The 57,671-nt window shown below is 38.3% G+C and carries 59 protein-coding genes (1 of these 59 cut by a window edge); 36 read left to right on the forward strand and 23 right to left on the reverse strand.

Annotated elements, in window-relative coordinates; translation table 11 throughout:
- The 6 genes in view from DRF61_RS01860 to DRF61_RS01885 are tightly spaced (at most 4 nt apart) and all read left to right on the forward strand, a layout consistent with a single transcriptional unit that may run on beyond the window.
- Positions 1-807 carry the 3' portion of an IucA/IucC family protein gene (locus DRF61_RS01860; protein WP_111953458.1) on the forward strand. It extends 1,008 nt beyond the left edge of the window, so only the last 807 of its 1,815 coding nucleotides appear in the window; its start codon lies beyond the left edge, outside the window; its stop codon occupies positions 805-807.
- Positions 804-2,207, forward strand: a complete 1,404-nt coding sequence (locus DRF61_RS01865) for an MATE family efflux transporter (RefSeq protein WP_111953460.1) — start codon at positions 804-806, stop codon at positions 2,205-2,207. Before DRF61_RS01860 ends, DRF61_RS01865 begins: the two co-directional genes overlap by 4 nt.
- Position 2,208: 1 nt before the next feature.
- Positions 2,209-2,454, forward strand: coding sequence for an acyl carrier protein (locus tag DRF61_RS01870; RefSeq protein ID WP_062646915.1), 246 nt, complete (start codon positions 2,209-2,211; stop codon positions 2,452-2,454).
- 4 nt (positions 2,455-2,458) lie between these two features.
- Positions 2,459-3,847, forward strand: coding sequence for an AMP-binding protein (locus tag DRF61_RS01875; RefSeq protein ID WP_111953462.1), 1,389 nt, complete (start codon positions 2,459-2,461; stop codon positions 3,845-3,847).
- Positions 3,834-6,272, forward strand: a complete 2,439-nt coding sequence (locus DRF61_RS01880; RefSeq protein WP_111953464.1) for a TonB-dependent receptor — start codon at positions 3,834-3,836, stop codon at positions 6,270-6,272. The genes DRF61_RS01875 and DRF61_RS01880 overlap by 14 nt, the downstream gene beginning before the upstream one ends.
- A 1-nt stretch (position 6,273) precedes the next feature.
- Positions 6,274-7,458: a PepSY-associated TM helix domain-containing protein gene (locus DRF61_RS01885; RefSeq protein WP_111953466.1), complete on the forward strand. Its 1,185-nt coding sequence runs from the start codon at positions 6,274-6,276 to the stop codon at positions 7,456-7,458.
- A gap of 572 nt (positions 7,459-8,030) precedes the next feature.
- Here the strand turns inward: DRF61_RS01885 and DRF61_RS01890 are convergent.
- Positions 8,031-9,518, reverse strand: a complete 1,488-nt coding sequence (locus DRF61_RS01890; RefSeq protein WP_111953468.1) for an aminotransferase-like domain-containing protein — start codon at positions 9,516-9,518, stop codon at positions 8,031-8,033.
- Positions 9,519-9,583: 65 nt separating this feature from the next.
- On the opposite strand from DRF61_RS01890, the gene DRF61_RS01895 reads away from it, so the two are divergent.
- From DRF61_RS01895 to bioA, 5 genes are all read left to right on the forward strand, one after another.
- Positions 9,584-10,207 carry a hypothetical protein gene (locus DRF61_RS01895; RefSeq protein WP_111953470.1) on the forward strand — a complete coding sequence of 208 codons (624 nt, stop codon included), beginning with the start codon at positions 9,584-9,586 and terminating at the stop codon, positions 10,205-10,207.
- Positions 10,200-11,300 carry an aminotransferase class I/II-fold pyridoxal phosphate-dependent enzyme gene (locus DRF61_RS01900; RefSeq protein WP_111953472.1) on the forward strand — a complete coding sequence of 367 codons (1,101 nt, stop codon included), beginning with the start codon at positions 10,200-10,202 and terminating at the stop codon, positions 11,298-11,300. Before DRF61_RS01895 ends, DRF61_RS01900 begins: the two co-directional genes overlap by 8 nt.
- A 49-nt stretch (positions 11,301-11,349) precedes the next feature.
- Positions 11,350-11,964 carry a dethiobiotin synthase gene (gene bioD / locus DRF61_RS01905; RefSeq protein WP_111953474.1) on the forward strand — a complete coding sequence of 205 codons (615 nt, stop codon included), beginning with the start codon at positions 11,350-11,352 and terminating at the stop codon, positions 11,962-11,964.
- A gap of 2 nt (positions 11,965-11,966) precedes the next feature.
- Entirely contained in the window at positions 11,967-12,953 is a 987-nt protein-coding gene (gene bioB, locus DRF61_RS01910; RefSeq protein ID WP_111953476.1) for a biotin synthase BioB, read from the forward strand.
- A gap of 113 nt (positions 12,954-13,066) precedes the next feature.
- Positions 13,067-14,389, forward strand: coding sequence for an adenosylmethionine--8-amino-7-oxononanoate transaminase (gene bioA / locus DRF61_RS01915; RefSeq protein ID WP_111953478.1), 1,323 nt, complete (start codon positions 13,067-13,069; stop codon positions 14,387-14,389).
- On the opposite strand, the gene DRF61_RS01920 is transcribed toward bioA, so the two are convergent.
- Positions 14,343-14,660 (reverse strand): winged helix-turn-helix transcriptional regulator, encoded by a 318-nt coding sequence (locus tag DRF61_RS01920; RefSeq protein ID WP_111953480.1) that lies wholly within the window; start codon positions 14,658-14,660, stop codon positions 14,343-14,345. The two genes, bioA and DRF61_RS01920, sit on opposite strands and share 47 nt — an antisense overlap.
- 92 nt (positions 14,661-14,752) lie before the next feature.
- On the opposite strand from DRF61_RS01920, the gene DRF61_RS01925 reads away from it, so the two are divergent.
- Positions 14,753-15,514, forward strand: coding sequence for an MBL fold metallo-hydrolase (locus DRF61_RS01925; protein WP_111953482.1), 762 nt, complete (start codon positions 14,753-14,755; stop codon positions 15,512-15,514).
- A 92-nt stretch (positions 15,515-15,606) separates the two neighbouring features.
- Positions 15,607-16,314, forward strand: a complete 708-nt coding sequence (locus tag DRF61_RS01930) for a DUF421 domain-containing protein (protein WP_228452526.1) — start codon at positions 15,607-15,609, stop codon at positions 16,312-16,314.
- A gap of 53 nt (positions 16,315-16,367) precedes the next feature.
- Here DRF61_RS01930 and DRF61_RS01935 read toward each other — a convergent pair whose 3' ends face one another.
- Positions 16,368-17,573: a CynX/NimT family MFS transporter gene (locus DRF61_RS01935; RefSeq protein ID WP_228452524.1), complete on the reverse strand. Its 1,206-nt coding sequence runs from the start codon at positions 17,571-17,573 to the stop codon at positions 16,368-16,370.
- Positions 17,574-17,645: 72 nt separating this feature from the next.
- On the opposite strand from DRF61_RS01935, the gene DRF61_RS01940 reads away from it, so the two are divergent.
- A complete protein-coding gene (locus tag DRF61_RS01940; RefSeq protein ID WP_111953484.1) occupies positions 17,646-18,428 on the forward strand; it encodes a helix-turn-helix domain-containing protein in 783 nt (260 codons plus the stop codon).
- Between the two features lie 75 nt (positions 18,429-18,503).
- Here the strand turns inward: DRF61_RS01940 and DRF61_RS01945 are convergent, their stop codons facing one another.
- Positions 18,504-18,848, reverse strand: a complete 345-nt coding sequence (locus tag DRF61_RS01945; RefSeq protein ID WP_040995112.1) for a mannan-binding lectin — start codon at positions 18,846-18,848, stop codon at positions 18,504-18,506.
- Positions 18,849-19,484: 636 nt separating this feature from the next.
- On the opposite strand from DRF61_RS01945, the gene DRF61_RS01950 reads away from it, so the two are divergent.
- From DRF61_RS01950 to DRF61_RS01980, 7 genes are all read left to right on the forward strand, one after another.
- On the forward strand, positions 19,485-20,093 hold the full coding sequence (locus tag DRF61_RS01950) for a hypothetical protein (protein WP_111953486.1): 609 nt from the start codon (positions 19,485-19,487) through the stop codon (positions 20,091-20,093).
- 85 nt (positions 20,094-20,178) lie between these two features.
- Positions 20,179-21,354 carry an MFS transporter gene (locus DRF61_RS01955; RefSeq protein ID WP_111953488.1) on the forward strand — a complete coding sequence of 392 codons (1,176 nt, stop codon included), beginning with the start codon at positions 20,179-20,181 and terminating at the stop codon, positions 21,352-21,354.
- 10 nt (positions 21,355-21,364) lie between these two features.
- Positions 21,365-22,147, forward strand: a complete 783-nt coding sequence (locus DRF61_RS01960) for a siderophore-interacting protein (RefSeq protein ID WP_111953490.1) — start codon at positions 21,365-21,367, stop codon at positions 22,145-22,147.
- 40 nt (positions 22,148-22,187) lie between these two features.
- On the forward strand, positions 22,188-22,757 hold the full coding sequence (locus DRF61_RS01965) for a Crp/Fnr family transcriptional regulator (protein WP_111953492.1): 570 nt from the start codon (positions 22,188-22,190) through the stop codon (positions 22,755-22,757).
- Positions 22,758-22,828: 71 nt separating this feature from the next.
- Entirely contained in the window at positions 22,829-23,521 is a 693-nt protein-coding gene (locus DRF61_RS01970) for a hypothetical protein (protein ID WP_111953494.1), read from the forward strand.
- A gap of 215 nt (positions 23,522-23,736) precedes the next feature.
- Complete coding sequence (locus tag DRF61_RS01975) at positions 23,737-25,542, forward strand: hypothetical protein (RefSeq protein WP_111953496.1); 1,806 nt, start codon at positions 23,737-23,739, stop codon at positions 25,540-25,542.
- A 226-nt stretch (positions 25,543-25,768) separates the two neighbouring features.
- A complete protein-coding gene (locus tag DRF61_RS01980) occupies positions 25,769-26,713 on the forward strand; it encodes an aldo/keto reductase (protein WP_111953623.1) in 945 nt (314 codons plus the stop codon).
- Between the two features lie 102 nt (positions 26,714-26,815).
- Here DRF61_RS01980 and DRF61_RS01985 read toward each other — a convergent pair whose 3' ends face one another.
- Together DRF61_RS01985 and DRF61_RS01990 are read right to left on the reverse strand one after the other, a co-directional pair.
- Entirely contained in the window at positions 26,816-28,663 is a 1,848-nt protein-coding gene (locus DRF61_RS01985; protein ID WP_111953498.1) for a chloride channel protein, read from the reverse strand.
- Between the two features lie 233 nt (positions 28,664-28,896).
- Entirely contained in the window at positions 28,897-30,498 is a 1,602-nt protein-coding gene (locus DRF61_RS01990; protein WP_111953500.1) for a tetratricopeptide repeat protein, read from the reverse strand.
- Between the two features lie 434 nt (positions 30,499-30,932).
- On the opposite strand from DRF61_RS01990, the gene DRF61_RS01995 reads away from it, so the two are divergent.
- The 6 genes from DRF61_RS01995 (at position 30,933) to DRF61_RS02020 (ending at position 35,623) form a co-directional block, all read left to right on the forward strand.
- Positions 30,933-31,337, forward strand: a complete 405-nt coding sequence (locus tag DRF61_RS01995; RefSeq protein WP_228452522.1) for a transposase — start codon at positions 30,933-30,935, stop codon at positions 31,335-31,337.
- A gap of 7 nt (positions 31,338-31,344) precedes the next feature.
- Positions 31,345-31,665, forward strand: a complete 321-nt coding sequence (locus DRF61_RS02000; protein WP_111953504.1) for a helix-turn-helix domain-containing protein — start codon at positions 31,345-31,347, stop codon at positions 31,663-31,665.
- Positions 31,666-31,921: 256 nt separating this feature from the next.
- Complete coding sequence (locus DRF61_RS02005) at positions 31,922-32,749, forward strand: hypothetical protein (protein ID WP_223559439.1); 828 nt, start codon at positions 31,922-31,924, stop codon at positions 32,747-32,749.
- Between the two features lie 12 nt (positions 32,750-32,761).
- Positions 32,762-33,586 carry a hypothetical protein gene (locus DRF61_RS02010; RefSeq protein WP_111953508.1) on the forward strand — a complete coding sequence of 275 codons (825 nt, stop codon included), beginning with the start codon at positions 32,762-32,764 and terminating at the stop codon, positions 33,584-33,586.
- Between the two features lie 10 nt (positions 33,587-33,596).
- Positions 33,597-34,493 carry a hypothetical protein gene (locus tag DRF61_RS02015; RefSeq protein ID WP_111953510.1) on the forward strand — a complete coding sequence of 299 codons (897 nt, stop codon included), beginning with the start codon at positions 33,597-33,599 and terminating at the stop codon, positions 34,491-34,493.
- A gap of 137 nt (positions 34,494-34,630) precedes the next feature.
- On the forward strand, positions 34,631-35,623 hold the full coding sequence (locus DRF61_RS02020) for an aldo/keto reductase (protein ID WP_174772300.1): 993 nt from the start codon (positions 34,631-34,633) through the stop codon (positions 35,621-35,623).
- Between the two features lie 80 nt (positions 35,624-35,703).
- Here DRF61_RS02020 and DRF61_RS02025 read toward each other — a convergent pair whose 3' ends face one another.
- From DRF61_RS02025 to DRF61_RS02045, 5 genes are all read right to left on the reverse strand, one after another.
- Positions 35,704-36,507, reverse strand: coding sequence for an SDR family oxidoreductase (locus tag DRF61_RS02025; protein WP_111953513.1), 804 nt, complete (start codon positions 36,505-36,507; stop codon positions 35,704-35,706).
- 84 nt (positions 36,508-36,591) lie between these two features.
- The gene (locus tag DRF61_RS02030; RefSeq protein WP_111953515.1) at positions 36,592-38,250 is read right to left on the reverse strand and encodes an FAD-binding dehydrogenase; all 1,659 of its coding nucleotides are present in this window, start codon (positions 38,248-38,250) and stop codon (positions 36,592-36,594) included.
- Between the two features lie 173 nt (positions 38,251-38,423).
- A complete protein-coding gene (locus DRF61_RS02035; protein WP_111953517.1) occupies positions 38,424-38,591 on the reverse strand; it encodes a lmo0937 family membrane protein in 168 nt (55 codons plus the stop codon).
- Positions 38,592-38,753: 162 nt separating this feature from the next.
- The gene (locus tag DRF61_RS02040; protein ID WP_111953519.1) at positions 38,754-39,158 is read right to left on the reverse strand and encodes a DoxX family protein; all 405 of its coding nucleotides are present in this window, start codon (positions 39,156-39,158) and stop codon (positions 38,754-38,756) included.
- Between the two features lie 11 nt (positions 39,159-39,169).
- A complete protein-coding gene (locus tag DRF61_RS02045; RefSeq protein ID WP_111953521.1) occupies positions 39,170-40,147 on the reverse strand; it encodes a polysaccharide deacetylase family protein in 978 nt (325 codons plus the stop codon).
- A gap of 90 nt (positions 40,148-40,237) precedes the next feature.
- Between DRF61_RS02045 and DRF61_RS02050 the strand changes: the two genes are divergently transcribed.
- The 4 genes from DRF61_RS02050 (at position 40,238) to DRF61_RS02065 (ending at position 43,597) form a co-directional block, all read left to right on the forward strand.
- Entirely contained in the window at positions 40,238-41,080 is an 843-nt protein-coding gene (locus tag DRF61_RS02050) for an AraC family transcriptional regulator (protein ID WP_111953523.1), read from the forward strand.
- Positions 41,081-41,124: 44 nt separating this feature from the next.
- Complete coding sequence (locus DRF61_RS02055; protein ID WP_111953525.1) at positions 41,125-41,589, forward strand: NUDIX hydrolase; 465 nt, start codon at positions 41,125-41,127, stop codon at positions 41,587-41,589.
- 52 nt (positions 41,590-41,641) lie between these two features.
- A complete protein-coding gene (locus DRF61_RS02060) occupies positions 41,642-42,487 on the forward strand; it encodes a helix-turn-helix domain-containing protein (protein ID WP_111953527.1) in 846 nt (281 codons plus the stop codon).
- Positions 42,488-42,577: 90 nt separating this feature from the next.
- On the forward strand, positions 42,578-43,597 hold the full coding sequence (locus DRF61_RS02065; protein ID WP_111953529.1) for an alpha/beta hydrolase family protein: 1,020 nt from the start codon (positions 42,578-42,580) through the stop codon (positions 43,595-43,597).
- An 88-nt stretch (positions 43,598-43,685) separates the two neighbouring features.
- On the opposite strand, the gene DRF61_RS02070 is transcribed toward DRF61_RS02065, so the two are convergent.
- Positions 43,686-44,177 (reverse strand): hypothetical protein, encoded by a 492-nt coding sequence (locus tag DRF61_RS02070; protein ID WP_111953531.1) that lies wholly within the window; start codon positions 44,175-44,177, stop codon positions 43,686-43,688.
- Positions 44,178-44,325: 148 nt separating this feature from the next.
- Positions 44,326-44,715 carry a Fur family transcriptional regulator gene (locus tag DRF61_RS02075; protein WP_111953533.1) on the reverse strand — a complete coding sequence of 130 codons (390 nt, stop codon included), beginning with the start codon at positions 44,713-44,715 and terminating at the stop codon, positions 44,326-44,328.
- Between the two features lie 86 nt (positions 44,716-44,801).
- Here DRF61_RS02075 and DRF61_RS02080 point away from each other — a divergent pair, with 86 nt between their 5' ends.
- Together DRF61_RS02080 and DRF61_RS02085 are read left to right on the forward strand one after the other, a co-directional pair.
- Positions 44,802-45,140 carry a MerC domain-containing protein gene (locus tag DRF61_RS02080; protein WP_111953535.1) on the forward strand — a complete coding sequence of 113 codons (339 nt, stop codon included), beginning with the start codon at positions 44,802-44,804 and terminating at the stop codon, positions 45,138-45,140.
- Positions 45,141-45,270: 130 nt separating this feature from the next.
- The gene (locus DRF61_RS02085; protein WP_111953537.1) at positions 45,271-46,668 is read left to right on the forward strand and encodes an alkaline phosphatase; all 1,398 of its coding nucleotides are present in this window, start codon (positions 45,271-45,273) and stop codon (positions 46,666-46,668) included.
- Positions 46,669-46,718: 50 nt separating this feature from the next.
- On the opposite strand, the gene DRF61_RS02090 is transcribed toward DRF61_RS02085, so the two are convergent.
- From DRF61_RS02090 to DRF61_RS02105, 4 genes are all read right to left on the reverse strand, one after another.
- Entirely contained in the window at positions 46,719-47,321 is a 603-nt protein-coding gene (locus tag DRF61_RS02090; protein WP_111953539.1) for a DNA-3-methyladenine glycosylase, read from the reverse strand.
- A gap of 180 nt (positions 47,322-47,501) precedes the next feature.
- Complete coding sequence (locus tag DRF61_RS02095) at positions 47,502-48,068, reverse strand: YciE/YciF ferroxidase family protein (RefSeq protein ID WP_111953541.1); 567 nt, start codon at positions 48,066-48,068, stop codon at positions 47,502-47,504.
- 142 nt (positions 48,069-48,210) lie between these two features.
- The gene (locus DRF61_RS02100) at positions 48,211-48,441 is read right to left on the reverse strand and encodes a hypothetical protein (protein WP_146896896.1); all 231 of its coding nucleotides are present in this window, start codon (positions 48,439-48,441) and stop codon (positions 48,211-48,213) included.
- A gap of 10 nt (positions 48,442-48,451) precedes the next feature.
- A complete protein-coding gene (locus DRF61_RS02105) occupies positions 48,452-48,679 on the reverse strand; it encodes a glutathione synthase (RefSeq protein ID WP_111953545.1) in 228 nt (75 codons plus the stop codon).
- A gap of 140 nt (positions 48,680-48,819) precedes the next feature.
- Here DRF61_RS02105 and xth point away from each other — a divergent pair, with 140 nt between their 5' ends.
- Positions 48,820-49,593: an exodeoxyribonuclease III gene (gene xth, locus DRF61_RS02110; protein ID WP_111953547.1), complete on the forward strand. Its 774-nt coding sequence runs from the start codon at positions 48,820-48,822 to the stop codon at positions 49,591-49,593.
- A gap of 11 nt (positions 49,594-49,604) precedes the next feature.
- Here the strand turns inward: xth and DRF61_RS02115 are convergent, their stop codons facing one another.
- The 4 genes from DRF61_RS02115 to DRF61_RS02130 all read right to left on the reverse strand — a co-directional run bounded on the left by DRF61_RS02115 (position 49,605) and on the right by DRF61_RS02130 (position 55,193).
- Positions 49,605-50,216 (reverse strand): alpha-ketoglutarate-dependent dioxygenase AlkB family protein, encoded by a 612-nt coding sequence (locus DRF61_RS02115; RefSeq protein ID WP_111953549.1) that lies wholly within the window; start codon positions 50,214-50,216, stop codon positions 49,605-49,607.
- 19 nt (positions 50,217-50,235) lie between these two features.
- Positions 50,236-51,021 carry an XRE family transcriptional regulator gene (locus DRF61_RS02120; RefSeq protein ID WP_111953551.1) on the reverse strand — a complete coding sequence of 262 codons (786 nt, stop codon included), beginning with the start codon at positions 51,019-51,021 and terminating at the stop codon, positions 50,236-50,238.
- A gap of 119 nt (positions 51,022-51,140) precedes the next feature.
- Complete coding sequence (locus DRF61_RS02125; RefSeq protein WP_228452520.1) at positions 51,141-54,008, reverse strand: AsmA-like C-terminal region-containing protein; 2,868 nt, start codon at positions 54,006-54,008, stop codon at positions 51,141-51,143.
- Positions 54,009-54,230: 222 nt separating this feature from the next.
- The gene (locus DRF61_RS02130) at positions 54,231-55,193 is read right to left on the reverse strand and encodes a beta-1,6-N-acetylglucosaminyltransferase (protein WP_202974491.1); all 963 of its coding nucleotides are present in this window, start codon (positions 55,191-55,193) and stop codon (positions 54,231-54,233) included.
- A 172-nt stretch (positions 55,194-55,365) separates the two neighbouring features.
- Between DRF61_RS02130 and DRF61_RS22520 the strand changes: the two genes are divergently transcribed.
- Positions 55,366-55,539, forward strand: coding sequence for a hypothetical protein (locus DRF61_RS22520; RefSeq protein ID WP_157963351.1), 174 nt, complete (start codon positions 55,366-55,368; stop codon positions 55,537-55,539).
- A gap of 206 nt (positions 55,540-55,745) precedes the next feature.
- Here the strand turns inward: DRF61_RS22520 and DRF61_RS02135 are convergent, their stop codons facing one another.
- Together DRF61_RS02135 and DRF61_RS02140 are read right to left on the reverse strand one after the other, a co-directional pair.
- Complete coding sequence (locus tag DRF61_RS02135) at positions 55,746-56,069, reverse strand: nuclear transport factor 2-like protein (RefSeq protein ID WP_111953553.1); 324 nt, start codon at positions 56,067-56,069, stop codon at positions 55,746-55,748.
- A 21-nt stretch (positions 56,070-56,090) separates the two neighbouring features.
- Positions 56,091-56,882, reverse strand: a complete 792-nt coding sequence (locus DRF61_RS02140) for an SDR family oxidoreductase (protein ID WP_111953555.1) — start codon at positions 56,880-56,882, stop codon at positions 56,091-56,093.
- 128 nt (positions 56,883-57,010) lie between these two features.
- Between DRF61_RS02140 and DRF61_RS02145 the strand changes: the two genes are divergently transcribed.
- A complete protein-coding gene (locus DRF61_RS02145; RefSeq protein ID WP_111953557.1) occupies positions 57,011-57,394 on the forward strand; it encodes a winged helix-turn-helix transcriptional regulator in 384 nt (127 codons plus the stop codon).
- Positions 57,395-57,671 lie beyond the last annotated feature (277 nt).

Genomic DNA, 57,671 nt, shown 5'->3' on the forward strand with positions numbered 1-57,671 from the left:
GGAACCATATTTTTAGGAGAAGAAGCTTCTATTGCTTATCTGCATCCTCAATACAGTGCAATTGCCGGTGTTCCTTATCAGTATAACGAATTTCTTGGAGCTTTATGGCGCGAAAGTGCTTCCAATTATTTACAGGAAGACGAAGAAATGTTTACTATGGCTTCCCTGCTTTTTGTAGATCAGAATGGAATTCCATTGGTACAGGCTTTTGCAGAGCAGGCAGGAATCAGTATTCAGCAGTGGATTACAGATTATCTGGATGCTTATCTTACGCCGTTACTTCACATTTATTACACCCATTCTCTTTGTGTAACACCTCACGGAGAAAACATCATGGTGGTATTAAAAAACGGAGTGCCACAGAGAATTGTCATCAAAGATTTTGTGGATGATATTGTCCTGACGACAGAAGCAAGGGAGAAACTTCCTGATCATCTGGCAGACGGACTGATCCAGTCTTCCAACAAGGAAAACGTTCCGTTGTCTATTCTCTTGGGTGTTTTTGATGCGTTCTTCAGATATTTATCCAATATTCTGCATACCCATTCCAATTTTCAGGAAGAAACCTTCTGGACGCTTGTTCACGACTGTATAGAGAACTACAAAAACCATAATCCTCATCTGAATGAGCGGTATGAAAAATATGACCTGTATGTTCCTACATTCAAAAGGTTCTACATCAACAGTCTTCGTTTGAAAAACAATGGCTACAGTGAAAATAAAGCATTTGCTATTCCAAAGAAAGACGGTGCACTGCCGAATCCTTTGTATCAGATTGCGAATAAAAACTCTGTAGCGACGGTATGAGAAAGTTTCTGCATCTTGTAAAAGAAGGCTCTGTATTTGCGTACGGAGCTTTAGCGGGAAAAAAAGTAGAACTTACCTCAGGGAGCATCAACCGTTCTATCTTCAGCCTTGCCATTCCTATGGTGATGGAGCTCGTGATGGAATCTGTTTTTGTCAGTATCAATCTTTTAATCATTGCAAGATTAGGAGATAAAGTCTTGGGCTTGGTGGGAATTGCAGATAACTATATCAATTTTGCCAATGCGATTGCTATTGGTTTGGGTATCGCTGCTGCAACACTTACGGCCAGGAGAGCCGGAGAAAAAGATCAGGAAGGTATGAGCCGGACTGCACATTATATCATATTGCTGGCCTCTGCTTTTGCATTACTGATTGGCGGTCTGTCATTCCTTTTTGCGGGTGAGATTATCAGTTTCCTTGGATTCAATACGGGGATTGTAGATAACGGACTCCCTTTTTCCAAACTGGTCTTTCTGAGTATTGGTCTGGTGATTTTGCGTCTGTCTATCAATGGTCTTTTCAGGGGAGCCGGTGATGCGGATCTGGCGATGAAGTCGCTTTGGCTTTGTCACATCTCCAGTATGGTTTTTGCCGTGATTCTTGTGTTCGGACTTGGTTTTATTCCCGCTTACGGATTAATGGGACTGGCTTATGCTACCATATTATCCCGGTTACTGGCGGTTTTATATCAGTTCTTTATTCTTCTTACATGCAAAACCAGTGTGAATCTCCTAGTGAAATTTCATCTCGATCTGCCTTTAATTAAGAAAATCCTGAAAATTACTTTTGGCGGGCTGGTACAGTATATTATTCCTGCTTCAAGCTGGCTGATCATGGTTAAAATCATCGCCACCTTCGGGACTACCGCTCTTGCAGGATACATTATTGCGCAGAGAATTGCTTCTGTGGCGACGATGCCTGCCTGGGGAATAGGAAATGCTGCGGGTGTTCTTACAGGACAGAATTTAGGAGCCGGAAACCCGGACCGCGCTGAGAAAACGGTATGGAGAGCCGGAGGAATCAATATGACCTATCTGATAGCCGTCGCTATATTCTGGCAGTTCGCTGCGGAATATGTGGTGACGTTCTTCACCAAAGAAGCTGTGGTAGCCAGATACGCCGTACAGTACATCCATGTGGTGTCTATGGCTTATCTCTTACTCGGTTTTACAATGGTGATCAGCCGTGCGCTTAATGCGGCTGGTAATATTATGCAGGTAACCCTGCTGTACATGATCATGTTCTATGTGATTCAGCTTCCTTTGGCTTACCTGCTTGGGGTAAGGCTTCAATGGGAACTGAAAGGAATATTTACGGCTATTGTTTCCTCGGAAATCGTACTGGCTGTACTGTTCCTCATGATCTTCAAAAATGGTAAATGGAAAACTATAAAAATTTAAAATGCACACAACAGACGAATTTTATGAAATTATCGCATCAGCAATCGCTGTGAAAAAAGAATTGGTAGACGAAAACCTTACCTATCAGGAAATTCCTGAATGGGATTCCATGTCGCATCTGCTTATTGTAGAAGCGTTGGAGCAGTTCTACCGTGTCAAGTTTGACTTCAACGACATTCTTGAAATGGGAACCGTCGGGAAGATCCGCGAAAAAATGAAAAAATACGATGTACTCGTAGAAAACTAAGTATATGAAAATTTTAGAAAATGTAATTGCCAACAAGAACTTGTTGTTTACAGATGCTTCCACCGGTGCTTCCACGCCGGTTGGAACGCTGTATCGTTCTTTAGGCCTCAATCCTGTAGAAAAAGGATTGATCTTTTTGTACAATGACAACCAGCTGCCGAGCATTGAGGTTCTTCTCAATTTTTACGGAACAACCCATGCCATTGCTGTTTTGGGACAGAAGCTGCACCCGGAGTTTAAAGAACGTCTGGAAGCAGAGTACCGTCCGAAATATATCTTTGACCCCTCCAGAGATGAGGTTCAGGGATATTCGTTAAAGGAGTTTTCAGAAACCGTAAAAATCTTTGCTAAGGAAGATTACCAGCCGGAAGTCACGATTCATCCTGATATCAAGATCCTTTTAAGTACTTCCGGAACCACCGGAGTTCCAAAACTGGTGAAGCTTTCGGATGAAAACCTTTATCAGAACGCTGTGAGCATCCTTCAATACATGCCTATCCTGGAATCTGATGTAGTTCCGCTCAACGTACCGATTAATTTCGTGTACGGTTTTTCTATTTTTACCACCAACTGTATGCGTGCGGGAAGAATAGTCTGTACGGACAAAGACATCATGCAGAAAGCATTCTGGGACGAAATGGAAGAGTACGGTTACAGCACGTTGGGAGGCGTTCCATATTTGTATGAAAACCTGAACAGAATAGGATTCTTCAGAAAAGACAGCACCAGCCTGAGATACATGACCCATACGGGAGGGGTGATCAATGCTGAATTGAGGAAAACCATCTTCAATTATTGCCTTGAATTCGATAAACAGTTCTTTGCCCAGTACGGACAAACCGAAGCAGGCGGAAGAATGGCTTATCTTACCACAGATGGACTTCTTGAAGAGGAAACATCTATTGGTACTCCTGTACACGGAGGAAGCTTCCAGATCGATCCTGAAACGGATGAATTACTCTTTTTACATTCAAGCATCAGCGGAGGTTATGCCAACAAGCTTGAGGATCTGTCTACCTATGAACAGCCTAAGCTTCTTCATACAGGAGATACAGGCAGAAGAGGGCAGAACGGACTGTATTATATCACAGGAAGAATCAAACGCATCATGAAGCTTTTCGGGATCCGTCTCAACCTGGATGAGATAGAGTTTATCCTTAAGAATGGACTGGAAGGCAATACAGTGGTTTGTCTGAATGGCAATGACAAAAAAATCATTGTTCTGTATGACAACATTAATATTGATCCCCAGACTATTAAAGAAACCATTAAAAATAAGCTGCGCATCAATCCGCAATATGTACACACCGAACACATAGAATCATTTCCATTATCACAAAACGGCAAAATCAACTACCCCCTGTTACAAAACTTACAGCATGAAAATATTTAAAACCCCTATATTACTTTTATTTCTTGTCGGTCTTCCATTATTTGTTTCTGCCCAGCAGAGTGAACGTGTTAACGGAAAGATCATGTTGTCTGAAAAAGTGCCCGTGAAGAATGCACTTTTAAGATTAGTCAATACGCCGTATCAGGCTAAGACCAACAGTTTAGGAGAATACTATTTTGATAATGTGCCACCGGGAGAATATACGCTTCAGGTGGTTTTAAATGATATTGAATTGATGCGTGAGCAGATCCGTATTGAAAAAGATGTCTTTGAAATTCCGGTGATTTATCCTGAGACAGAAAATAATGTGATTGAAGGAATTACAGTATATGCCTTCAGTAGAAATAAATTTCTGGACAGAGACAGTACTTCGATCTCTAAAATGCCTTTGAAAAACATTGAAAATCCTCAAATGTACACAAGCATCAACCAGCAGATTCTGAAAGAGCAGTTGGTGTATGATATGTCCGACGCTTTAAAAAACGTTCCGGGTATTGTAAAAATGCAGGGAAGTGCGGGTAGAGCGGGAGACGGAAGTTTCTACTACAATTTAAGAGGTTTTCCTACGAGAGTTTCTATGGTAGATGGTGTTCCTGCGACCACCAATTCAGAAATTGATCCGGCGGATATTGAGCGTATCGACGTGATCAAAGGACCTTCCGGAACTTTATACGGAGGCGCAGTCAATTCTTTTGGAGGATTGATTAATGTCGTAACGAAAAAGCCTAAAGATTATTTCGGCGGAGAAGCTTCTTATCTTTTGGGAAGTTATAATCTGAACCGTGTGACAGCTGATGTATACGGTCCAATCACAGATTCAAGGAAGACTTTATTCCGTGTGAATGCAGCGTATCAGTATCAGAACGGATTCAGAGATTCAGAGTTCAGAAAATCCATGTTTGTTGCACCAACCTTCAGCTACCAGGTGAATGACCGTTTAAAGTTTAGCCTGGGAGCCCAGATTTACACCTATGAAGGAACAAATACACCGATTGTTTTTTTACCGAGAACCCGACCATTCATTGCAACCACTCCGGATGAGCTTGGATATGACTGGAAAAAGTCTTATTCCAATAACGATATGAGTTTAAAAGCGCCTTCCATCAATGTAAAAGCTGAGGTGAATTACAAAATTTCAGATCAGTGGAGTTCCCAGACTTTGATCTCAAGAAATTACAGGAAAACGGAAGGATTGTATCAGTATCAGTTTATGAGAGGAGCTACAGATAACCTTTTGGAACGTAATGTACAGTGGCAGAATGGTGAAGGAGCGTCTACCAGCGTTCAGCAGAACTTTAACGGGGAATTTAAAATAGGAAAAATCAAAAATAAAGTTCTTGTAGGATTAGATTATTTAAACCAGTCTTTGAACAATAACCTTTCTCCAATTGTTGTATTTGATTACATTGACCCTAAAAATCCTACAGCACCGATAGCGCCGCCGGTAACAGGATTATATGGAAATATAACTAAAGATTTAGCGTTACAAAAAATTCAGACTTCTACAGCACCTTTAGTAAGAAATACAGCATCAAGCAATATTTATGGCGCTTATATTTCCGATGCGGTATACATTACAGACCGCTTGGTTACTTTGCTGAGTTTACGTTTTGATCATTATGAAAGCAATGGACAACTGGATTTGATCAAAAATGTAAATACGGGGACATTCAATCAGAATGCGTTATCTCCAAAATTTGGTTTATCCTATCAGATCCTTAAAGATCGCCTGTCTGCCTATGCTAACTATATGAATGGTTTCAGTAATTTAGCTCCGGTTGCACAGCCGCTTGCAGACTATAGTGGAGATTTCAAACCGCAGAGGTCTAATCAGTGGGAAGTGGGATTCAAAGGAAATCTTTGGAGAAACAGAGTGAATTTCACGGTAGGATATTATGATATTCTGGTTGACAATATGTTACGGGCAGATGTTGTGACCCGCGACGGAACAAACTATAATGTGACCATCCAGGACGGAGAACAGAGAAGTAAAGGGATCGAAATTGAAACCATCCTTAATCCAATTCAGGGTCTGAACATTATGGCAGGATATTCTTATAACGACAGTAAGTTTGTAAAAGCTGCTGCCAATGTAGATGGCCGCCGTCCGTCGTCTTCAGGTCCGGCTAATGTATTCAATTCATGGGTAAGCTACATATTGCCGATCAAAGGACTTTCAGGTCTCGGATTAGGTTTTGGAGTAAACCGCGTGGGTGAGCAGGTTACTGTAGATAATGCAGCTACCGGACAGTTTACATTCCCGGCTTATACTTTAGTGAACGCTTCCGTATCTCTTGAAAAAGAAAGATACAGATTAGGATTTAAAATGAATAATTTAGGAAATGCGCAGTATTTCGCAGGACAGGGTGTTATAGTAGCCCAAATGCCCCGTAACTTTGTGGCGGAGGTTACCCTTAAGTTTTAATATGAATTCTATACTAAGAAAAACAACATATCAATTACATCTATGGCTCGGACTAGCGTCCGGGCTTATAGTTGTGATAATGGCAGTTACCGGATGTATTCTCGCTTTTGAAAAAGAGCTGAAACATGCCCTACACCCGGAAAAATATTTCGTCAAAACCATAAAAAAAGAAAAACTGCAGTTTTCCGATCTCAAGCTCAAAGCTGAGCAGGTACTTCCGGACAGTTTAAAGGTAAGCAGGGTAGAAATATCCTCAGACCCATCCAGAAGCTATGCGTTCCGCTCCCTGAAAATGAATAAGGAAGCTTTGACTTATTGGGGCTCATATATTTATTATTATAGGGTTTATGTAGATCCTTACACCGGAAAAGTTCTTGAGGTGGAAAACGCCAAAAATGATTTTTTTGAAATTGTGATGGACCTTCATCGCAGACTTTTATTGGGTGAAAAAATCGGGAAGACCATTACCGGATATTCCACACTGATATTGGCGATCATGCTTTTTTCAGGACTGGTGATCTGGTTTCCCCGTAAAATGAATAAGAAGGCTTTGAAAGGAATGTTTTTCATTAAAACGTCTGCTAAATGGAAAAGAATCAATTATGATACGCACAATGTCCTGGGATTTTATGCTGTTATTCCTTTATGCCTCATTTCATACGCAGCATTGATATGGAATTTTGAAGACGTTGATCAATGGGTCAAAAAAACACTGAATGGAAAGGCGAAAACCGAACAGAAAGCTAAAAGTACCATTCCTACCGAAGAGTCTTCAGACAAGAAAAATATTTTGAATATTGTTGGAAACAGGGTAGAACAGAGCCTGGCGGATAAGAAATCTGCACTCATCAGCTTTCCTAAAACAGAAGAAGGAACTTATTATGCTGAAGTAACGTATGGGAATAAGCAATACCAGAATGAGCAATTCAATTTTGATCAGTACTCAGGAAAAATCCTAAAGCATCAGTCCTACAAAGACAAAAACATCGGCAATGGAACCGCATTAAGAGAAAGAAATTATGACCTTCATACAGGAAGCATCTTTGGAATGACTGGCAGGATTTTATATCTATTTGCAGGAATGATCGCGGCTTCACTTCCCATCACAGGATTCATTATCTATTTGAACAGAAAAAAGAAGAAATCCAAGAAAAAGAAAGTGAAGATATTGACTCCCTCCAATTAAAAAAACAACAAAAATTAGATAAGTGTAACCCGGGTGTTACACTTTTTTTATTTCACCCCCCTTATTTCACAGCCGCATACAACGCAAACATCTGTGCAAATCCGTGTCATCTGTGGTTAATTTTACACTGTTATTTAAAATCAATTTCCTCCAAACATTAATATGGTCGCTGATTCTCGTCCTAAACTTTTTTAAACATTAAGATAAATGAAGAGAGTAAGGTGAGTTAAGAAAAAATCATTGATTTTTTTAAGTTGTCCGCCTTGAAGCGAAACTAAAACTTAATATTCTTAAAAGCTTAATAATCCTTAATGGTTTAAAATATTATCTCTCGCAGACTAAAAAGATCAGGCGGATCTTCCTGTTATGATAAAGAAATCAGAGATTTTCACAAAAAACTTAAGTGTACTTTTTTGCGATAAGCTTTTAAACTTTAAATAAACTTAAGTGTTTCAAGAAAGCTTTTGTGATCTTTGCGGTTGATATTTTTTGTTTACATACGGCTTAGTAAAACGCAAACATCTGTGAAAATTCGTGTCATCCGTGGTTAATTCAAAAAAAACAAATCATTTTTACAATAATTTCCTCGCATGATCAGAAAGGATGTCAATACTCTTCTCCATTTCCTCAAAGTTAAGATTTCCAAAACCCAGCCTCATTGCCGTAATATCTTTCGTCTGGTAGAGTAGTGTTTTAGGAATAAACAAATTATTCTGCGCACAATTCCGGCTTAGCTGCATCAGGTTGACAGGAATATTCCATTCCAGCCAGAAAGCAAGACCTCCCGAAGGCTTTTGAAACTGTATCAATTCATCTAAATTTTCCTTAAGAAGCTCTGCAAAGTGATTCCGCCTTTCCTGATAAACCTTTAAAGACTTTTTAAGATACCGGTGTATTTCTCCTTCTTCAATCATTTCACCTAAGGCCCTTTCCATTAAGATATCACCCTGACGGTCTATAATTCCGAGATATTTCCTCATCTCAGCCATCAGATTTTCCGGAGCAACAATAAACCCGGTCCTGAATCCCGGAGCCAGTGATTTTCCGAAAGATCCGATATAAATCACCATTCCCTTAGTATCTGCACTTGCCAGCGGAAGAATGGGGCTTTTATCATAATGAAATTCATAATCGTAATCATCTTCAAGGATGATAAAACCATACTCGTGGGCAAGGTCGAGCAACTCAAGTCTTCGTTGTGCACTTAAAGCAACAGTAGTAGGATAGTGGTGATGCGGAGTAAGATAAAGCATCCGGATTTTCTGCTTTTTACAGGCCTCCCGGACGTTTTCTACGATAATTCCTTCTTCATCTATCGGGAGTGATACAATATTCACACCTGCTTTCTGGAAAATCATATTCACGGAAAAATAGCTCAAAGCGCCTACCAATACAGTATCTCCTACAGAAAGAAGAATTTCGGAAACGATATAGATACTCATTTCCGTACTTCGGGTAATGAGAAGATTGTTCTTTGAAATAGGCAGTCCGCGGGAAAGATTAAGATAATGCGACAGATGTTCCTTAAAAAATTCACTTCCGTCATGATTGTAGTGGCCCAGCATTTTCTGATTGGATTTCCGTTTAAGAATAGAGCTGTAAAACCTTGAATGCTGCCCGATCTGAGTCAGTCTGATATCCGGAACCCCGTCGTTAAAAACATACTCGCAGTCGGAATGTTCAAATGGATTATCTAAAATATTCGAAGTTTTAAATGCAAAACCTGTGGTTTCAGGATAATTCTGAAGATTGTTTTTTTCAAAATCCTTAACCTTTACCGGTTTTTCCTGATTTTCTCCGATAATGAACGTTCCCTTGTTCGGAAGACTCTCAACCCAGCCCTGTGCTGACAATTCATCATAAACAGCAACGGCGGTATTCCTGTGGATTTCCAACACTTCACTGAAGGCTCTGGTTCCGGGCAACTTGGTGCCGTATGGCAGAAAACCTCTCTGAATAGCATTAATAAGCTGATTTGTAATCTGCATATAGATTGAAGTCTCCGAATTTCTGTCAATTTCTATAAAACTTTGATAAGGAATCTTAACCGGACTATCCATAATATTAAAACTGGCACCTTTTAATGGTCCGGCAATATACTAATTTTGGTTCAAAATAAAAATCTATGGAATTTCAACAACTGCTTGAAAGAATTGTACAGGATGACGGAACTCATGCCAAATGGCTGAACACGCTTTCGTTCATGGAAAATGCCGGTGCCAGAAAGATCTCTAAGTGTGAGCATCCGGTTTCTGTCACGCTCATTCAGCTGAAACATGCTGCCGAAGAGCACCGTCACGCTTATTATTTGAAAAAACAGATCGGAAAGATAGATCCCGAATTATGTAAAACCTATGCAGCAGACGAACTTCTGGCCCCAGTTGCCACCCGACAGTATCTTCATTCTCTGGATGTAAAGGCTTGCAGGTATCTTCAGACCGTATTTGCCCTGAATAAGGAAGAGTTGAAATATGCAGCTTATCTTTTTGTGACTTATGCCATTGAAGTTCGTGCAGATGAGCTCTATCCGGTTTATCAGGATATTCTGACCAAGGAATCTTCGAGGGTTATGGTGAAATCTATTATTCTGGAAGAAGAAGGGCATCTTGAGGAAATGATCAATCAATTAAATGAATTCTCCGCAGACTGGAAATTGCATGCAGAAAATATCCTGACGATAGAAAAAGAACTGCATGATGAGTGGATCAATGCCATAGCAGAAGAAGTTTCACAGTTGGATTATGCTTAAAAAATTTCAGGAAGCGCTTGAGAACAGAAAAGAAGCGGGCATATTAAGAACGTTAAAGCCAAAACTTAATGGTATTGATTTTTACTCTAACGATTATCTTGGCTTGACAGGAAATGAAGAACTTCAATTACAGTTGCTTCGGAATGTTCAGGAAAACCCTAAGCTTCTTTCAGGAAGCTCCGGTTCAAGACTGATCAGCGGAAACAGCAATATTGTTGATGAAACAGAAACGTACATTGCTGAACAGCATCAATATCCAGCAGCTCTTCTTTTTTCTTCCGGTTACAATGCAAATCTGGCTTTGTTTTCTTCACTGCCGGACCGTCATGACATGATTATTGTAGATGAGCAGATTCACCGTTCAGTTCATGATGCCTGCAGAATGTCACATGCTAAAAAACTAAAATTCCGTCACAATGATCCGGAAGATCTGGAAAGTATTCTGAAAAAGCAGACCGGGCCCTGTTATATTGCTATAGAAAGCCTGTATTCGATGGATGGGGATCTTGCACCCCTTCAGGAAATTGCAGCATTAGCCAAAAAATATAATGCAGCACTGATTGTAGATGAAGCCCATGCTTTTGGTGTTTTCGGATATGGCCTGATTGAGAAGAATCAGTTACAGAATGATGTTTTTGCCGCCGTAATGACTTATGGAAAAGCTTTAGGAGCCCATGGTGCAGCTATTTTGTGTGATGAAACCATAAAATCCTATTTAGTGAATTTTGCATCTCCTTTTATCTATACCACTGCTGCTCAGGATTTTTTATGGATGGCTATTCAAACAGGCTATGAATTCTTAAAGCAAAAACCAGAACTGTCAGAAAGACTTCAAAAGAATATTGAAATTTTCAGGAATCAAAATATTAAAACCCCATCTTCAGAATTGAGCCCGATACAGGCCGTATTGATGCCGGATAATCAACAATTGAGAAGTTTACAGAAAACACTATCTGATAATAATTTCTTAACCTACGCCGTCTACAGTCCCACTGTAAAAGCAGGAACCGAAAGACTCAGAATATGCCTTCACAGCTTTAATACTGAAGAAGAAATTGTAGAACTCACGAGAATTATTAAAGAATTTATTTAAGATGAATCAATAAACACCAAACCCCGAATCTTTCAACCTGTAACATCAAATGAATCAAATATTTATCACCGGAATCGGCACTGAAGTAGGAAAAACAGTATGCTCCGCTGTTTTAACACAATATTTTAAAGCAGATTACTGGAAACCTGTGCAATCCGGGGATCTCGACTATACGGACAGCCATAAAATAGAATCATGGACAGAGAATACCGTCTGCCATCCGGAAACTTACCGTCTTCAGCTGGCTGCATCACCACATCAGTCTGCCAGGGAAGAAAATATAGAAATCAGTTTAGATCAGTTTCAGCTTCCCAAAACAGATAACAAACTAATCGTAGAAGGAGCGGGAGGGCTTATGGTCCCGCTTTCGGATGAGATTTTTATGATAGACCTTATTGAAAAACTTAATCTTCCTGTAGCGTTAGTCGTCAGAAATTATTTAGGATGCATTAACCACACTTTACTTTCCATCATGGCCTTAAAACAAAGAAAACTTAAGCTGGAATATTTGATTTTCAATGGAAATTTCCCTCCAGATACCGAAAGAGTGATCTGTAACTTTATGAAAAGAGAAACCAGAACTATCTACATTCCTGAAATCGACCAGCCAACTAAAGTCAGCATTAAAGCTGCCGCAGAACAATTAACAAAAACAAATTTATGATAATGGATAAAAAAACAACCATCAGAAACAACTGGACAAAAGAAGAAATAGAAGAAATTTATCACCAGCCCTTGCTGGAACTGATCTATAAAGCATCAACAGTACACCGTGAATGGCATGATCCGTCAGAAGTACAGATTTCCACCTTATTATCCATCAAAACGGGAGGATGTCCCGAAGACTGCTCTTATTGTGGTCAGGCTGCCCGTTACCATACTAATATCAAAGTGCAGGCATTGCTTCCGACAGAAACCGTGATTGCCCACGCTCAAAAAGCAAAAGACAGTGGCTCTTCCCGTTTCTGTATGGCTGCAGCATGGCGTGAAGTCCGTAACAACAGAGATTTCGACAGGGTAATCGATATGGTAAAAGGCGTAAATGAGCTTGGACTGGAAGTGTGCTGTACGTTAGGAATGCTTACCGAAGAGCAGGCCATTCGTCTTCAGGAAGCAGGTTTATATGCTTACAATCACAATCTCGATACTTCTGAACAGTATTACGAAGAAATTATCTCAACCAGAACCTTTGATAACAGAATCAATACCATCAATAATGTAAGAAAAGCAGGAATAACGGTATGTTCAGGAGGAATTATAGGACTTGGAGAAACGCACAGAGACAGAATTTCAATGCTTTTAACCTTAGCCACCATGCCAAAACATCCGGAATCAGTTCCCATCAACGCCTTAGCAAGAGTAGCAGGAACGCCGCTTGAAGACAACGAAAAAGTAGATACCTGGGAAATGGTCAGAATGATCGCTACCGCCAGGATTGTCATGCCTTCCTCCATGGTGAGATTAAGTGCCGGACGTATTGAAATGAATGAAACAGAGCAGGCGTGGTGCTTTATAGCCGGAGCCAATTCCATCTTCACAGGAGAAAGAGAAACACTATTGGTAACCCCTAATCCGGGGGTTTCCGAAGACATGCAGATGCTGGAAAAACTGGGCCTGAAACCGATGAAGATGAAAGAGAATAGCTGTTGTTAATGAGTTTCGGGATGAAGGGGTACCAGTTACAGGTTATAAAGCTACAATTGGCTTATGGAACGATCATCTCCACTAACTTCTAACCTCTAATTTCTAACTTCTAATTAAAAAAAATGAATACATCAATACAATCTCTACAGTCAAGAGATAAAGCCGTCAACTGGCATCCCTACACGCAAATGAAAACAGCAGGAGATGCAGTGCCTATAGTACAAGGAAAAGGCGTCTATTTATATGATGAGGAAGGAAAAAAATACATTGATGCCGTTTCATCCTGGTGGGTGACTTTGCACGGTCATGCTCATCCCTATATTGCAGAACGTGTTTTTCAGCAGCTGAATACTCTGGAACAGGTTATTTTTGCGGGATTTACGCATGAACCGGCTGTTCAGCTTTCAGAAAACCTGTTGAACCTGCTTCCGAAGAACCAGAAAAAGGTTTTTTATTCGGATAATGGTTCAACGGCAGTGGAAGCAGCGCTGAAGATGTGTATTCAGTATGCTTATAATTCAGGGAAAGAAAAAACGAAGATTCTGGCTTTTAAAAATGCTTATCACGGCGATACCTTCGGGGCGATGTCTGTGAGCGGGAGAAGTGTCTGGACAAAACCTTTCGGAAGTATGCTCTTTGAGGTGATCTTTATCGATATACCTAACGCAGAAAATCTGGAAAGTTTAAAAATTCAGATTAAAGATCTGGCAGAAGAAACAGCCTGTTTTATCTATGAACCATTGGTACAGGGCGCAGCAGGAATGCTGATGTATGAGGCCAAACATCTGGATGAACTGATGAAATTCTGCAGAAGCAAAGAAATTCTGATGATCCAGGATGAAGTATTCACAGGTTTCGGGAGAACCGGAAAACTGTTTGCGGCCAATCACCTTACGGAAGTGCCGGATATTATGTGTTTCTCAAAAGGCCTCACCGGAGGAACAATGCCTATGGGAATTACCACCTGTTCGCAGGAAATTTTTAATGCCTTTTTATCTGACGATAAGTATAAAACCCTGTTTCACGGACATTCTTTTACGGCTAATCCTTTAGCGTGTACTGCGGCTCTGGCCAGCATGGAGCTTTTATTGCAGGAAGAAACATTAGCAGCCATTGATCGTATCAACAACCAACATTCCGATTTTTCTAAAATTCTTTCAAAGCATTCACATGTTGAAAATGTACGTCAGACCGGAACCATTCTGGCTTTTGAGTATAAAACAGATCAACATACTTCTTATTTTAACCAGATTGGAAAGGTTCTCTATGATGAATTTCTCAAGCGCGGGATCATTATGCGTCCGCTGGGGAATGTTATGTATCTGGTTCCGCCGTATTGCATCACATCAGAAGAACTTGATTTTATTTACCGGAATATTTTGGAGGTATTGAATACTTTTAAGAATCAAGATCATTGCCCCATGCATGCAGCTGATCAAGAATAGGACCTAATTTCCGGGCTTTATCAGTCACCTTATAATAGACTTCAGGAGGAAAATTATAGACTTCAATCCGTTGAATGATATGATTTTCCTCCATCTGTTTCAGCTGCTCCGAAAGCACTTTCTTTGAAACCCTTGGCATTTTACGCCACAATTCTATAAACCGTACCTGATCTTCCTCAAAAAGATTCAGAAGGATCAACGGTTTCCATTTTCCGGAAAGAATATCAAGGCTTCGTCTAAGCCCGCAGTTTTTAAATTCTTCAAAATTCATCGGTAACTTTTATATATATGGTTAACCTTTTGGTAACCGTCTATTATTTACCTTTGGTTTAACCATAGTTTTGCAAGACAAAATTAAACAAAATGAAACTGGAATTATGGCGTAATGCCACATTACTGCTCCAATTAGGAGGAAAAAATATTTTAATTGATCCCATGCTTGGGGCAAAAGGTTCTTTGGGAAAGCTTCCAATGACAGATAGCGAACTGCTGAATCCCTTGGTTGACCTTCCGTTCAGTGAAGAGGAATTAAAAGATAAACTGTCAAAAATTGATGCGGTAGCTGTAACTCATCTTCATCCCGATCACTGGGACGAAAAAGCTATTGAATTTTTAGATAAAAATATTCCTGTAATCTGCCCTGAGATCATTGCAGAAAAGATAGCCGAGTCAGGTTTTAAGAACATAATTTCTATTAAAGACAGTATCATCTGGGAAAATATCAATATTTCAATTACAGAAGGGCAGCACGGAACCGGAGAAATAGGGGAGAAAATGGGTAAAGTAAACGGATTTGTCTTTAAAACAGAAGATCAAACTCTCTATGTCGTTGGTGACAGTATCTGGTATGAAGGGATTGCAGCAGAGATCGATAAGCATCTGCCTCAGCATATTGTTGTAGCCGGAGGTGCAGCCACTTTTGCAGTGGGAGATCCTATTATTATGACCAGTGAAGACATCATCAAACTTTGTGAATATGCACCCAATGCCTCCATCTTGGTCACGCATCTTGAAGCAGTCAGCCACTGTAAGGAAAACCGTGAATACATTCAGAAGAAGATCAATGAAAACGATCTGGAGAACAGATGCTTAGTTCTGCAGGACGGGATGGAATATTCTTTATAATTAATTTAAAAGAGTTTAAAATCTATTAATCTTTAAGAAGAATGGGTTGGGGGATGGCTCATTTTTTGGATACCTTCTCTAAATTAATTTCTATGCTATCCCTATTTCTCTTAGAACTCAACTGGAAAGAATTATTTCTGGGACACGAAGAATGGTCTTTTCTTCTGGAAATCATATTACGGACTATGATCATGTTCCTGGCCATTATTATTGGCCTGAGAATTTTAGGAAAAAGAGGGGTAAAGCAGCTTTCTATTTTTGAGCTGGTCGTTATTATCGGTTTAGGTTCTGCGGCTGGTGATCCTATGTTCAATAAAGATGTTGGTATTATTTCTTCCATTCTCGTTTTTATAGTCATCATTCTTTTATACAGCATTGTCACTTTTTTTATAGGAAGAAGCAAAAAATTTGAGAAACTGGTGGAAGGAAGTTCCATCTGCCTGATCAAAGACGGTGAATTTGCTATTGAAAACTTTAAAAAAGAAAACTTGGGAAGCGATGAATTTTTTGCAGAGCTCAGGTTGAAGGGTGTTTCACAGCTTGGGCAGATTGAAACAGCTATTGAAGAAATTTCCGGTGAGATCAGTGTATTTTACTATGAAGATAAAGATGTAAAATACGGCCTTCCCATTATGCCGGATTCATTAAAAAATCCATTAAAAATAATTCATAAAGAAAGTCAATATTCATGTATCTTCTGTGGACATACCGAATTTAAAACGGAAGGAAATACAGCGCACTGTCCTAAATGTAAAAAAGATGACTGGATAGAAGCCAGCAACAAAAGAAGAATAACTTAAATCAGACAAACATTGATAAAAGGACTGTATCTTTCCGATACAGTCCTTTATTTTTAATCTTCCACACATTTATTCCTGGCCGCCTTCATTCCGAAATAAAACATCAGGATAACAGCGAAACTCAAAAAATAAAAAGAGCTTTTCCAGGACGCATCCCAGTCATGAAGTTTTCCAAAAACCGGAGGCCCGAATGCAGCAATCAGGTACCCCACAGACTGTGCCATTCCGGATATTTTTACCGCATTGGCGCTATTTTTCGTTCTTGTTGAAAAAAATAGAATAGACAGGCTGAAAGACAAACCATTAGAAATACCGATAATGACAGCATTAGCATAGATCCATTGCGACTGCAGCCAGACGAACATCATCGTACTTCCGAACATTAAACTGCAGATAAGTATGATCAGGATCCGCTGATCCTTCATTTTCCCGGCAATAATCGGAGCACAGAAAGTAATCGGGATCATGGTAATCTGAATAAAAAACAGGACCCATCCCGCATTTTCACCTTCCATTTTACAATCAGTAAGAAATGAAGGCAGCCAGGCCATCATGCAGTAATAAAATAAAGACTGCAGCCCCATAAATACACTGATATTCCATGCCTGCGCAGATTTAAACATATTAAAATCAGAAACACTTAAAGCTGCTTTTGCCTGTCCCGGATTCTTTTTATTGAATATCAGTTCCAGGATAAGGACAAAAAGTCCCAGTCCGGCAATGATCAGCCAGATTCCCAGGGAGCCTCGCCATCCGAAGCCTGTCCATTCTCCGATCCTTACGCTGAAGCCTGAGGCTAATGCAGCTGTAAGATTCATAGAAACTGCAAAAATTCCGGTCATCAAACCGATCTGTTTAGGAAAATTATTCTTGATATAACCCGGAGTAACTACATTTCCGATACAGATTCCCAAACCTATAAACACAGATCCTGTGAAAAGAGTCCATAGAGATCCCGTAATCCTTAGGAACAGTCCGAAACTTAAAATAATCAGGGAATACATCAGAAACCGGCTGATACTGAATTTATGTGAAAATCTGCTCACTAAAACGGAACATGTTGCAAACATAAACAGTGGAATAGAAGTAAGTAGGCTCACCTGGAAACTATCCAGATTCAAAGCATGCCGTATATCACCCAATACCGGGGAAACAGAGATAATAGGAGATCTCAGATTACTGGATACCAGGATCACAACCAGTATATTGACCACCATCAGAATATAAGAAGCATTCTTTCTTGATTCGCTCTTCATCATATAATTAATATTTGATGCAAAATTAATTCAGCAGTTTTATTTAATTTTGCCAAAGTTTTAACGTAAAACGACATGAATGTTCACGACACAATAGATATTGATCAGCTGAAGAAGCCGTATTTTGTCTGGTTTGAAGAAGGCTGGCGGCATGATGACATTCTTCATTCTCACCAAAAAGGCCAGCTCGTATATGTAGAAAGCGGATTCCAGTATATTACGGTCGACGGGAAGATCTACCTTCTTCCTCAAAACCATGCAGCCTGGATTCCTCCGGGTGCCATCCATAAAACCAATTCACACTCTGAAAAAATTAAACTGATGATCATGTTCGCCGATGTAGAAAAAAGCAGTGCTTTTCATCATAAGATTAATGTTTTTTCCGTTCCTCCTGTTCTGAAAGAAATGATAAAGTATGCAGAAAAATGGTCAAAAAGCATTTCAAAAGATCCTGATGAAGCACTTTTCTTACAAGCACTTTTTAATGAGCTTCCTCATTTTGTGGAACATTCCTTACAACTTTATATCAGACTTCCTGAAGATAAAAGGTTATCTAAATCTATTGAATATCTTCACAGTCATTACCAGGAGCACGTAAGAATGGAAGATCTGAGTGAAATTTCAATGCTTTCCTTACGCACAATAGAACGCATTTTTAAAAAGGAGACCGGAATGACGCTGGCCAAATACCAGCAGATACTAAGAATTATTAAAAGCCTGGAACTGCTGAGCTCCGGCGACCATACCATTTCCGAAACAGCATACAAAGTAGGGTATAAGAGTGTTCAGGCCTTTACAAGAAGTTTCCAGTCTGTAATGCAGTCCAGACCTACGGATTTTATAAAAACTACTCAATAATTCAGCGTAAAATTATTATCAGAGCAAAAAAAATCTCCAGGTTGCCCCGGAGATTCATATTAATCTAAATAAGTTCTAGAACTTAAATGTGCATCCGCAAACGCTCATTTTACCTTCAACAACCGTAGTCCATTGTCCGTTCCAGGTTCCTCCGTAAGAAGCACAGATTGAAGGGCATATTTCTTTAGCATCTTCGTTGCTCCAGATTGGTCCTGCTAAAACGTCCATAGTATATTCTGTGCTTCCTGATGGTTGCGTATCATATTCAACTTCGATAACGCTCATCTGACCTTCGACAATAGTGCTCCATTGTCCAGTGAATTTTCCTAAATGTGCCGCAGCAATACGACCTCCGATTTTTTGTGCTTCATCATTGCTCCAAAGCGGACCTGCAATGATATTGATTTTGAATGTTGACATGGTGTAATGTTTTTAAGTTGTTTAACATTACAAAGTTGTCACTTTAATGAGATATATGATAGCGTAGAAAATACCAAATTTACCATTCCGTATTTACACTTAGTTGCAAAAAATCATAGGCTAAAATGAAAAAGGTCCCCTAAAGGAGGAGACCTTAAAAAAACACAAATGATGAAAAAAAATTATTTCGATTTACAAATATAAGTAAAAAATATATTATGCAAAACATCATATAAGCATAAATATTAAAAAAACATTCATTCTAATTAAAAATAAGGACTCGTTCAATAATGCTTTTCTTACCATTAACCGTGAAATTTAATAATCATATATTATGATAAAACAAAAAATAAATTAAAAAGATTCTAATAATATAAATGGTACAATTGAATAATTTCGTCCAATGATGCAGGAGCAATTAAAAAAAGGTCAATAAAATATTTTGCCATGCTGTATTCTTACTGTTTTTTCTTTCTCCATTTTCTTTACGACCCTTATAACAGTTAAATCCATTTATCCCGATCCATTTAAGTTTTAACATCAGCCTCTCCATCGAGAGGCTTTTATCATGGGATTATGATCGTGCTCATAAAGAAACACTTTCATATTTTATAAATTAGTATAAAATCCAGTACAATGAAGCCTAAGCAGATCAACAGAGTTCCACAACAGCAATCCGGTGGATTTCACGATACAGAAAGCCAGAAGCAGTTTGAACCGACACTTTTACCGATCAAGTTTGATATTTTAAAACAAAGATTTTTTTCAGTGAGCCGTTGGAAAAGCTATTGCGGTGAAGGATTTGCAGCCTTTAAACTTTATGATTCAAAAGGAAATATTGCTGAAAGACCACCTCAGAAAGGAGATTTTATGAGAATTGATATTCCCGGACCGGGAGAAACTGAAGCCAAAGGGTATGACTGGGTAGAAGTTACTGATATCTGCTTTCAGGAAGATAACTATTCGGAAAGCATTTTAATAACGTGCAGACCCTCCATAAATCCTCAGGACAGAAAAAACAGTCATATTGCCCATTTTTACAGCTCCATAGCAACCTCAACTTTTATGATCGCGAGAACGCCTACTCATCTAAAAGCCGCAGTCTACGGACGGAATGAAACGCCGAATTTTAACGCCGGATATATTGATGTTATCAGAAATCTTATGGTTGCCGTAGGAGGAATGATGGGAATTTCTAAGGTCCAGTGGAAAAAGCTGACAGATGGTTTTCTGGATTTTGAATAAATTCCTGTAGGTTGTTTTTTGACTTAAGTCAAAGTTTTTTTTTGTCTGTAACAGGACATTTGCACCGAATATTTTAAACAAAATTATGAGTGCAACATTAGAAAAAGGACAGACTATTAATTTCTATACAGCCACAATGCCTATTATCCTATCGGTATTTGCCATATATCTTACGATAGGAATTTCTTTAGGTGTGCTTCCGAAATTTGTCCAGAACAATTTAGGATTTAACAGTATCATCATAGGAATGGTAATCGGGTTACAATCACTGGCAACACTTTTAACCCGTGCTTACTCCGGAAAAATTACAGATACAAAAGGAGCAAAGAAAAGCAAAATGCTGGGAGTTTTGCTATCCGTTATCGCAGGTATAGCCTATATTCTTGCGGTAAGTTTCCAGGCATCACCCCAGACAGCGCTAGTATTTCTCCTGCTTGCCAGAATGATTCACGGTGTTGGTGAAAGTTTTCTGGTTACAGGAGCATTAACCTGGGGGATTGGCCTTGTCGGGCATCAGAATTCAGGAAAAGTAATGACCTGGAACGGTATTGCCATGTATGCCGGAATTGCTGTTGGTGCTCCGTTGAGTATCTGGATGAGTAAAGATTTTGGAGTGCTTCCGGCATTTATCCTGATCATGCTACTGCCGTTTGTCAGTTGGATTTCCACAGCGAAACTGCCTTCCATTCCTGTGGATAAAGGGCATATAAGAACTCCTTTTTACAAAGTTATAGGAGCGGTATCCGGACAGGGATTAAGCCTTGCATTTTCCTCTATGGCATTCGGATGTATTGCTTCTTTTGTGGGACTGTTTTTTACGGAGAAAAACTGGGGTGATGCGTCACTGGCTTTTATAACTTTCGGGGCCTGTTATGTATTGACAAGAATTTTCTTTGCTTCATTTCCAGACAAATACGGAGGCTTCAGAATCGCTTTTATTTCTCTGATAATCGAAGCTGCAGGGCAGATCATCATCTGGACCTCGGCATCAAAAGCAATGGCTATTCTTGGCTGTGGGCTTACAGGAGTAGGGTTTTCCCTGATTTTTCCGGCATTGGGTGTGCTGGCCATTCAAAAAGTAAAACCACAAATGAGAGGAACAGCTTTAGGCGCCTATGTGGCTTTTGTGGATCTTTCACTGGGGCTGGCGGGCCCGGCTGCAGGTCTTGCTGCGGGATGGTTCAATTATCAGGCGGTGTATCTGTTTGGAGGATTGAGTTGCATCATTTCTATGATCATTTTATTATTCAACAAAAAATAAACTTGAAGCAATGACAAATAATCCAGCTATATCAAGAAAAATACGTTCGGTATTTACCGTTAAAAATAAACAATATCTTAGTCCTCATTTTATCAGAGTAATCTTTAAAATTGAAGAAAATCAGGTTGAATTATTAAGAAACGTACAATCCGGATCCAACAATAAATTATTTATTCCAACAGGTATGACAGATCAAAGTCAGGAACCTTTATTCCTGACCAGAACCTATACCAACCGCAAGATCGATCTGGACAGCCGCGAACTGACGATTGATTTTGCTGTTCATGGTGAAACCGGCCCTGCCTCTCTATGGGCGCTTAATGCAAAACCGGGGGATACATTGGAAATAGGAATGAAGGAAAGCACCCGGCCACTGGTTCCTGATGCAGACTTTTATTTACTCGTTGGTGATGCTACGGCACTTCCTGTGATCTGCGCTGTTGCAGAACTGCTGCCTTCCTATGTAACCGCAAAAATACTGCTCGAAGTTCCCGGAAAGGAAGACGAAATCATGCTGTGTTCAAGAGCAGAACTCTCCGTAGAATGGCTTTATAATCCTCATCCCGAAAAAGGAAGCTGTATTGCAGATCTTGTCAAAAAAATTGAATTTCCCGCTGGAATACTGAAAAAGTATATATATGTCACGGCAGAATACAGTACTGTAAAAGAACTCCGGAGCTATTTTAAAACAGAACTCAACTGGGATTCCCACGGCATGCATGCAGTTTCTTACTGGAAAGCAGGCCAATCGGAAGATGAAACCTCCAAAGACAGGTCGGTACAGGGAGATTGAGCTTTTATTGCTACATTTGCTCAGGACTGATTTCAGATTTATGGAAGAACTATTAGCTTCATACATTAAAAGCAAAATATCGATAACAGAAGAGGAGCTGAACATCATTCTTTCCCATTTCAGACCGATGAAACTGAAAAAGAATGAGCTGCTGCTCGCCAACGGGCAGTCCAGCCAGCGGACTTTCTTTGTGGTTAAAGGTTGTCTCCGGATTTTCTTTATCAATGAAGAAGGCCAGGATTCTACACGGTATTTTGCTTTTGAAAATCAGTTTGCTACCGCACTGGTCAGTTTTATCACATCAGAACCTTCTGATGAATTTATACAGGCTGTGGAAGATTCGGAGGTGTATTATATAACGCACAGCAGCTTTTATCATCTGCTGGATGAGATCCCGCAGTGGGAGAAATTCTACAGAAAATACCTTGAAATGGCTTATGTAAACAATACCAGGAGATTGATGTCTTTTCTGGTGCAGGACGCCCTTGAAAAGTACCGCCAGCTGCTGGATGAAAACCCTATTATCGTACGGAGGCTTTCCAATAAAATGGTGGCTTCCTATCTCAATATTTCGCAGGAAACATTAAGCCGGTTAAAATCAAAACTTTAAGTTTCTTTTTTGACCCAAATCAATGTTTCAGGATCTGACAGTCTGCAAATTTGCAGTCAATCATCAGAACTATGAACAACAGCGAGCGCCAACCTTCAGATATTTTTACAGGCATTATTCTTTCAAAAAATAAAATTGCATACAACACCTTTCACATCAAGGTTCAGAGCCGGGATTTTTCAACGATTCAATATGCCGCAGGATATACCGCCGAAATTTTCCTTTGCGATCCTTATTATAGTCCGCGCAGCAGGAGTCGGGAATATGCCTTCTGGAATTATGAACCGGTTTATCATACTGCGGATTTTGTTATCACAGCAGAAGACAGCAGTGTAAAAGATTGGATGTGTACAGCTCAGGAAGGAGACAGTGTATTTTTTCGCAGATTTTTAAATGAAACGGTGACAGATCATTCCGGGAATCAGTATTTTCTGATAGGAGATCATACAGGTTTATCTTTTCTTTATGAGATTAACAGAGCTCTTGCCGTCAGCAAAAAAGTTGAAAGTTTTATATACAGTAAACACCCGGGCAGACTTTTTCCGGATCTTGATCACAGCTTTCCTTTAAATTTTTCTGTTATCAATCCTTTACATCCCGAAAATATTCTAGAATACATCAGAAAACACTTTCCGGGAAATATAAAAAACAGCAGAGTGTATTTGGCAGGAGGTATGAAAATAAATTCTTTGATATCTGAATTTCTTCAGAAGGAATATTCTTTTGAGCCCAAGAATATCTATTTGAAAAACTTCAGGAGTTGAGTTATCACATTTGAGTACTCCAGAAGGGGAGAAGCTTTGAAACAATGATATTTAACATATTTCCGATATTATAAGTATTATTTAATGCATAGCTAATATTAAAATGATAAATTTAGGTCAATTAAAGTTTTTGGACTGAAGCGCTCATTTCAATATGGATCCAGCATTCCGGGATTTTAATTCATTTTCAGCGAAAGAATTTTTATCAGAATAAAATGACACATAAACCATTACACAACTTCCATATTCCGGTAATGGGCCTGGCTTATACCATAGACAGTCCAATCCGTGTTGCCCAATATGGAATTTCTTCCGTGATTTCCATTATTGATGATGAGATCCTGGAAAAAATGAAAAACTTTTATAGTAAGAAATTCAGTCTTGATTATTTAGGAATTTCAACAAAAACTGAGGATTACAGGGCTAAAAGAATTACAGCTTACCTGGATATGGTAGATGATATCGTGAATGAAAAATTTGAATCTTTCAAACAGGAAATCACTAGAAATAAGGAAGCATTAAAGAACTTTATAGCCATTCTGCCCAATACTTCAGATCTGAAAAGCAGACTTCAAAATCTTGTGAACCAAAAAGACAGTTTAGGCTCAAATATCAAAAACTTTATTGAAAACAACCTGAAACCGGGAAGTATCGATGTCAATATCATGACAAAAGTTGATAAAGACAACTATAAAAAAGATCAGCAACTTCCTGTGATCTTTAACGATGCCCATGCTTCACTGCGTGGTTTTGCCCAAAGTAAACTATCTTCTTCAATGGTACTTTCCGCAGGAATGAATCCTCGTTTGTACAGCTATATTGAAGAATTTGATGATTTCTTTCCCGATGAGAAGGGTATTTTAAAAAAGAAAATCATTCTGAAAGTAAGCGATTTCCGTTCAGCAATGATTCAGGGGAATTTTTTAGCTAAAAAAGGCCTGTGGATTTCAGAATACAGAGTTGAATCAGGACTGAACTGCGGAGGCCATGCATTTGCTACGGAAGGGATGTTGCTGGGGCCTATCATGGAAGAATTTAAACAGAAAAAGAATGACCTTATCCAGTCTGCTCATGCCTTAATGATCACCGCTTTGGAGCAAAAAGGAAAACATACCGTTTCCGAACCTCTTGAAATGAAAATTACAGTTCAGGGTGGAGTGGGAACCTCGGAAGAACATGAATTTCTGCTTGAAAACTATAATGTAGACAGTGTCGGATGGGGATCACCATTTCTATTGGTTCCTGAAGCTACTTCTGTAGATACGGAAACCAGAAATCTACTTTTAAAATCTGGAGAAAAGGACTTCTATCTGAGTAATATCACACCTTTGGGAGTACCTTTCAATACGGTTAGAGGGACATCTAATGAGCTATTAAAAGAACAAAAGGAATCTGCCGGAAAATACGGAAGCTCTTGCCCGAAAAAACTACTGGCTCTAAGCAAAGAATTTTCACCGCAGGGAACCTGTACTGCCTCTAAGAAGTACCAGGATATTAAATTGAAAGAACTTCAGGCCGATCCTGAGCTTACTGCTGAAGAATTTAGCAAAAGGAAGACTGAGATTACAGATAAAGCCTGTCTCTGTGTAGGATTGGTAAATGCCGCTTATATAGAACAGAATCTTGAAATAAAGGGCGAAAAACAGGGGGTCGTTATATGTCCGGGACCTAATCTGGCTTTTTTTGACAGGGAAGTTTCCCTTTCGGAGATGGTAAAACACATCTACGGGAACGCTAATATCCTTCCGGATAACCAGCGCCCGAATATGTTCATCAATGAACTGAAAATGTATGTTGATTATCTTAAAAAAGAAATCAGTAATTCTTCAGCACAGATCACAAATTCCCAAACCAAAAAGTGGAATACATTCAAAAAGAATGTTCTGGAAGGCATTGAATATTATCATCACATGTTTCATACATCCACTTTCTTTAAAAGCGGATTGAATACCATAGAACTGCAGCTGCAGGAACATAAATTGATACTTACAGCTATTGAGATTCCTCAGGCTGAAAAGTAACAGTATTTTTTTAAATTGATAGATAAACAGCTTTCATTGTGAAGGCTGTTTTTTTATGTTCATTCTAATAAAATAATCAGTTATCTTCTCCTCTTAAATGTAAAAAAGTGAGGCAAAATAAGCTTTTCTATTTATAATAACTATAAGCCATATGCTTATTTTGAATCTGAAATCCTCCATGATAATCCTTACCTTAGTACATGAAATTTTAATTCAATCTGTTTTTATGGAAAAAAGAAAAATAAAAAATACAGACCTGTCAGTAGCCCCAGTTAATTTTGGAGGAAATGTTTTTGGATGGACGCTGGACGAGAAGCAGTCCTTTGATATATTGGATCAGTTTACGGATGCCGGGTTCAATTTTATTGATACAGCAGATACCTATTCCTGGTGGGTCAACGGAAAAGGAGGCCAGTCTGAGGAAATCATAGGAAAATGGATGAAAAGTCGTTCCAACCGTCAGGATATAGTTCTGGCTACCAAAGTGGGATCTGAGACCAAAGAACACAGTTTTGACATCAGCAAAAAACATATTTTGAAATCTGTGGATGAATCCCTTCAAAGGCTTCAGACCGATCATATTGATCTTTATTATACTCATTTTGATGATCATACCACTCCCGTAGAAGAAACGCTTTCTGCCTACGACGAGATCATAAAAGCCGGGAAAGTACGCTATATTGCTGCTTCCAATCTTTCCCCGGAGCGCCTGAAGGCATCATTTGAGGCTTCAGAAAAAAATAACCTTCCCAAATATGTAGCCCTACAGCCTCATTACAATTTAATGGAAAGAGAAGGTTTTGAAAAAAATTATGCTCCGCTGGTAGAAGAATTTGGATTGAGTGTATTTCCATACTGGTCATTAGCTGCCGGTTTTCTTACCGGGAAATACCGCAATGAAGCAGATTTAGGCAAAAGCCAGAGAGGAGAAGGTGTAAGAAAATACCTGAACCCAAAAGGTCTTGAAGTATTAAAAGCCCTGGACCACGTAAGCGAAAAGCATAAAACAACACAGGGAACAGTCGCCCTGGCATGGCTTCTGGCCAATCCTTTAATCACTGCACCTATTGTAAGTGCGACAAGTGCCTCCCAGCTTGATACTTTATTCAGCGCCCCAAAACTTATTCTAGACCAGGAAGATATTGAATTGCTTAATCAGGCAAGTCATTAATTAATTTCATCTGAAATTAAAAATATCCGTTCGGTTTGCTGAACGGATATTTTTTATGTTTTTAAATGATGAAGTTTGATTCTGAACTTTATGTTTAAAAAATTAATCAGAATATTCTTTCAAAAGCTGTCTGTAACTCATCAAGATAGATGATTTTGAAATAAACCCTATAAAATCATTGTTTTCACTGGTTACCGGAAGGTTCCATACGCCGGTATCATCAAAAATCTGAAGAATTTCCAACGGTTTATTGTCCCGGTGAATGACTGCAGGCGGAGCTTTCATAATTTGCGCAACTGTCATGGAGCTGTCAGCTTCTTTATTAAAAAGATAGGGACGGATATCATCCAAAGTAAGGATGCCTTTCAGTTTTCCTGCCTCATCTGTTGCCGCAAAAATATTTTTAGTTCCATTTTTCACCTGCTCAAACAATATTGTAATGGAAGCATTTTCATGGATTGTTTCTGAATATTTGTCTATAAAATCTTCGGTTCTCAAAGCAAAAAGCAGGTTTTTATCATGCTTATTAGTAAATATTTTCCCCTGATCAGCCAAAGATTCCAGTTCCGGGGAGATTGGGGAGAACCATTTTGCAATAAGATAAGAGATAATGGATACAATCATCAGTGGAATAAAAAGATCATATCCAAAACTGGATTCAGCGATCAGAAATATAGCCGTAAGGGGAGCATAGAGTACACCGCTCATTGCTCCTGCCATTCCTACCAGAACAAGATTCGTTACCGGAACATCCGTAAACCCGATATGCTGGCAGACTACTGCAAATAAATAACCCACCGTTCCTCCGGCAAAAAGAGACGGGGCAAAATTACCACCGTTACCACCGCTAAATATTGTAAAAGACGTAGCAAAAGCTTTTAACAGACATACCAGAACCAGAAATATGATGATGGTCCAGTCTCCGATCTCAAAATACCGGAAAAAGCTGTTTCTGATAATAGAATGAGTACTTCCGTTGGTAAAAGCCTTCACTGTCTCATATCCTTCTCCGAACAATGGCGGAAAAAGAACACATAACAATGACAGCACCAAACCTCCGAACATAGCCTTACGCATCCTTGAAAGCTTAAGCCCTTTGATGAAATGTTCTACTTTTTGAGAAATCACGACAAAATAACGGGCATACAGTCCCGTCACAATTCCCAGTATAAGATAGTATGGAACATTTTTATAGTTAAAGGGTTCTCTGGTATAAAACCTGAAAAGCACATCTTCCTGAAGCAGAATCCTTGATAAAAGGCTTCCGCAGACAGCAGCCACTACCAAAGGAATGAAATCTGTAAAAACCACACCTGTCAAAAGAATTTCAAAAGCAAACATGATCCCCGCAATCGGAGCATTGAAAGCTGAAGCAATACCTGCGGTGGCTCCTGCAGCCAACAGGAGAGTCCTTTCCTTATAGCTGAGCCGATAGGTCTGTGCATAATTGGAACCGATGGCGGCCCCTGTAACTGCAATAGGACTTTCTAATCCCGCAGAACCTCCCAGACCAACTGTCACGGCACTCTGAATGATCTGTGAATACATTTTTACAGAAGCTACAATACTTGAGTTCTGAGCTATTTCATACAAAATTGCACCGATTCCTTTTCTGTCCTGGCCTTTAAACAGAGTAAGAACAATAGCTGTAGTAAGAACGATTCCCAAAAAAGGAAAAACAATATAGAATAAGATCTGATATTCAAAATGTACCTTATGCGTAATAAAATTATGGATGGTATGTACAAGCGTTTTCAGGACCACTCCGGCAAGACCAGCAGTACAACCCACGAGTATTCCGGAAAGTACCAGAAACTGGTTCCTGCTGAGCCTGTTATTAAGCCAGTGAAGAATCAGTTCATAGCTTCTGGCTTTTTCCAGTCCGTATTCCTGGAAGTCTCTTTTAAATTTTAGAAAGCTTAAATACTTTTTTTTATTGTGAATTTTCACTTGGAAACCAATTTTAAAACCGTAATGGTTTCGTAAATTTATGAAATATCTTTATAAATGTCTGGTCATGGATTACTAAAAAAGCATTAAAGATCATCGCAGCATAATGAAATTCAATAGGTTATATCATTATAAATATTTCTCATAATTTTAATTCCATCCTGCAATTGAAAGATCCATCCGGAAATCTCAGGTATTTTTAATCATATTGATTTAAAAGCACTGTAAAAATTTTAAGAAACCGATTCCAGATTGTCTTTTTTCAGATTATTAATGAAATAGGAGGGACTTACTCCGGTTTCTTTCTTGAAAATTACTGCAAAAACTTCTCTCGACGAAAATCCACAGGCTTCGGCCAGATAGCTGATCTTATATTCCCGGTAAATGTGATTTTCATACAGCTTATTGGTAATATAGTTGATCCTGAGACCATTGATGTAGTTATTATAGCTGTTTCCTTTATACTGTTTGATGATTTCCGATAGGTATCTGGTATTGGTATTCAGGTCATTGGCCAGGGAAGTAAGGCTCAGATCTTTTTTAATGAATTTTTGTGATTTTTCAAATTTTTCCAGCTTGGTCAGGATCATTTTTAGTGTTTCGTCTGTGATATTAATGCTTTTCTCAGAAGAAATTTCCAGCTGTACATTTTGTGCCGGAGGATCATTGGCCTTTTTAAGGTTATTAATGACTGTCTCATAACTTTCATGAAGTTTTCTCTGGTTTCTTTTCCAGAAAAATAGACCACCCGCCACAAGAAGTATAATAAAAGTAAAGACAATCATCAGCATTTTCTGAATATTCCCGGTATGAACTTCTCCCTGCTGATCCATCATCTTTTTTACGGGAGTATTGATAGTTTTCTTTTCTTCGTTAACGAGACTGTCATTCAGTTTCGTGTAGAGATTCATATACTTTTTTGAAGCTTCCTTTTCTCCAAGCTCTACATAAGATTTGAAGTTAACTTCATAAATATCTCTGCGGATATAGGGTATACTCATTACTTTTTCCAGCTGTTCGGCCTTTTCTGCGTAGTGTACAGCCTGGTCATATTTTTTTTGGTCATAATACAGCCATGCATATTCATTCAGAATAGTAACTTCCAGGTTTTTAGATACTCCATAATGTTCATTTTGAGCTATCTTTAATGCTTTGTCAAAATAACCCTCCGCATCATGGATCCGTTTGGACGCGACGCTTGTCATACCCAAGTTCATATAAGACAGCGCAAGAAGGTGGTATTTTTTTGATATAAAATCCTTGCTTTCTCCAATATGAACTGCACTCTCCAGGCATTTTTTCTGATAATGTATCACAGAATCCAATGGGGCATTCATATGGGCCAAATATGAGCTTATACCTGTATATATCAAAGATTTCAAATAATTCTTTTTGTCTTCAGACTCTATTTTTTCAGATATTTTTAATGCATTTCTAAAATCTCTGATACTTTCATTGTTAAAGCCTAATTCTGTGTAAGATGAAGCTCTTAACCTGTAAATATTGGCCAGTTTTGCATCATCGTTCGCATCTATAGCGAGCTTTTCACCTTCTGTACTCAGATCGATTACTTTTTTATGATTTCCTGCGTCATAATATCTGGCCATAAGGATAGAAGTGCTTTCCAGAAGCCCTTTTTTATAGCCTGTCTTTTTAGAGGCACGGTAAATCTCATTCGAAAGTTCTATTGATTTTGCAGGATTGCTCTTAGACAGTTCTTCAGCCCGGATAATTTTAGAATCAATTTGTGAATTTGTGAGAAATCCGGAATCGAGCTGAGCATGAAAAAGCCCGAAAATAAAACAGGACAGAAATAAAACGGTATTTTTCATCATGTGTTTTTTGAAACAGCAAATTAAGTACAATATTAATGATTATCTTACAATAATAGTGTTAGTTTTTCAGAATTTACATTGTTAATTAATTTTTTCAACCAACTGATTTTAAATAATCTAAATTTAAATAACGGCTTCAAATCCTAACTGTTTATCTTCATATAAACAGCTCTAAAATACCCTGCCTTTTTTCGGAAATCATTTCGTATTAAGCTTTTTCATAACCAGCCAAAGTTCTATTATTGTACTTCTTATTTAAAACACACATATGAAAAGCAATAATTTTGTAAGGTTTCTCATTTCCTTCAATTATAAATTTATCATATTACTTTTCCTTATATCTCTATTCCAACCGCTGGAGCTTATCCTGTAATTTATATAAACATAAACAATTTAGAAAATATATGGATCTAAAAAACCTGCACATTGGATCAATGATAAAAGAAAAGGTGGCCCAAAGCGATATAGAAATGTCTCGCATATGTAAATTCCTGAACTGCCAGGAAGAAGATATCCTGAAAATGTATAATTCTTCTGCTTTTGACACGGAAGTCCTTCTGCGCTGGTCCAAACTCCTCCAATATGATTTCTTCAGACTTTATTCTCAACACCTGATTTTGTATTCTCCACAGTCTTCTATGAATTATATTCAAAAGAAAAAAACAGATCATCTACTCCCGGCTTTTCGTAAGAGCCTTTACACCAAAGAGATTGTAGAATTTGTCCTGCACAAGATCAGAAAAGGGGAAATGACAAAATCCAGTGTAATTTCTGAGTATAAAATCCCCAAAAGCACACTCTACAAATGGCTTCATAAATATGATATGATAAATAAATAAAGGCATAATGAAAAATATTCCGGATTACAAAAGAATCTATACAGACCTTATCAATGAAAAATATCCTGATAAAAAGGAAGCATGTAGAACCATACTCTCTAAAAAGACTTTGTCCATATTGGATGTTATCGCTTGCAGCAACATTCTTACGGATAAGGAAGATAAAAATACCCTTATTTTTAATCAGAAACATCGTTTTTATGATAAACAATCGATTCTTGAAATACTAAATTACCAGGAAAAGTATGGATACAATAACGCACAACTGGCCCGGCATTTTAAATTAAGCAGAAATACGATTGCTAATTGGAAAAAGAAACTTATTTAGCAGAATACGGTATGTAAAGTGTATTTTAAAAAATAATCACTTATATATCAAACATTTACAATCTAAAATCAATGTGTTTATTTCAGTAAATATTACACCATACATTTTATATTCTGAAAGAATTTGCCAATTTTTGTATTAAGCCTAATTCATTAACTAAGAAAACCTAAATTTGCATGTTGGTATCAAATTTGTTAATAAGCAGTTTTATATCAGAAGTTCCACTAAATCCTGACATCTTAAAAACACAATTCAAATGAAAAAAAAATTGCTATCCCTAGCTTTTATTGCATCATCTCTCTTGAATGCACAGATAGGAATTAGTACCAGTAATCCATTGGGAATTTTGCATGTTGACGGTGCAAAAGACAATACAGCATCAGCCACTCCCGCACAAATCAGTAATGACCTTATTATTACTAATACCGGTTTTATAGGAGCAGGCGTTTCAAATCCAATAGTAAAACTTGATATGCGTTCAGCAGGACTTCAGAATGCTGTTGGACTGGGCTCAACAACTATGACAGCGAGCGCAGCGGGAGCAGGGGCCGTGCGATATGAACCTACTCAGGCAAAATTTCAAGTATCTGACGGGAATGTATGGGAAGCAGCAATTATCCTGCCCACTAAAGCTGTGGTGGTTGCCAGATTGACAAGTCCGTTCTCGGTTCCTTACAATACTGATGTAAATATTACAGGATGGGACGAGATAAGAGATCTTTCCAACAGTTTTGATCCTGTTACAGGGATTTTTACGGCTCCAAGAACCGGAGTTTATACATTTTTGATGACGTATAATTTTGTTTCCGGATCAATAGTCAACTCTTCTGAAGTCACCAGCCAGTTTTACAGCCCAACTACTGCAGCTATCCTTGCGCGTTCTTACAAGACCTTTGCCCGCAGCAATGAAGATGCCCAGGTAGGAGGTTCCGCCACCATTACAGTAAGCCTGACTGCCAACCAGACTGTGCGGCCACAGCTTAATCAAAACATCACAGGATCCGGGCCAAGAGCTTTAAGAGCAAATGCAGACTGGACCCACCCGGATGCAGGTTTTAACAATATGACCATTATTGAAAATTAAAAAATACACAAAATGAAAATTAAAAATTTATATCAATTACTGGTTTTTTTTCTGTCATTCTCTATACAGGCACAGACAGGTTTCTTCACCAAAGATCCAATGCAGACTTTTCATTTAGACGGTGCAAAAGATAACAGCAGTGTACCGCCTTCTGCACCTCAGATATTAAATGATGTAGTAGTAACCTCCAATGGTAACCTGGGGGTGGGACTGTTAAATCCCAAAACAAAAGTAGATGTCCGCTCTGCCGATCAAAAAGGGATTATAGGATTGGGAACAAGCTCACAGACTGCCGCAGCAGCAGGTGGTGGTGCCATCCGTTACAGCACCGGAAATATTATCCAGTATTCTGACGGCGTATCGTGGCATAATCTTCCAATGACCTTACCGCCTAAAGCAGTGGTGCTGGCTAATAAAAGCAGTGCGCTTACCCTCACAAATAATACCACCACTCTTGTAAACGGATGGACCGTAGTTACAGATTCACAGTCTAATTTCAATGGTACTACTTTTACTGCACCCAGAAACGGATTTTACATCGTTTCGTTCAATATTACCTTAGCTGATGGGAATATTGCCCAAAACTCAAGAATTGAAACTATTATTGAAAGTAATACAGCCACTAATAATATCCAGACATACAGAAGTGTAAACTCATACCCGGCATGGGACGTTAATACAGTGAATAATATTGTAGGAGGTAACTGTACGGCTATTTTCAATTTAGTAGCAGGTGATACCATCCAGTTTAAAGTATTTCACAATTTCGGAAGCAATAAAAGTATAAATACAGCCAATACCGGTACCAATAACAGTATCAGCGTTTACGAACTATAAACAAACAAAGATGAAATTAAATAAAAAAAATATATTATTTCTGGGGTTGGGACTTCTCCCAAACTTATTTTTAGCTCAGATAGGTATTGGTATTAATAATCCGAATCCTGCCAATTCTATTGAAATTAACACAACTGAAAAAGTCATTATTGATAAAACAGGAAAAATAGGGGTTGGGGTAGCTACTCCAAAAATGGCTATTGACCTAAGAAATGGAGCCAACGGTTCTATGGCTATAGGAATGACCAATCAAACCGCCGCCGAGGCCGGGGCAGGAGCTATGCGTTACAATCCAAGTCCAGCCATCGGGGTCCAGGGTTATATAGAATATTCTGACGGAACGGTATGGGTTCCTATTCTGCCATACGGAAAGCCAAGAATTGTGGTGATGGCCGAGAAAACCAATAATAATTCCACTGTTTTTGAAACCGGTTTGTGGCCTATAGGAAACTATACAGACGGAATCCCCGGAAGATCTTCTGCTTATCTTACTTCATGGGCAGAAAAACTGGATTCGGACTCCGGGCAGCCAAGAACTAATTTTGATCCTGCTACAGGGGAATTTATTGCTCCGAGATCGGGTGTATATTATGCTACTTTTACTTTTGCTCTAGCACCCAACCAGGTAAATACCAGTTCTGGACAAAACCAGACGGAAGCGATTTGGGAAGTAAGAAACTCTTCCAATACGGTTATACAGAGGATAAAAACCAATAACGGTTATCCTCAGGACACAGGAGTTGCTCCGAATGCTGTGATCGTGGGATCTGCCTGTACTGCGAGCCTGTATCTGAATGCAGGAGATAAGCTAAGACCTTTTGTATGGATCAATGTATCGTGGGACCCGGACAAACGTCCTCTTCTTAATACAGGAGGCTATAATGTTTTAACAATTGTTGAGCAGTAATTTCATTTTCTGCCTAAACAATAACTATATCAGAAAAGCGAAAAATCACCTCTCGTTCGGGGTGATTTTATATATCCTTTAGTTTTCTCTGCACGATGTTTGCATTTTATTTATCACCAACACTTAAATACAATCATATGAAAACAGAAGTTTTAACAGAAAAGCACAGGTTAGGAATAGGCGGGGTGGCGATAGGAACGGCCTTCGAAAATATAAGTGATGAAGAGTCTTATAAAATACTTCAGACCGCCTGGGATCTGGGAATCCGCTATTATGATACATCTCCCTGGTATGGCCTTACAAAAAGTGAAAGAAGATTCGGACACTTTCTGAAAGATAAAGACAGGAGCGATTTTATATTTTCAACTAAAGTAGGGAGACTGTTTCATGAAGTCCCTGAATCAGAAGTTCCACCTACGATGTGGAAAAAACCGCTGAATTATGATTTTAAACATGATTATACAGCAGACGGAGTCAAAAGATCTATAGAAAACAGCCTGCAGAGAACAGGACTGGATTATATTGATATTATTTACGTTCATGACCTGTCTGAAGATCAGGTAGGGGACCGGTATCCTTATTTTCTGGAACAGGCAAAGAAAGGAGCGTTTAAAGTTCTTTCCGAGCTGCGGGACCAGGGAGTGATCAAGGCATGGGGAATGGGCGTCAACAAAATTGAACCTATTTTAGACTGTATTGATTCTGCTGATCCTGATATTTGTCTTTCTGCAACACAATATTCGATCCTTGAACATGAAGATGCCGTCGACAGGCTGCTTCCGGCAGTTAAAAAAGCCGGTGTAAAACTGGTCTCGGGTGCTGGGTATAATTCCGGATATATTGCAAGAAGAGAAAGGTACAATTATAAGGATGTCATTCCAAAAGGAATGGCCGAAAAACGTGCCGCAATAACTGCTATTGCTCAAAAATACAATACAGATATTGTACATGCTGCGCTTCATTTTGTTTTGGCTTCAGATGAATTTGCTTCTATTATTCCCGGAGCCGGCAGGCCGGAACAGGTTAAAGATAATGTGGAAGGTTTTAAGGCCACTATTCCGTCTGAATTCTGGAACGAATTGAAGTCTAACGGACTGATCTATGAAAAGGCGCAGGTTCCTAAATCTTAAAAAGCAATTTAAATAATAGCTTATTCTTATTCAATCAGATATACAATAAACCTCTCATTATGGGAGGTTTTTGTATTTGTCTATACCACTTTTGCCTTACGGACAATCTTAGCCAACAGAGAGGGGAAAAATCTTTTGAGATAGGTTCCCATTACTTCCCGACCGCCAATAGATGCCTGATTTTTCTTTTTTTCAATAGCCGCAAGCATTTTTCCTGCAAACACATCTGCGGGCATTCCTTTATTTGTGGCATCATCCATTGTTCCCTGCAGAGAGCCGTTACCCGTTAATGCATTTATAGAAATATTGGTCTGTACAAAGCCGGGACAGATGATGGTCACTGTAATTTTTTTCGTATATAATTCAGCACGCAGCGAATCAAAAAAACCGTGAAGTGCATGTTTTGCTGCCGCATAGCTGCTTCGCATCGGAGCTCCGAAAATCCCCATAAGACTGGAAACAACAGCAATATGTCCGCCGCCGTTCCTGATCATATAGGGAAGCACAGATTTTGTAAGGGCTACGGTTCCTATATAATCAATATCCATTAAACGTTTATCAACTTCTATGTCAGTTTCTATAGCCAGAGAACGCTGAGACAGTCCTGCATTATTGATCAAAATATCAATCTTTCCGAATTTTTCTACAGCTTCTTCCACAACATCCGGCATTTTTTTATAGTCTTCAAGGTCCAAAGGCAGTACAAAAAAACGATTTGCTTCAAGTCCGGCCTTTTGAGCCACAGCATTTAACTGATCTTTATTTCTTGATGAAAGGATAATTTTCGCATTGCTTTTCACTGCCAGCTCTTTTACCAGAGCTTCTCCGATTCCTGACGAAGCTCCTGTTACCCAAACCACTTTATGATCAAAATAAGTATTCACTTTTGTTTTTTTTATTTTAATATTTTACTCTCTTATTCTTACAATTCACCATTCAGGTTCAAAGAAGAATTCACGATCTGACCTTTAAAGTCCGGCAATATATTTTCCGGCTTTCATGCCTGAAAAAATACACCCTCCAAGAAATGTTCCTTCCAATGCACGGTAGCCATGCATTCCGCCTCCGCCAAACCCCGCAGCTTCTCCTGCTGCATAAAGCCCGTCGATCACCGTATCATCATCTCTTAAAACCTGTCCGTCAAGATTCGTTTTAATACCTCCCAGGGTTTTCCGGGTAAGAATATTGAGACGGACAGCGATCAGAGGACCATTCTTAGGATCTAATATTTTATGCGGAGCGGCAACTCGGCCGAGTCTGTCACCTAAATAATTTCTTGTATTCCTGATATAATTGACCTGTGTATCTTTTGAATATTTATTGTCCAGCTCCCTGTCTCTGGCTTCGATCTGTGCTTTTATCTTCTCATAATCCAAAAGGGAAGTGCCGGACAGTTCATTCATCTTTTCCACCAGGGTTTTCAGATCATCCGAAACAATAAAGTCTTTTCCATGTTCTTTAAAAGCCTCCACAGGTCCCGGAGCTTTTTTTCCAAAAATTCTTCTCAGAAAAAGAGCATAATCTTTATTGGTAATATCTGGGTTCTGCTCTGATCCGGAAAGAGCAAATTCTTTTTTAATGATTTTCTGGGTCAGGATAAACCAGGAGTAAGAAAACCCTGTTTCCTGTATATGTTTCAGGGTTCCAAGCGTATCAAATCCTGGCAGAAAAGGAGCGGGAAAACGGTTTCCCCTGGCATCAAACCATAAAGAAGACGGTCCCGGCAGTATTCTGATGCCATGTTTCGGCCATATCGGGTTCCAGTTCTGTATTCCTTCTGTATAATGCCACATTCTGTCCGGGTTAATGATGTGTGCACCGGACTTTTCTGCAACACCAATCATTTTTCCGTCCACATACGCAGGCACACCACAAACCATATTTTCGGGAGCTTTTCCCAGTCTTTCCGGCCAGTTCTTCCGCACAAGTTCATGGTTGGCTCCTATGCCTCCTGATGCAATGATCACATGAGAGGTATGGTATTCAAACTGGGAAATTACGTTTCTGTTGGTGGCAACACCTCTTTCTTTATGATCATTTTCAAGGATATCACCTTTCACGCCTTTCGTTTTACCATTTTCTATGATCAATTCCGTGACTCTATGTCTGAATTTCATCTGTAAAAGACCTTTTCCTTCTGCTTCATACGCTTTATCTACAAAAGGCTTCACAACTCCTGTCCCGGTTCCCCAACTGACATGGAAGCGCGGTACGGAATTTCCGTGGCCGGTTGCTGATCCGTCTCCACGTTCGGCCCAGCCTACCATGAACATAAACCTGACCCCCAGCTTAGAAACATAAGCATATTTTTCATAGGCTGCGAATTTCAAATAGGCTTCTGCCCATTTTCTGGGCCAGTAATCTTCCGGACGATCAAATCCAGCTGTTCCTTTCCAGTCCTGCAGAGCCAGTTCATAAGAATCTTTTATTCCCATTTTCCGCTGCTGTGGTGAATTGATAAAAAACAAACCACCGAACGACCAAAATGCCTGTCCGCCAATATTCTGTTCAGTTTCCTGATCCAGGAGAAGTACTTTTTTTCCGGCATCGGTAATTTCCATAGCAGCAGTGAGTCCTGCTAACCCTGTTCCCACAATGATAACATCAGGCTGGAATTTTTCCTCCATTGTATTGAATTACTTTTGTTTATACTTTCATTATATCCTATAATAAATATATAAAATATTCAGACGTATACCTGAAGATTTATTATCAGATATTTTCGGCAGTATCAAAAAAACAGGTCAGAAATGATTTCTGACCTGTTTTAATCTGTTATTCAAAAAAGCTTTAATTATTATCAAAGTGGCCTTTTGCCGGAAATGATATTATAAAGAATTACAATAATAGCAATTACCAAAAGAACATGCACTAAGTAACCAGTACTTATTCCCGGTACGATATTTAACATTCCCAGAAGCCAGATAACGATACAAATGACGGCTACTAACCATAATAAATTTCTCATGACTCAAATTTTTTAATGTTATTGTTTTTATTAAATACATATTCCATGCCTTTATGAAGAAAACCAGCAATAATATCTAAAATGTGGTATCTATACCGTATTTACAACTGAAACAAATTAAGATATATTATAATAGTCGAAAATTATTAAAATCTGAGGTATCTATTTTGTATGAAATGATTTCTTTTGACCCAGGGCATAGCAGTTATCTTCTATTCTGCTGATCAGAATATAAAAGAAAAGAGCATAGATCATTTGTATTCCCATGGCTTCCCAGTTTTCAACGGTACTGCTTCCAAAAAGAAGCATAATGATAAGCCCGGCTCCGACAAAGTTTGCCCAACGGGTCTTACAGCCAAGAATAAGCAAAGCACCAATAATAAATTCCAGAAAGGGCAGAGTAGTACTGAACAGGTATACGGATGGCTGTGGAATCCAGCTTTTTTCAAACCCTTTGGTCATTCCCTCAGCAAAAACGGAAAGTTTGGGGATTCTGGCAAGACCATGTCCCAGAAGATTCACTCCCATAGATATACGTAAAAGGAAATAGGCTATATTTTTATTCATAATATTTATTTTTAGTTATTAAATTTTTCTTCACTGTTATCTACAGGCGTTGCGGGATCATTCACTATCATTTTTGCAATATCATCCTTACGCATAAAAACAACGCCCTGTTTTTCTTTGGTATATCTGATAAATTCTTCCATAGCATGAACCATTGCTGGAGTTCCGCCAATCCTGTCATGGAAGCTGATGCTCATCATTCTTCTCTTAGAAGCTCCTTCTTCATACAGGCGGTCAAACTCGAACTTCAGTTGGGTCAGAAACTGATCCGGGCTCCAGTGTTTACCTTCAATATTCACAATATCATTATTTCTGAGTGTATAAGGCATCACAACAAAGTTTTTACCGTTTACTTGGGTAATGAAAGGCTCATCGTGGCTAAGATCATCTATATGATAAAGGAAACCAAGCTCCTGCAGGATTTTTAAAGTATTAGGGCTTCTTCTGAGCCAGTTACAGTTGTAGCCCACTGCTTTTTGTCCTGTAATTCTTTCCACTGCATCTACGCCATCTTTTACAAACTGCGTTTCATCTGTATAGTTTTTGTTCCACTGGCTGTCCCAGGCAAAACCGTGTGCAGCTATTTCATGACCTCCGTTGGCAATAGCTCTGGCAATTTCAGGATATTTTTCAGCAGCAGTACCTACAACATGAGAGGTCACTTTTATATCATATTTTTTCCACAGATCCAGCATACGGTAAATTCCTTCGTTGGCTCCATACCGATACCAGCTTTCTGCTGCGAGATCCGGATGGCCTTTGGGAAGGGGAGTTCCGCTGAAAGGGCTTTCTGCACCTTCAGGCTGTCCTCCTGTTTCAAACTGCATAGATACTGAGATAACCAGCTGAGCACCATTGGGCCAGTATTTTTTAGAGGATGTTCCGGTTTCTGCGGACTGTTTAGCTGTGCTTTTCATATTTCTGTCAAAACAGGAAATTAAAAATATTGCAGATGTGATCAGGAAGACTGATTGTTTTAAATGTTTCATTTTAAAGAGTTTTTGTTCTACAAAATTGAAGAATAAACGGTTGACTTATATTGTAAAAATTTATGCTAAATTTGTAAAAATCCATTCAACATGAAGCGTATTGTCAATTTCAGTTCTTTTAATGTTTTCAGTATTGAAAAGGAGGTCTGGGACATTGAATACCATAATCATAATTTCTACGAGCTGATTGTTATCGAAAGCGGAACAGGAACACACTACCTGAATGGGATTACATTTACCTATAAAAAAGGAGATGCTTTTCTGCTCAGACCAAGCGATGCACACGAATTTTCTATAAAAAACAAAACCAGGTTCATTTATATAAAATTTACAGAACATCATATCTGGGAAAGTCTGCAGACTGATAAAAAAGCTGAGCTTCATAAAGTAGTCCGCCTGATGCTGGAAGACAGCACATTCGTATATGAGTCGGCGATTACGAATACAACAGACAGGAAACACTTGCTACAACTTGCCAAAATCCTTCTTTATGAATTCGGCAACAAAAGTATGTACAGCAAAGAAACAGCGGCAGATATTTTCTCGGCAATAATCACCATTCTGATCAGAAATACGATGAACAGCGGTGGTATGGAGCGAATATCAAAAGGGTTCAATCAGGCGGAAAGAATTCTCTATTATATCAATGTTAATGCAATGGATGCAAACAAAATGAAGCTTGAAAATCTGGCAAAGGAATTCATGCTTTCCCGAAATTATATCAGCATTTACATTAAAAAGCAGACCGGATTCTCCATACAACAGCACGTGATGCATCAGAAAATAAAGGCCGCTGAAAAGCTTCTGAAGCAGAGTAATTATAACATCAATGAAATTGCGGACCGGCTTGGATTTAATGATGCCAGCCATTTTAATAAGATTTTCCGGGGATATAAAAATATGTCACCATCAGCATTCAGAAAAAATAACTAACCGCCTGATTGATTATTACTTTAAAAAAGTCTTATCTTAAAGCTATGAAAACAAGTGCCGGCATTTTATTATATAAAAGACAGAAAAATAAGCTGTATTATTTTCTGGTTCATCCAGGCGGACCTTTTTGGAAAAATAAAGATTTAGGCGCATGGTCTGTCCCAAAAGGGGAAGTGCAGCCAGATGAGGATCCACTGGAAAGGGCTTTACTTGAGTTTAAGGAGGAGACAGGCCAAACAGTACAGGGAAAATTTACCGCTTTATCACCTGTTAAACAGAAAGGCGGCAAAACTGTTTATGCATGGGCATTGGAGAGTGATATTGAAACAACAGGACTTCACAGCAATACATTACAGATGGAATGGCCACCAAGATCTTCTAAAATGATCGAAATTCCTGAGGTAGACCAATGGGAATGGTTTGAATCAGAAAAAGCTCAGAAAAAAATCAATCCGACGCAGGCCGCTTTCATCACAGAACTGGAAGAATTATTGGATAAACATAAATAAAATTAACTTCAACCAAAATAACACAAAATGTGAGAAAACACCTAAAATTACTATGAATAAGCATTTCCCTCAAAAGATACAAGGCATTAAATCATTTAATCAGTATGTTAAAGCTGAAATGCCAAAGCATGATTGGATAGATATTGGCTTCTATCCTGATAGTTTCATTTTGACCAGCCCTCCTGTTTGTCCTAATTTCTATCGTATTTCAATTAAGTTTGAATTGGAGGATGAAGATGGCAGAAGTCTTATGTTTTTTTCAAGTCCCAATCAACCTATAGAATGGGATGTGAAAAAACCTTTTAAAGGATATTATATTCAAATTACCGAAGATATTATTGCCAACTATCAGCATTTAGAATATTCGTTTCTCACTTATGGACTGCATGAACCGCTTTATTTAGAAAAAGAAGAGGAAATGATCATAACCCAGATATTTAAGGACGCTTTGCGAGAATATGAGAGTGCTGATTTTTCGATGAATTTATTGCTGGCTTATTGCAATCTGATGTTTGCCCATGTTTCAAAATTTTATGAGCGACAGTTTGGTGAAAGAAAAGAAAAATATAATAGGTTGGTTAATGACTTCTTCGAACTCTTAAACACTTATTACAACAACAATAACCAAAATGTTACCCAACCGACCGTAACCTATTTTGCTAAAAAACTAAATATCACTCCTAACTATCTGAGTGACCTGATAAGGTTTCACACAGGTAAACCGGTTTTGGAGCATATTCATCTGCAAATAATTGATACCTCAAAAAGTCTTTTAAAAAGCAATAAGCATACGGTTTCAGAGATTGCCTATAAATTAGGATTTGAGTACCCCAATTACTTCTCGCGCCTGTTTAAGAAAGTGACAGGAAAGTCGCCTTCAAATTTTCAAAATCAGTAATTTGTATCCAAACTGCCTTTATTTGTTTTCTTAGCTCTCGGGGTTTTTCAATGAAATTTGTACCATTAACACATTTAAAACTTTAATACAATGTCATTTGAAAAAACCTTAGATTATCAGGTAGATCATACTCTTGCAGGACGTTTGGGTAAAGAGATCTATGAAAAAGCAATTGAACAACAAAAAATTATATCCGAGCAAGATTATGACACCATTAAATTTTTGGGAGAAAGGGCTATTCGGCCACCGTTCCGAACACCAGTCCACAAAACACCTGCCGATCATGGAATGCATGTTTGGGAAGATATCTATTTTCCTTCCAGTGATGGCATTCCTCTCGAAGGTTGGTATATTCCTTCCGTAAAAGGCGAATCCGACAAGCTTATTATTATAAATCATCCGCTGCCGATGAGTCGTTCCGGATTTACCGGGCATTTTGGCGAGCCGTTTTCAAGTGTGGACGATTTGGAAATTGATTTTGTTATTGAAATGAAACATTTGTCCGATGCAGGATATAATATTTTGGCATATGACTTGCGAAATCATGGCAACAGTGGAACAGCAAACAACAATATATGCGGAATCGGACGTTACGAATGGCGCGATGTGGTTGGTGCGCAAAATTATGTAAACAACCATCCTGAATTAAGTAAGATGAAAGTTGCCTTGTACAATCGTTGTACAGGTGGAAATGCAGCCTATGAAGCAATGTACAAACACCCTGAACTGTTTGAAAATATTGTTTGCTTTTTCGGACCGATGACTTTGTGTATGACGGCAATGATGAAAAAATTTGCAGGATATGCAGGTGTTGGTCAGTATATAGAGCTAATGGCTTTTGAACAATTGAAATTAGGAGGCTTTACTCATTACGAAATGGATCCAAAACCATTTGCACCCGCTGTAAAAATGCCATATTTTATGGCAGAAGTTTTAGATGATGCCTGGACAGACAATCCAAATGATGCACAGGCCATATTTGATCTAATAGGTTCAGCTGAAAAAGAATTGTTTTGGATTGAAGGCACAAATCGAAGATTTGATGCTTACAATTATTTCGGACAATACCCGGAAAAGATGATCGCTTTTTTTGATAAGTATATGAAATAAAAATAGGAGATCGCAAAGGTCTCCTTTTTCATAATATCTATAAATCTATCTAAAATTCGCTTCCTTAATTTAAATCTTAGGCTGAGTTCTACTTCTTAATACCTATAGATTTTAAAGCATTTGCCGTAAGATAAATATCATCGAAAACAGTCAATGCTTCAATGTCTGCAAAAGCTGTTGACAGCAGATCATTTTTATTAAAAGAGATTTCAATAGTCTCATCATAGGAAGCTACAATTCTTACGACAGAATATCCGTTGTAAGCAATGGTAAAGCCTTCGAACAGACAGTTCTTTTCTGCGGTCTGATATCCGGCGTATTCCTCAAATCCGGCAGTATCAGTTCGTTTTACGGTATTGTGATCCAGTGATTTCCAGGAGGTATAGTTTTTCGGTTCTTTCAATACATTTCCGTTTAGATCTACAGGAACAAACATTCCAAGCGTAAGAGGCCGTCTTAGAAAATTAGCATAGTTTTTCATCAGACGCAATGTCTGAAGATCGGCATATCCTTCGTTAGAGTAGTACTCAATAACAAAATCTGTCATCGGAATCAGCTTGTGGGAAGCTTCAGTCGGCATAATTGGTGTTTTCTTTTATGAAAATAAAAATAGTACTTTTATTTACTTTACCAAACATTAATCTGTTCCAGATACAGGAAAAACTGATGCTGGGATTTTATAAACGTCCAGAAAGCAAACAAACGATCAAGCGGTGGTGCACAAAATTCTATGCTTTAGAACATTTCGGACATATTCCGCTTACTATAAAATTATATTCCTGTGCTATAAAGTCTGGTGGAAGGCTGATATCAGGAATCACATTTTCAATACAAGTCACCGAATGACATTCCTTGCAATTGAAATGAATATGATTGTGAAAATGCTTTTCTGCACTGCATTTCCCACTGCATTTCGCGAAATTCACAACACCGTCAACGTTAACAATCTTATGAATAAGGCCTTCATTTTCAAGTCTTTCAAGCACTCTGTAAATCGTCACTCTATTGCATAGATCGCCCAACTTTTTCTGAATATCCGGTTGTGAAAGAGCTATGTCAGAATGATTAATGACATTTAAAATTTCAGTTTTAGCCTGTGTATTTCTGATTTGCTTCATTTTTAATGCAACAAAGTTGCGTTATTTGGGATTTTATCTATACTTTTGCAACAAAGTTACAATAAGAAATTTAAATCCCCATCTTTATGAAATCAAAAATTCTTGATGCAGTAGGAATTTCTGCAGCGGTCCTGTGCCTTATCCATTGTGTTGTTTTCCCTCTGTTAATGATCATTCCGTTGGGAATATCCCATAATCCTTATATTGATCTTGCCTTCCTTATCATTGGCGCTGTTGTAGTCTATAGAGTGACTAAAAATATAGCCAGCAGCTGGCTTAAATTACTTTTTTGGAGTTCTATTATCCTTATCTCAATTTCTGTTTTGGCAGATTTAATCTTTGAAATCCATATTCCTTTGATTTACGTAGGAGCAGCAGGATTAATTACAGGCCATATCATCAATTTTAGAAATCACAAGCACTAAGATTCTGATTACTTAAAATTCCGAAGCGGGATGATTCAGAATATTAATGATGAAAATTCATAATTAATTAACGCAACTTAGTTTCATTAGTTAGCATTACCCTCTAAATTGCAATACCAAATTTATCCAGATGAACAGACGCAAATTTTTAAAAGGTTCAGCACTGCTGTCAGGCCTATTCACCTTAAATCCGGTTGATTTTTTTGCCAACAGTGCAAAGGAAGTTTCAGGTCCGGGGAAAAAAGCAAAAAATATTATTTTCATGATCAGTGATGGGATGAGCTCGGGAACTTTAGCAATGGCTAATCTGTATTCTCAGAATATCCTGGGAAAAAACGGAAACTGGATGAATCTTTATCTTGAAAATAAAGTTTCCAGAGCTTTGATGGACACTGCTTCTGCCAGCTCTATTGTTACAGATTCTGCTGCGGCCAGTTCGTCTTTTGGCAGTGGATTCCGTGTGAAAAACGGTGTCCTTAATATTGGAGGCAATGGAGAAAAATATGTTCCAATCTGGCAAAAATTTAAAAAGGCTGGAAAAAAGACAGGCTGTGTCACGACAGTAACGATTACCCATGCGACACCGGCAGGTTTCTGCGTTAATTCAGACAGTAGAAATGCAGAAAATGAAATCGCGGAAATGTATGCTGAAATAGGTTTTGATGTAATGATAGGTGGTGGAGATGAATTTTTTAATCCTTTAAAAAGAAAAGATAAGAAAGATATCTATGCCCTTTATAAGCAGAAAGGTTACCAGGTTCTTAAAAATAGAGCAGACCTGAAAACTTCAGAAAAAGGAAAGAAAACTTTAGGGGTTTTCAATTCCGGTGCTTTACCATATTCCATCGACAGGGCGAATATTCCTGAGCTGCAGCAGACCCCTTCTCTTGCTGAACTAGCTCAAACTGCTATTCATCAGATGAAAGATCATCAGGAAGGTTTCGTCTTACAGATCGAAGGTGGAAAAGTTGACTGGGCAGCACATGCCAATGATATTTCTGCTTTAATTCATGATCAGATTGCTTTTGATGAAGCTATAAAAACCGTAATGGATTTTGCAGAGAAAGATCAAAATACATTGGTGATCATCACAACAGACCATGGAAATGCTAATCCGGGAACAATTTACGGACCGGATGCCACCAAAAATTTTAACAGCATCTCTGATTATCGATACACCAATGAATATATTCTGAATGCTATTCACCCGGATTTTAATCTTCAGCAAATGAAAGACTGGATCTATGAGACCAACAAAATACGTCTTGCTGATGATGAGGCCAAGCATTTACTCAGTTTTTATTCAGGGCTTGAAAAGCAGGAAGCTGGGCTTTACAACTATAAAAAATTACCTTTTAAAGCTTATTCAGAAATTCAGAGAAAGCATAATTCTGTCGGATGGATCAGTATGGACCATTCCGGAGATTATGTAGAAGTTGCGGTTTATGGCCCGGGGAAAGAACTTCTGCCACCTTTTATTAAAAATACAGATCTGCATTACCTAATGTTAAAAGCTGCACAGATATAAATATCACGGACAGACATTTTTATTGATACTAACATTTTTAACAACAGTTCTCAGGATCTTGGTTTGCTTACATATTTGTTGCCCCTGACATAAAAACGCCATGGCAGCAGTGCATCTTCCTGAGCGTAGGCAACTCCAATCCTCGGTCCTGAAACGATCTCGTCCGGAGAATATTTAATTCTGTGGTCTTCGATCCATATTTCATTTTCGGTTAAATCTTTTTTGTTAAAAGAACGGTCAATACCCAAAGCCTTAGCTGCTGAACCAGGTCCTGATGAAATAGCAGTTTTAGAAGCCGGCATATTCCGCCTGATTTCCATGATTTCTTTGCCTATTAATGGTTCCACAGCCCTTACCAATACTGCATGGGGTTCGTCTTCAACGGAGCTTACAACATTAAAGAGATGATGGATTCCATAACATAAATAAACATAGGAAACACCACCTTGGGTATATAATGTTTCGGTACGTCCGGTGCGTCGGCCACCGTAAGCATGGGAAGCTTTATCTATGACACCAAAATAGGCCTCGGTTTCTACAATGATCCCCGCAGTGATGTCCCCATTTATTTCTGTGAAAAGTACTTTTCCCAAAAGATCCTTAGCCAGGAAAATAACATCCTGATTTAAATAATAAGAAAGTGGCAGCTTCAAATCTGTTTATTTATTTGCAGTTTTAAGATGAAGCAAAGTTAAACAACTGATATTAATTATTATTAAAGCAAAGACATTTCATTCAGAAAGATTACAAAAATCCATCTATATTGTTGTTAAGATTAAGCAAAACAAAAAGAGACCTCTTGAAGGTCTCTTTAAATATATTGAATTGAGTTTTTATATTGCCTTAGTATTAATGGCAGTATCTGCTATTTTAGTGAGCAGCTCATCACATTTTTTTTCTTCGTTAAGAGTCGCTAATAGGTTTTTTAAGCATACTTTTTCTTTAAGAACTTTGGCATAGGCAGCTAGTGACCCATAAGTCGCAATTTCATAATGTTCCACTTTCTGTGCAGCGGCAATTATCCCTGCATCTCTTACAGCTCCAGCCTCAGTTTCTTCCATGATGCTTTTACCTTCATCTAATAATCCCTGCATGGCATCACATTTTTTAGCCTGGGCTTTTTTGCCGAGAGCAGCAAAACATTCTTCCAGTCTTTTTACATGAATTTCTGTCTCGTTAAGATGCTGTTCAATAGCCGTTTTCAGTTTTTTGTCTGTGGCATTTTTATGCATCTTAGGCAGAGCTTTTACGAGAGCTTTTTCTGCCCAGTAAATGTCTTTCAGTGAATCTTCAAATAAATCTTTCAGCTGTTTGGCTGCATCTTTTTTAGCAGGCGTTTTTCCTGTTTTTTTTGCTGCAGTTTTCGAGGCTGTTTTTCTTGTTGTTTTTTTAGTTTCCATAATAATATATTTTAGTGATTAATTATTCGATGGTACAATATCTACAATTATGGGACCAGCCTGCATTTTCGGGTATGTATGTGGCAGATCATAAAAGTTTACGAATACGGAAATTTTTAATAATCCAATAGGGAAGAGGCTCTTAATTTTCCGTTTCCTTTTTGAAGCTCATCACTTCGTACTCATCATTCGAGCAGTATTTTTTACAGCTGCTGTCATTAAAATGATCAGGATTTTTCGAAAAATCTTCTATATATTTTGCACTTTCTCCGGTATCGGCAGGTGCAATAATGATATGAAAATTCTGGAGTACAGATTGATCGGCTTTTTTTAAAGCTTCTTTTTTATATTCTAAGGCTTCACTGTATTTCATAAACTTGTTTTTATTTTTCAAAAATAAGTCTACCGTCGAATGGCTCGCTCCATTTTATAAAGATACGGTCATTCAGCCTGGTAATCATAGCCTGAACTGTTTCATATTCTCCGTTTTCATTTTTCCTTTCAACGATAAGGTTCGATCCTTGACCAATTTCCTGAATGGTAAATTCTAACTGATACTGATTTTCATTATTCAATATGAATTCTGCTTTTGTAAAATTTTTATTTAACATGGGATAATGTTTTATTTTTATTGTAATGAATAAATTATGCCAATATAATTCCGGATTTTATTTTTAATATACAACATTCCATTTGATGGAATAATTATTGCCTTCTAAACAGGTAAATAGTTTCTAAATCATCTCAAACTATGAAAATAGCAACATATAATGTAAACGGAATCAATGGCCGTTTACCGGTCTTGCTGCAATGGCTGAAAGAAGCCAGTCCGGATATTGTCTGTCTTCAGGAACTAAAAGCACCCCAGGAACGTTTTCCTTTAAAAGAGATTAATGCAGCGGGATATGAGGCCATATGGAACGGGCAGAAAAGCTGGAATGGAGTAGCCATACTTGCCAAAGATCTGGAGATCACAGAAGTTCAGAGAGTCCTGCCCGGAAATTCTGAAGACGTGCAAAGCCGTTATATTGAAGCTATTATTGACCAGATGGTGATATGCTGCCTATACCTTCCCAACGGAAATCCCTATCCGGGCCCAAAATTTGATTATAAACTAGACTGGCTCAAACGTTTTAAAAAACGAACTAATGAGCTCATCAAAATGGAACTGCCTGCAATACTTATCGGTGATTTTAATATTATTCCTGAACCCCGGGACGTTTATAAACCTGAACGCTGGGAAAATGATGCATTATTCAGGACAGAAGTCAGAAAGGCCTACAAAGATCTGCTAAATAAAGGCTGGCTTGATTCCATCCGTACACTATATCCGGATGATACTATTTACACTTTCTGGGATTATCTGTATAAGGCATACGACCGTAATGCAGGTATAAGGCTGGATCATATTCTTTTAAGTCCATATCTTCATTCAGACTTAAGATCCGGCGGTGTCGACAGTCATGTCCGTGGCTGGACGAAAAGCAGCGATCATGCGCCTGTATGGATTCAATTGGAAAAATAAATATCTATTGCCTACATTTCATGAACCAGGCGGAAGGTTAGGTTGATCCGTGGCTTCATAGGTTTTGCAGATTTGGCAATACGGTGCTCCCAGTTAACCTGCAGATCTCCTTTCATAATCAGCAGGGATCCGTGCTGAAGTGGTAAGCTGTATTTATTCTGATGGTCATCTGCTTTGCGGAAATCAAAATTCCTTATCTGACCAAGACTTACGGAAGCAATGACTGGCCGGTTCCCCAGCTCGCTTTCTTTGTCACGATGCCAGGCTACAGAATCGTTTCCGTCACGGTATAAATTCAGCAGTACAGAATTAAACTTGTAACCGGATGATTTTTCTATCTGTTGTTTTAAGGATAATAATTCAGGGAGCCATGGATTAACGTTAAAAGAGTTGCCACCCAACTGATAGGTCCTGCTTTCATCTCCATACCATGCTGTCAGCCTCGGGGTCAGAACCATTTTATCATACATTTTCTGGGTTCTCTGCTTCCACGGAGCTGCACGAAGCAGAAGCTCCTCAAGTTCTGAGGCTTCATCTTCCGGTAAGAAGTGTTCGGTGTACTCGATCAATTCTTTCGGGAACCGGAAATATTCATCTGAATTAAATAAGCTTAACTGATCCATTTCACTGTTTATATCAGCTTTATTTAGGTTTCCGGCGTCCGGAAACTTTTTGGTCCAGCTGTTTGATATCCTGCTTCAGTTCCCGGAACATTTCTTTAAAATTATAATTATCATAGTCACCGGGCTCGAAGTCTTCAGGAAAAATCCCTGATGCGTACTGCCAGATTTCCACAATTTCTTCAAAAGGGATATCATAAGGTTCGTAGAATGAATTATCGGCACTTACACAGATAGTATTCCCCTTTTTTTCCTTGAAACGTTTATAGGTAATTCCGTCATTTAGAGTGATAAAAACATAAGTTTTTCCCGGTTTCAGCTCATCAATTCCCTCTACATATTTCCCTACGATATAGGATCCGTTCCTAAAAGGCGGCATTGAATCTCCATCTGCAGGAAAAGCTCTGTATTTGCCGTTAGTTAGGAAGGGTAGGGCAATTCTCTGCAGGCTTTCAATATAACCTACGTCACTGTAACCTTCAAGGTATCCCATTGATGCTTTCTGCGGAATAATTTCAATGGCATCATTTCCCAAATCATCTACAGCCACCGGAAGGACAATTCTGTTATCCGGAAGCTTTAGCATGTCTTCAACCGGATATTTACTGATATCTACAGAGACCAGAAGATCAATGCTGACGTGAAAATATTTAGATATTTTTATCAGAAGCCCGATAGGCGGTTCAGAAACTCCGTTTTCATATTTGGAATACCGTACACGGGAAATTGCCAGTTCATTGGCTACTGATTGTTGGGAGAGCTCTCTTTTATCCCTCAAAAAGCGAATATTGTTTGAAAAAATCGACATTGATACAAAATATATCAACAAAAGTACAAATTCCGATTAAAAAAGCACTTGTTTTTGCAGTACAAAACTTATAAATCCCATGGAATCAACTTGTTTTTTTTCTTGTTCGTATTTATTAGTTATTTTTCCTTAAGATCAGTGTTGATCTGCTTTTCCGCATTTTTCGCTTTTTGTTCCTGAGCCTGTTTCTCTTTGCGTTGCTGACGTCTTGTCTTTTTCTCGGCACGTCTTTCTTCACGGATCACTTTATTGGATTTTTTATTGTACAGGGCATCAATAATTCCCTGTCCAGTTTTACTGAAGATCTTAATTTTCGGCTGGGCATGGGTTCCCGTCACAACGACAGGAAAACCAATCCATCCGCCCGGTGGCAGCCCAACTCTTATTCTGAGATCCAGTAGTCCATTGAAGCTTGTTGTTCCGCTTATGGAAGGCCTCAGCACAGAAACTTTAAATGTAAATTTATCCACGTGGATCAGGTTGTTTTTGATATGGGATTCAATATTTACTCCTTTCATATCAGGATTATCAAAAGCCTGTGCACCGATGTTATCACCGACAGCAGAGAACATTTTTAAATTTTTCACTTCTACATCACGGAGATTAACAATTCCACCGCCTTCCAGTGACGGATAAATAGGTTTCATATTTTTATCAAAATCTCCTTTCAATTTATAGTCCAGCGACACGATTCCTTTAACATTCCTGGCAGCTGTGGCCATTTCACGCACCATCTCAATTTCTTTATAAGCACGCTGAACATCAAAGTCCTGAACTTTAAGGGAGATATCGTAATTAGCCGTCAGCGGAGACTCATCCTGGTAACGGGCATCAATGTTCATACGGCTTCCGATGATGTCGAATGATGTGTTTTTAAGATAAATCTGGCCTGTATTGACAGAAGCATTTCCTTTAAGATGATGAAACGCCAATCCTTTGAATTCAACTTTTCTAGCATTGGCTTCCAGGGAAACATCAAGATTTTTCGGAATAATGACAACACCGCTGCTTCCCGGATTTTCTACTTTGGCATATTCTACTTCTATAGACTTATCCGTATTATCCCCGTTTTTAAGCGCCATAAACTCATCAATCAGGATATAATTGGAGTTTAAGCCAAATTTTCCGTGAAGGGTTCCTTTTCTTTCAATAAAATAGTTGATGGTATTCAAAAGATAACCGTTTAAGGCAAAATCGGATTTTCCATAAGTGGCCAGGAATTTTCTGAACCACATTTTTTCATTCTCAAACCGGAAGTTTCCTTCTCTGATAAAAAATGATTTTGGAAGATATTCTGTAGTTGCTTTAATATTCTTTAAAATCAGAGTTCCTTTGTTGTCCAGCTTGCTGTACTGACCTTTTGTAGCATAGCTTTGGCGGCCATTAAGCGAAAGATCTGCCATAATGAGACCGCTGACATCAAATCCTTCTTTGGCAAAAACTTTATAGATTCTTCCGACATTCAGGACTCCTTTTGCCCGCACTTTATACAGCAGGTCTTCAAAATCCCGCAGATCAGCATTGACGAAAACTGGATTGCCTTCAAAATCAAAGCTGAAAGGATCCAGCTTGACACCAAGGCTTCTGAAAGTACCGTCTGTATTGACAATATTGGCTACCAAATTGATATTCTGAATAGGGTTGGGGTAGTATTTTGTTTTCACCAGACCATTTTTGAGATGAAGATAACCGTCGGTTTTCGGGAATAACTTTTTGTCCATACTAAAAATACCATTGGCCTTGATATTGGTATCCATAAGTCCACGGATGTCAATATCTTTCAAACCTAAAGCCTGATCAAGTGTCTGAAGATCTACAGCACCTTTTATATCAGCATCTACCTGCATTTCATTCAGGCCTTTGGTTTTCACGAAAGCACGGAAATTATTGTTCGGACCGAGATCAAAGTTTAGTTTTTTTAAGTCCACAACAAGCTGATTGGTATCTAATGACGGGAGATCTATATTCAGATCCATATTCAGGTGGTTCATAGGAACGGGTGCTTTTCCGTTGGAGACAAAACCGTTTTTAACCAAAAGACGTACTTTGAGTCTTGGCTTGATGTTTTTAGGCTCACTGAACCTTCCTTTTATATGGAAATACAGATCACTGTTCCCTTCAATTTGGGTGTCTTTTGCCCAGTCGAGATATTGTGGCGGCAATACGGAAATCATTTCCCGGATTGTAGTTTTTTCCGAAGCGGCATTGATATCCATATTGTAGCCATCCCTGAGAATACTAATAAAACCAATGAATTTTAAAGGAAGATCATTAATCCTTAATTCATTTTTCTTCAGAACAAAAGTTAAGGCATTGGTATTAATTCTTGTAATCAGATCAGCATGTAAGGTTTTTTGTTTGGCATAATAGATCCTGTTCAGGCTAAAATCCACTTTATCAATATCAAGATTAGTCTCAAGATCGAAAATATCTTCGCTTAAGCCGCCTTTTCCGGTGTAGTTAAGACCTTTGGCATCAACCAGAACTCTTGCGGAATGATCATTATATTTGATATTCCAGTTTCTGAATTTAATCAGATCCAGCTTTATGGATGCTCCTGTTTCTGTAGTATCTTTGGACTTTTCGGAAGTTTTGGAAATGTATACGTTGTAGTTGGCCTCTCCTTTACTGTTCACAAAAACATGGGCATTGGCATCGGTTACATATATTTCATCAATTTTTACTTCACGGTTGAAAATCAGATTTTTAAGATTAATTCCTACTGCAACTTCTTTCGCCGTCAGTAAGGTGTCATTTTGAAAAGGTTTTGAACCCTGTAAAACAAGATTATCCACTGAAACCGTAAGGGAAGGGAAGTGCCGGAAAAAAGTAAGATGAGTCTTTTTATAGTCGAGCTTTCCCGCAAGATGTTTATTGGCAAATATTTTTACCTGATGAGAAATTGTTCCCGGAAACAGTATGGGAATAATAAACATCAAAAACAAAATGACAGCTATTGAAATTCCTGTCCATTTTAGAATTTTCAAAATTATTTTTTTAAACCTTTCCATAGATCCATAATTTTGATATGTTATCATTATGAACTGATAACAATAATTAGTTATCGCAATCTAAAATCAAGCCATTTGTTAAAATTATCATCATAAAAACAAAAAAGGTAAAGTCCGTTTTTACAAATAAAAAACCTGGCTTAATCAGCCAGGGTATCTTTGAGATTGTGAAATTTTTTTGAGATTTTCAGTTCAGTTTTAATTGAGGTGATTTAAATTTTTGGCAATACTTTTTATATCACTTACTTTTATGAACGTTTCAAAAGGCTTATCATACCGATCTTTAATGCATCCTATGATTTTACTATCCACATTATCATCAAATTTCCTTGCAAAAAGATGGTTCCCTGTTTGCAAAAAATCTAAATCTGTTTCAGTGAAAGTTTTTGGCCTCAATTTAATATCACCATCAGGAATCCAGATAATTGCTCTTTTATCATCATCTACCAAAATACCGTCAAAAGAGGTATTCATCAACACGGTCTGGAAGAAAGACTCATCTGCAATTAAGGTATTCAGATAATAGTCTTCAAACCTTTTCACTTCCGAGCTGTTGCAGATAAATTCACAGCAGTTTCGGGTGAGGATCATCCATTGTCCGCCAATATAGGGAATGACACCTTTCATAAAATCTCTTTTATAGGTTTCCTCTGAAATTTTATCTTCTGATTCTTCGAAGTAATTTTCAATCCGGTTCATCGTTTCTGGCCTGCTTTTCTTCTGATCCGCAATTTTTATATAGCTCTTCCCATTGTTTTTTGACAGAAATTCTTTAATAATTTTCTGTGATTTCAAAGGATAATCCTGGCCGCTTAAGTTAATAAAGTAGTCCCACTTCATCTCCATGTCCAACAGATATTTCATTCCGTCCAGCTCTGCCTGAACCATGCTGTAGCCACCCCAAACAACATTCTTACTTTTAAGAATGTGTACATTCGGGTATTTCTGTAAAAAGACACTGACTTCTTCGCCAATCTCCTGATTGGCTTTCTTGTCGATATGAATAAGATAAAAGTTGGAAGGATCGTAAAGAGCTTTAAAAAGTCGCTTGAATTGGCCTGGTAAACGATGTACTAAGATTAAGTACGCAATATTGATGGATTTCATCGGAATATTACCTATACTATGTCCATTACTCTCTTCAGGGCAAACATTACTCATTTTATATTATTTAAAAATTATGAATGTTTACAACTTATTTTATAAAGTATTAATAGACATTTCCGTAAATATACAAAAATTAAATGGATTTTTTTATATAATAAGCAATACAATATAGTGATTTATACTTAAAGTTTAATTGGCACGGTTTTTATATTATAACTCAAAAAATATGATGAAAATAATTAAAAGAATTGGAGCAGCTGTATTAGTTGGATTATTTGTAGCTTCTTGTGCTCCCAGATTAAAGCCTAATGGAAATCATGGCCTTCCACCGGGACAGGTTAAAAAAGTAACCGGCGCTAAATCAGCAAAGAATTATGCACCAGGTCATTATAAAAAGTAAAAATTCAAAACCTCTCAATTCAATCGGGAGGTTTTTTAATAATTTCTGTTCATTTTTGTCGAAAAAAATTCTTTAAAATACCAGGTTTAAAAAGTATTGGAGTATTTTATAAATTCAAATATTTGAAATCTCAAAAAACAATAAAAATTACTTCCGAGAATGGTTTGCCCCGTTATTCAAAAAAAACGGCTAAGTTTAGCCGTTTTTTAATCAGTTACTTTCAAACGTTGTATTTGTCCGTCAACAATTTCGAAATGAAATTTTAATATAATTGGACTCCCAGGAAATGTACCTGAACACTCTGCAGATAAGATACTTGAACTGCCATTTTCTTCATAACTGACAGGCGTCATAACCGATTTGTAATGCTCGTTGGAATCTGCGATCCAATGCTCTATTTCTTTTCTTCCATTGTGTGTTTTTCCTTCATCAAAAACAACAGCTGTATCAGAAAAACAATTTGCATAGGCAACGCTATTAAAATCGTTCTGAGCTTTTACTAATTCTGTGATTACTTTTGGTAAATTCATATTTTCTTTTTTTTAAGATTATTAAATTGTTGGTACTGTGCCACCATCGATTACGAATTCAGTTCCTGATAAATAGCCGGCTCTTGGTGATACAAGAAAACTAACTAATTCAGCTACTTCTTTTGGTTCGGCAGGTCTACCGAAAGGTATTCCACCTAATGTATCTATTACACTTTGTTGCGCTTCTTCTACAGTGCTGTTTGCGTTTCTTGCAATTTCGCCCAGCCAGGCTTCAGATGCTGTCGTATTGATCCAGCCTGGCGAAACAGTCAGAACCCGAACACCTTTAGGGGTAACTTCGTTTGATAAACTTTTACTATAGTTTCTCAAAGCTGCTTTTGCAGCTGCATAAGGCAAAGTTGAATCGTACAAAGGGAGTTTACCCTGGATGGAAGCGATGTGAATGATAACACCACTTTTCCTATCGATCATTTGTGGTAAAAAACCTCTGTCCAGTCGAACAGGAGCAAGCAAATTAGCTTGTAGGGTTGATTCCCAGTCATCATCTGTTAGTGCAGCAAAACCGCCTGCAGGCGTAGATGATCCCCCAAGGTTATTTACAAGAATATCCAGCCTTCCATAAGTAGATAATACTTCGCTGATTACTTTTTGTGTCCCTTCTGCCTTGCTCAGATCGGAGGCAATAAAATGCAGATTGCTGCTTTCTTTTTCAGGTGCATTTCTAGCAGAAATGATAACTGTTGCGCCAGCTTGTAGCAACCTTTCTGCAATTGCTTTTCCTGCTCCTTTTGTACCTCCTGTTACCAATGCAATCTTGCCTGATAACTCATTGTTGAAATTAAATTGTTCCATTTTTAAGAATTGTTTATAGGACAAAATTGGGGTATAAAAACAGTTTGCACAAGTACGGAATTACGATTCATATAGGGATAAATTATTCCCCTATTGCACTAATCGGAACATACGTTTAATTTTGCAATATGTATGAGAGAAAAATAATACCGAACTTAAATTGCGGTCTTGATCTGATCGGTGAAGTACTTTATGGTAAATGGAAAATACGTTTGCTTTGGTTCATTGATCAGGGACATAAAAGACCAAGTGAATTGCAGCGTAAGATACCGGATGCAACACGACGGGTTTTAAACATTCAGTTAAAGGAATTGGAAGACCACGAATTGGTTACAAAGAAAATTTATCCGGTCGTACCTCCAAAAGTAGAGTATAGTTTAACTGAGTTTGGTAAAAGTTTGATTCCTGTAATAGGTATTTTAGGTCAATGGGCGGATCAACATGAGGATCGGCTAAGAACGTTGATTATAAAAAGAATTCAAGGATCTGCTGATATAGAAAATTTCAGCTAAATTAATCTCAAAAAACGTTAAAGAAGATAATTATAGAGATTGTCTGTCTGGGTTAAAATACAAAAATCTGATAAAAAGGACAGACCTTCAGATCGTGTTCTTACAAAATGGACATCACATACAATTTAACATAATATAAATTATAGGACAAATAATAAATAATAGGACAGGAGTATAACCTCTTCAGATTCTGCTATTTTCAAAACTTTTCTGTCAGACATTCTTTAACGGATTCTGAGAACTCTTCTTTATTCAAAAACTTTCCTTTTTCAATCTC

Origin of the sequence: Chryseobacterium lathyri, from assembly GCF_003290185.1 — a bacterium.
Lineage (GTDB): Bacteria > Bacteroidota > Bacteroidia > Flavobacteriales > Weeksellaceae > Chryseobacterium > Chryseobacterium lathyri.

Excerpts from the sequence above, each read along its gene's own strand:
- DRF61_RS01865 (WP_111953460.1), top strand. The coding sequence starts at position 804 with ATGAGAAAGTTTCTGCATCTTGTAAAAGAAGGCTCTGTATTTGCGTAC.
- DRF61_RS01870 (WP_062646915.1), top strand. The coding sequence starts at position 2,209 with ATGCACACAACAGACGAATTTTATGAAATTATCGCATCAGCAATCGCT.
- DRF61_RS01875 (WP_111953462.1), top strand. The coding sequence starts at position 2,459 with ATGAAAATTTTAGAAAATGTAATTGCCAACAAGAACTTGTTGTTTACA.
- DRF61_RS01880 (WP_111953464.1), top strand. The coding sequence starts at position 3,834 with ATGAAAATATTTAAAACCCCTATATTACTTTTATTTCTTGTCGGTCTT.
- DRF61_RS01885 (WP_111953466.1), top strand. The coding sequence starts at position 6,274 with ATGAATTCTATACTAAGAAAAACAACATATCAATTACATCTATGGCTC.
- DRF61_RS01890 (WP_111953468.1), bottom strand. The coding sequence starts at position 9,518 with ATGGATAGTCCGGTTAAGATTCCTTATCAAAGTTTTATAGAAATTGAC.
- DRF61_RS01895 (WP_111953470.1), top strand. The coding sequence starts at position 9,584 with ATGGAATTTCAACAACTGCTTGAAAGAATTGTACAGGATGACGGAACT.
- DRF61_RS01900 (WP_111953472.1), top strand. The coding sequence starts at position 10,200 with ATGCTTAAAAAATTTCAGGAAGCGCTTGAGAACAGAAAAGAAGCGGGC.
- bioD (WP_111953474.1), top strand. The coding sequence starts at position 11,350 with ATGAATCAAATATTTATCACCGGAATCGGCACTGAAGTAGGAAAAACA.
- bioB (WP_111953476.1), top strand. The coding sequence starts at position 11,967 with ATGGATAAAAAAACAACCATCAGAAACAACTGGACAAAAGAAGAAATA.
- bioA (WP_111953478.1), top strand. The coding sequence starts at position 13,067 with ATGAATACATCAATACAATCTCTACAGTCAAGAGATAAAGCCGTCAAC.
- DRF61_RS01920 (WP_111953480.1), bottom strand. The coding sequence starts at position 14,660 with ATGAATTTTGAAGAATTTAAAAACTGCGGGCTTAGACGAAGCCTTGAT.
- DRF61_RS01925 (WP_111953482.1), top strand. The coding sequence starts at position 14,753 with ATGAAACTGGAATTATGGCGTAATGCCACATTACTGCTCCAATTAGGA.
- DRF61_RS01930 (WP_228452526.1), top strand. The coding sequence starts at position 15,607 with ATGCTATCCCTATTTCTCTTAGAACTCAACTGGAAAGAATTATTTCTG.
- DRF61_RS01935 (WP_228452524.1), bottom strand. The coding sequence starts at position 17,573 with ATGATGAAGAGCGAATCAAGAAAGAATGCTTCTTATATTCTGATGGTG.
- DRF61_RS01940 (WP_111953484.1), top strand. The coding sequence starts at position 17,646 with ATGAATGTTCACGACACAATAGATATTGATCAGCTGAAGAAGCCGTAT.
- DRF61_RS01945 (WP_040995112.1), bottom strand. The coding sequence starts at position 18,848 with ATGTCAACATTCAAAATCAATATCATTGCAGGTCCGCTTTGGAGCAAT.
- DRF61_RS01950 (WP_111953486.1), top strand. The coding sequence starts at position 19,485 with ATGAAGCCTAAGCAGATCAACAGAGTTCCACAACAGCAATCCGGTGGA.
- DRF61_RS01955 (WP_111953488.1), top strand. The coding sequence starts at position 20,179 with ATGAGTGCAACATTAGAAAAAGGACAGACTATTAATTTCTATACAGCC.
- DRF61_RS01960 (WP_111953490.1), top strand. The coding sequence starts at position 21,365 with ATGACAAATAATCCAGCTATATCAAGAAAAATACGTTCGGTATTTACC.
- DRF61_RS01965 (WP_111953492.1), top strand. The coding sequence starts at position 22,188 with ATGGAAGAACTATTAGCTTCATACATTAAAAGCAAAATATCGATAACA.
- DRF61_RS01970 (WP_111953494.1), top strand. The coding sequence starts at position 22,829 with ATGAACAACAGCGAGCGCCAACCTTCAGATATTTTTACAGGCATTATT.
- DRF61_RS01975 (WP_111953496.1), top strand. The coding sequence starts at position 23,737 with ATGACACATAAACCATTACACAACTTCCATATTCCGGTAATGGGCCTG.
- DRF61_RS01980 (WP_111953623.1), top strand. The coding sequence starts at position 25,769 with ATGGAAAAAAGAAAAATAAAAAATACAGACCTGTCAGTAGCCCCAGTT.
- DRF61_RS01990 (WP_111953500.1), bottom strand. The coding sequence starts at position 30,498 with ATGATGAAAAATACCGTTTTATTTCTGTCCTGTTTTATTTTCGGGCTT.
- DRF61_RS01995 (WP_228452522.1), top strand. The coding sequence starts at position 30,933 with ATGATAAAAGAAAAGGTGGCCCAAAGCGATATAGAAATGTCTCGCATA.
- DRF61_RS02000 (WP_111953504.1), top strand. The coding sequence starts at position 31,345 with ATGAAAAATATTCCGGATTACAAAAGAATCTATACAGACCTTATCAAT.
- DRF61_RS02005 (WP_223559439.1), top strand. The coding sequence starts at position 31,922 with ATGAAAAAAAAATTGCTATCCCTAGCTTTTATTGCATCATCTCTCTTG.
- DRF61_RS02010 (WP_111953508.1), top strand. The coding sequence starts at position 32,762 with ATGAAAATTAAAAATTTATATCAATTACTGGTTTTTTTTCTGTCATTC.
- DRF61_RS02015 (WP_111953510.1), top strand. The coding sequence starts at position 33,597 with ATGAAATTAAATAAAAAAAATATATTATTTCTGGGGTTGGGACTTCTC.
- DRF61_RS02020 (WP_174772300.1), top strand. The coding sequence starts at position 34,631 with ATGAAAACAGAAGTTTTAACAGAAAAGCACAGGTTAGGAATAGGCGGG.
- DRF61_RS02030 (WP_111953515.1), bottom strand. The coding sequence starts at position 38,250 with ATGGAGGAAAAATTCCAGCCTGATGTTATCATTGTGGGAACAGGGTTA.
- DRF61_RS02035 (WP_111953517.1), bottom strand. The coding sequence starts at position 38,591 with ATGAGAAATTTATTATGGTTAGTAGCCGTCATTTGTATCGTTATCTGG.
- DRF61_RS02040 (WP_111953519.1), bottom strand. The coding sequence starts at position 39,158 with ATGAATAAAAATATAGCCTATTTCCTTTTACGTATATCTATGGGAGTG.
- DRF61_RS02045 (WP_111953521.1), bottom strand. The coding sequence starts at position 40,147 with ATGAAACATTTAAAACAATCAGTCTTCCTGATCACATCTGCAATATTT.
- DRF61_RS02050 (WP_111953523.1), top strand. The coding sequence starts at position 40,238 with ATGAAGCGTATTGTCAATTTCAGTTCTTTTAATGTTTTCAGTATTGAA.
- DRF61_RS02055 (WP_111953525.1), top strand. The coding sequence starts at position 41,125 with ATGAAAACAAGTGCCGGCATTTTATTATATAAAAGACAGAAAAATAAG.
- DRF61_RS02060 (WP_111953527.1), top strand. The coding sequence starts at position 41,642 with ATGAATAAGCATTTCCCTCAAAAGATACAAGGCATTAAATCATTTAAT.
- DRF61_RS02065 (WP_111953529.1), top strand. The coding sequence starts at position 42,578 with ATGTCATTTGAAAAAACCTTAGATTATCAGGTAGATCATACTCTTGCA.
- DRF61_RS02070 (WP_111953531.1), bottom strand. The coding sequence starts at position 44,177 with ATGCCGACTGAAGCTTCCCACAAGCTGATTCCGATGACAGATTTTGTT.
- DRF61_RS02075 (WP_111953533.1), bottom strand. The coding sequence starts at position 44,715 with ATGAAGCAAATCAGAAATACACAGGCTAAAACTGAAATTTTAAATGTC.
- DRF61_RS02080 (WP_111953535.1), top strand. The coding sequence starts at position 44,802 with ATGAAATCAAAAATTCTTGATGCAGTAGGAATTTCTGCAGCGGTCCTG.
- DRF61_RS02085 (WP_111953537.1), top strand. The coding sequence starts at position 45,271 with ATGAACAGACGCAAATTTTTAAAAGGTTCAGCACTGCTGTCAGGCCTA.
- DRF61_RS02095 (WP_111953541.1), bottom strand. The coding sequence starts at position 48,068 with ATGGAAACTAAAAAAACAACAAGAAAAACAGCCTCGAAAACTGCAGCA.
- DRF61_RS02100 (WP_146896896.1), bottom strand. The coding sequence starts at position 48,441 with ATGAAATACAGTGAAGCCTTAGAATATAAAAAAGAAGCTTTAAAAAAA.
- DRF61_RS02105 (WP_111953545.1), bottom strand. The coding sequence starts at position 48,679 with ATGTTAAATAAAAATTTTACAAAAGCAGAATTCATATTGAATAATGAA.
- xth (WP_111953547.1), top strand. The coding sequence starts at position 48,820 with ATGAAAATAGCAACATATAATGTAAACGGAATCAATGGCCGTTTACCG.
- DRF61_RS02115 (WP_111953549.1), bottom strand. The coding sequence starts at position 50,216 with ATGGATCAGTTAAGCTTATTTAATTCAGATGAATATTTCCGGTTCCCG.
- DRF61_RS02120 (WP_111953551.1), bottom strand. The coding sequence starts at position 51,021 with ATGTCGATTTTTTCAAACAATATTCGCTTTTTGAGGGATAAAAGAGAG.
- DRF61_RS02130 (WP_202974491.1), bottom strand. The coding sequence starts at position 55,193 with ATGAGTAATGTTTGCCCTGAAGAGAGTAATGGACATAGTATAGGTAAT.
- DRF61_RS22520 (WP_157963351.1), top strand. The coding sequence starts at position 55,366 with ATGATGAAAATAATTAAAAGAATTGGAGCAGCTGTATTAGTTGGATTA.
- DRF61_RS02135 (WP_111953553.1), bottom strand. The coding sequence starts at position 56,069 with ATGAATTTACCAAAAGTAATCACAGAATTAGTAAAAGCTCAGAACGAT.
- DRF61_RS02140 (WP_111953555.1), bottom strand. The coding sequence starts at position 56,882 with ATGGAACAATTTAATTTCAACAATGAGTTATCAGGCAAGATTGCATTG.
- DRF61_RS02145 (WP_111953557.1), top strand. The coding sequence starts at position 57,011 with ATGTATGAGAGAAAAATAATACCGAACTTAAATTGCGGTCTTGATCTG.